The sequence below is a fragment of the Pandoraea terrae genome (genome assembly GCF_902459695.1).
In the GTDB taxonomy this organism is placed as follows: Bacteria; Pseudomonadota; Gammaproteobacteria; order Burkholderiales; family Burkholderiaceae; genus Pandoraea; species Pandoraea terrae.
In genome coordinates this window covers 1-48,259 of record NZ_CABPRZ010000037.1, presented here as the reverse complement: position 1 = coordinate 48,259, position 48,259 = coordinate 1, and the positions used below count along the sequence as shown (strand labels likewise).

The window sequence follows — 48,259 nt, the reverse complement described above, 5'->3', positions numbered from 1 at the left end:
ATCCAGCGAGGCGCCTTGCAGCGCGACATCGCCCGCCGCCCAGTGCCGGCCGGTGGCGACGAGCGCCCCGTCGGCCGCAAGCCGCAGGTTGCCGGCCTCGGCCGACGTGTCCGGCTGACCCGGTTGGCCCGACTGAGCGGGTTGAGCGGGTTGAGCCGATTGAGCCGATTGAGCCGATTGCGCCGGTTGACCGTTCACATCGACACCCGCCGCAAACCAGCCGCGCGAGGCGATGCGCTGCGCCGACAGCACGACATGCCGGCCTGCGGCCCACGCGCCGCTATGCGTGAGCCCGCCGCCAATGCGCGCGGTCACGTCGCGCACGGCGTACAGCGTGCCTGCGTTATCCACGTCGCCGCCGCTTGCGATCTCGATGTCGCGCCCTGAGGAGATCGTGCCGGTGTTGCCGATGCCGCCGGCGGCGTTGAGCGACATGTCCTCCGTCGCGTGCACCCGGCCCGTCACCGTCAGAAGGCCGGATGCCGACAGGTGAAACTCCTGCGCCGCGACGTGTCCGCCCACGTTGACGCCCACGCCGCGCTCCGAGCCGATCAGGCGGATCTTGCCCGCGTACATGCCGCCCAGGTGCGAGATGTCGAGCCCGAATTCCGGCTTGCCGTCGGCGCCGGCCAGGCTCGAGCGCACCAGGAATGTCCGCGCGTCCACCTCGTTCAGGCCCGTGACCAGATCGAGCTTGCCCGCGTGGATCAAGGCGTTCAACTGAATCGCGCGCGCCAGCAGCGCGGCCCCCTCCAGATTGCGCGCATTGAGCCCCGCCCCGTTGATGCGCAGCGTGCCGCCCTTGACGCGAAACGCTTCGAGCGAGCCGGTGCCGCCGAACACCGGCTCGCCGGTGGTGAGCACGCCGCGCGAGGTGTTGATGAAGCCGCAGCCGTTGCAGGTGAGGCCATTCGGGTTGGCGACGACCACCTCGGCGCGCGGGCCGGCCACTTCGAGATAGCCGTTGAGCGTCGACGGCAGGGCGCTCGTCACCTCGTTGACGATCACCGCGGCGCTGCCGCCGCCCAGATTCGGATTGCCCGGCACCCAGCCGCCGAGCTGCGTCGGCACGCTGGTCGGCGCGTTGTTCAAAATCGCGCCGGGCGTGCCGACATCGAACCGTTCATAGGCGTTGTGCGATACGCCGCCGGGCGTGGGCGCCGTAATGTCCACCAGCGGCACGCCGTTGGGCGCCGCGTGCACGCCCGGTGACGATGGCCCCGCGCCCGTATCCGGCACGATCTGTGCGATGGCCATGTGCGGCAAGACCAGCATCGCCGCCGTCGCCCACAGTGCCGCAGCGCGCCCCAGGGAACGTTGACCACCGGCACGTTGCCCACTGGTACCCCCGCCGCTGGCACGCCGGCCGCTACGGCTCAGTCCCGGCGACTGGCCGGAAGTAACAAATTCCGCCACCGCCAGCCACTGGCTGCGCACAGGATTGAAAACCAAACGATAACAACGAGCGTTCATGCCGATCTCGGTTCATGGCGCGGCTGCTACATGTCAGAGCCAACCGCGCGGGGAAACGGACGGCCGCCGGGGGGCACGGCTGCAGAAAAATGCGATGTATCAAACGGCGCGCCCACGGTCACGCCAAGCCATCAGAATGTGGCTACGAACCGAACGAAAAACGGCGAGGATTGTGACAGAAGGCGCAAGCGTTGTTAGCCGGCAATTCCATCAACGCCCGACATTTCGGAATTATCTTTATCGAAAACGGGATTTAACTACCGAAAACCGACACGATTCCGTTCGGTGCACGTGAGCGACCGTCACGGCCAAAATAATGAGGTTGAAACGAATTCGTAACAGGAGGTGCAGCCGAGCTATTTCGCTGCTTCTTTGCTCACGGAGAACCCTATCTCCCGGATCGAATAAATGGAATCCGCACCACACATGCATATTCCCATTCCCAGCGACGCAACCTGAATGTTCTGATATAGCATCGAGACGAAAGCAACGCCCAATCCTGCAATCGTCGTCGCGATCGAGAATTTTTCCGTGCTTATCCCAAATATCGTTCTTGCCTGAGGCTGAAATTTGAAGATGATGCGACAACACACAACCCATATCAGTGAAATTGGGAGATAGGTGAGCAGCGCGGGGATGTACGCCGACAAGAGCGTCGAATTTCCGGTTCCCAAAAATCCGGCTGTAATAAGAAAAAGGGAGAAGTACCATAAAAAACGTTGATGGTATTTTTTCATATGCAACTCAATCAAATATTCACCGGAAAATTCGATCAACCATCGCCATCGTCGCCCTGATTGGGTGATTGAATATTCTCCGCTACATACGTACATCCTTCATTGCTCCGAAAGCGCTAGCGAAGCGTTCGACGACCACAGGCAAATGCTCGGTCGTCAGCGTCGTGTTGTAACGCATCGTGAGGGGCAAGGCGAGCGTAAGCGGGATCTCGCATCACGCCTATCGAAAATCGATCACTTATTTCTGAAACTGAACATTTTGTCGCTGTGGCAACGGAATCTTTCGACGCGTCATGCCAAGACGACCACGCGCTTTGCGGAGTCGAAAAAGGACCGCAATGATCCAGCCATCAGCGTGTGGCCAGGAACCGAATGGAAAACGGCGGGGATTGCGACAGAAGGTGAGAGCGTTGACGGCCAGCGTTCCCGCAGACACTCAATCTTTCGGAATTTTCTCTATCGAAAACGGGATTTAGCTACTGGATACGAACACGAGTCCGTTCAGTGCATGACAGCGCCAAGCCCATCGGGTTGGCGCCCTACTTCACGAAAGCGCGTACGAAACTCAGTCGTTCAATATCGCGACAGCCTGCGATCCGTAACGCACCACATAACCGCCGTGCTCACGCTGCCACTCGCGCGCGGTCGCCTCATCGGGAAACCACGTCTTCTCATAGTCGCCAAACGCGCCGAGATCGAAGCGATACCGGTCGAGCATTGCGCCGTCCGTCTGGTCAATGGCAGCCTTGCACGCCTCCCAGCGCGCGAAGCCGAGTTCTGCAGCGAGCGTGTGCAGCATGTGCTTCAACTGCAACGCCTCACGCTCCGCAAAGAGCGCCGTCAGCTTGGCATGCGGCGTCACACCGGCGGCCAGGACACGACGCAGCACCGGCAGCGCGCTGCTGGCCCTGTCGCCGTGAACGTCATTGAGCATACGGCGCGCATAGCGTCGCAGAAAGTCACTGTGCAGCGTTGCCGAGGCGGACGCAGAAGACCGCGGGGATGATTCAGGGTTTTCGAGAGACCACATAACGATCCTTTTTTCCATTACGCCGGTCTCGCTACGGCAAACAGGTCAAAGTCGTTGTGTGACGGCTTTTGCAGATGATGCGCCCCAAGGAACGCTTCAAGACGACAGGTGCGTGGGCTTTCGCGAGAACGGGCGCCCTGTCGCGCCCGTTCGCATTATAAGACAACCGCGCGAGTCTGGTCAGACAGCAAGCGCTTCAGATAACAAGCTTGCGCACGCGTGCGGAGAACACGTCGATGCACGTGACGACGACAATCATGATCAGCATGACGGCGCACGTCTGCGCATACTGAAAGCTGCGGATGACTTCGTACAGTACGACGCCAATGCCACCCGCGCCGACCATGCCGACGACCGAAGCGGAACGCACATTCGACTCAAAGCGATACAACGTGTACGAAATCCACAGCGGCATGACTTGCGGCAGCACACCGTAAAGAATCTCATCGATCGCCCGCGCGCCAGTAGCGCGTACGCCTTCGACAGGACGCGGATCGATCGCCTCGACGGCTTCGGCGAACAGCTTCGACAACGTCCCGGTCGTATGAATCCACAGCGCCAACACACCGGCGAACGGACCAAGTCCCACGGCCACGATGAACAACATCGCGAACACCATCTCGTTGATGGCGCGGCAAGCGTCCATGATCCGGCGTACCGGTTGATACACCCACGCCGGCACCACGTTCGAGGCGGACAGCAGACCGCACGGCACAGAACACACGACGGCGAGCACAGTGCCCCACACGGCGATGTGGATCGTCACGAGCATCTCGCTCACATACACGCGCCAATCATGAAAATCGGGCGGGAAGAAGTCGTGCGCGAACTGGCCCATGTTGCCCGAGTCGCGCAGCAGATCAAGCGGACGCATGTCGGCGCCCTGCCACGACCACGCGAGCACCAGGAAGAAGACGCCCCATCCGACAAGCGACAGCAGCGAGCGCTTGGGCGGCTCGCCCGGCAGACGGCCCATGCCGTTCGTAGTCTGGGAAACGTTGGAATTCATGATCAGACTCGTTGAAGATGCATTGCAAAAAACGTTGCATGAAATGGAGAAACGGACGCCACCAGGGCGTCCGTCATGCCGGCACACGCCGGCTTCGGCAGGCGCTTACTGCGCCTTGCCGACTTGCTGTTGCAACGCGGCGAGCTTGGCGTCGATTTCGGCAACCTGGACCTTCTTCTTGTCGGCGTCGAGGTTGGCGTCGCTTTCGATCTTCTGCTTCTGCTTGAACAGTTCCAACTGACGAATCGGCAGCAATTGCGCGTTCGTCGAAGCACGGAAGCCGCCGTAGTTGTAGATGTTCTTCAGCACTTCCTTCTCGTGCGCGTCCTTGCCGTAGTTGAGGAAGAAATCACGCAGCTTGGTCTTCGTCGCTTCCGGCAGATCGCGACGCCACACGAGCGGATCCGAGGCGATCAACGGCGACTTCCACAACACCTGGATCTGGTTGTACTTCTCCGGCTGCTGGGCCTTGAGCTTGTCCAGCTCTTCGGTGTTGTTCGTTGCAACGTCGACTTGCTTGTTAAGCACTGCCATCAGGTTCGCGCCGTGATTCGAACTGCGCGCGGACTTGAAGAACGTTTTCGGATCGATGTTGTTCTTTGCGAACACGTAATAGCTCGGCACCAGCGTGCCCGACGTCGACTCCGGATCGCCCAGGCCGAAATCGATCTTCTTGCCGTTCTTGAGCACGTCGTCGAGCGTCTTGTACGGGCTCGCCTTGTTGGCGATCAGCAGCGAGTAGTAGCCCTCGCTGCCATCGGCGTACATGATCTTGGCGAAGACTTCACCTTGCGCGCGGTCCACGGCGTCCATGGCCGCCTTGTTGCCGAACCATGCGAGTTGAACCTTGTTGAAGCGCATGCCTTCGATCACGCCCGAGTAGTCGGTGGCGAAGAACGGCGTGATCTTGATGCCGGTCGCCTTCTGCATGTCGTCGATCAACGGCTGCCAACGTTGACGCAGCGCGGCGCTCGAATCGGTCGAGATGATGCCGAAGTTGATTTCCTCGGCGTGGGCCGCCAGGGCGGTCAACATGGCCGCGCCGGCAAGAAGGGATTTCCAGAGTTTCATGACGTATAGCTCCTGGGTCAGGTCAGACTCAATGACATCGAGGTGAGGAATGCATCTTCGGCACCGGCCACAGGGGCCGCGCCTTCGGATTCGGCGCCGGGTTCGCCGAGCAACTCGGCGGCCTGCACCCCGTAAAGCCGGCGCAGCAGGTTCGGCGTCAACGCATCGGACGGGCCGTCGTACACGACCTTGCCGTTATGCAGGGCGACAGTGCGCGTGCAATAGCGCATCGCGACGTCGACCTGATGCAGCGAAACGAGTACGGTCAGCTTGTGGTCGCGGTTCATGCGCGCCAGCATGTCCATTACCTTGCGGGCCGACTCGGGGTCGAGCGATGCAATCGGTTCGTCTGCCAAAATGATCTTGGCGCCCTGCACCAGCGTGCGGGCGAGCGCGGCGCGCTGCTGCTGGCCGCCCGAAAGCGTGCTGGCGCGTTGCCAGGCCAGATCCGCAATACCGACTTCGGCAAGCGCCGCCAGCGCGGCCTGCTTCTCAGGCGCAGTGAAACGGAACATCAGGCTGCGCCACAGCGGTACGCGGGCGAGCAAACCCGTCAGGACATTGGTGATGACCGGCAGGCGGCCCACGAGATTGAATTGCTGGAACACGAAGCCGATGTCGCTGCGGATCTTGCGCACTTCGTGCACGATGCGGCCATCTCTCTGGATCGGTCGGCCGAGAATATCGATGCCGCCCGGCTGCGGGTCGGCGGGCACAAAGCCCGCGATATGGCGCATGAGCGTGGATTTGCCCGAGCCCGACGCGCCGATGAGCGCGACCATTTCGCCAGGCATGATGCGCAATGCCACTTCGTCCAGCGCGCGGCGGCCGTTGCTGAATGTCTTCGAGAGACGCTCGATGCGGATTGCTTCGTCCACGATTCACCTGTCGGTCGTAAGCCGGCCGGCTGTCGGGAGGGACGAATTTCGGGGGGTGTCCTGCCGAGCGCGACTAGCTGTTTTGTGGCATTTTTTGCCAAAAGTGACCGCAGTCTAAGAAGACAGGATGACAGGACAGTGACAAACGGGAAGTGTTACGCGATCAGCAATTCCGGTCCGCGCTGACGCAACGCTTGCAGCATCGCCTTGTTCGGCGCCGCGTCGGAGACGAGGTAGCGCGCCGCCTCGAAATGACGAATACGCACGGGCGTCACCCGGCCGAACTTCGTGTGGTCGGCGACGACCACGGGGACGTTCGCACAGAGCAGCATGCGGGCACGCAGTTCTGCGGCAGCCCGGTTGAAATCGGTGACCTCGCCATCTTCGGTCACGCCGCCTACGCCGACAAACGCAAAGTCCGCGTGGTACTGCGCGATCTGATTGATGGCATCCCAGCCCTGCACAGCATCTTCGTTGTCCTGCAGCTCGCCGCCGAGCACGGTGACCCGGTTATCGTGATGGCGGCCGAGCAGCCGCGCAATCTGCCAGTCGTTCGTATAGATGATGAGCCGGTGCTTGGCAAGCAATGCCTGCGCGACTGCACGCGTCGTAGTGCCGTAATCGATGATGACCGACGCGCCGTCGGGCACGAGTTCGGCCGCCCGCACGCCAATCGCCCGTTTACCGACGGCATTGACGTTCTCGCGCAGCGTCCAGTCCGGTTCGCTGCGATCGGCGGCCAGCGCGCCGCCGTGCGTCATCAGCAACAGCCCCCGCGACGCCAGCGTGTTGAGGTCCCGGCGCACGGTCTCGCGCGACACGCCAAGTTCTCGCACGAGATCGCTGATGGCCAGCGCGCCGGTCTTGGCGAGCTGTTCGAGCACAAATTGTTGTCGTTGTTCGGCAAGCATGTTCGGACGGAAAAGGCGATGGGGGGATTCAGTCAACGTACAACGGGCCGCATGTTCTCACATGCAAGACAAACCCGGCGCAATCGTCAGCGCCGGTCACAAACCCTCAACCGGGCAGCGCGACGCGAATGCCGAGGCCGATGAACGTGGCCCCGGCCAGGCGGTCGAGCCAGCGTCCGGTCCCCGGACGGCGTTTGAGCCAGCCGCCGAGCGAGCCCGCGAACAAGCCGAACGCGCTGAACACGACGGCCGTCTGCGCCATGAACACAAGGCCGAGCAGGAACATCTGCCAGCCCGCGTGCGTTGCGCCCGGATTCACGAATTGCGGCAGGAACACCAGGAAGAAAAGCGTCACTTTGGGATTCATCATATTGCCGAGTACGCTTTGCCGAAAGACGGTCCACAACGGCACGCCTTGCGCTTCCTGCGCGACGGACAATCCGCCGCGCGCCGTCACTGCCTTGAAACCGATCCAGACCAGATACGCTGCGCCCGCGAGCTTGATCGCGTGGAATGCCCATTCGGACGAACGCAGCACGGCGGCCATGCCGACAGCCGCGATGGTCGTATGAAACAGGCAGCCGGCGGCGAAACCGAGCGCGGCCGCCACGCCCGCACGGCGGCCCTGCGCGATACCGCGCGCGAGGACCTGCATGTTGTCAGGGCCGGGCGCGAACGTGATCGCGACGGAGGCAAGCAGGAACAGCCAGACATTGGGCATCGCAACTCTCTCTCAATGGGAACGGCGGATTCAACACCAACACGGATGCAGCGAACAAGCCTTGCCGGCATATGCGCGCATTATGCCAAAGGCGGATGTCCCTCGTATGGCGGGCGCAATCGGCGGCCGGCGTTCGTCCTTCAGCTTCGTCCGTGCAGCCGTTCTTCGGCCTCGGCCAGTTTCTCGGGCATGCCGCGCAGTACCACGATGTCCTCGGCCATCAAACGCGTCTCCGGCGCGGGCTCTATGCCGCGAATGCCATGCCGGCGGATCGCCGTGACCGTCACACCCAGCTTTTCCAGTGCGAGTTCGCCGAGCGTGCGGCCGACGCCATCGGAATTCGGTGTGAGCGGCACGGATTGCAGGCGCACCTGTTCGCGCTCGCCGCCTTCATCGTCGTCATCCAAGCCGTGAAAGTAGCCGCGCAGCAGGCTGTAGCGTGCGTTACGCGCCTGCGCAACACGGCGCAGCACGCGCCGCATCGGCACGCCCAACAGCACCAGCGCATGCGAGGCGAGCATCAGGCTCCCCTCGACAATTTCAGGCACGACTTCGGTGGCGCCCGCGGCGAGCAGATCGTCGATGCTGGTGTCGTCGACGGTGCGCACGACCACCGGCAGCGTCGGTTCGAGCGTCTGCACCTGCGCGAGCACCTTGAGCGCGGCGGGCGTGCTGTCGTACGTCACCACGACCGCCGCGGCTCGGTGAACCCCGGCCGCGATCAACGCCTCGCGCCGCGCCGCATCGCCGAACACGACCGCCTCGCCCGAACTTGCCGCTTCCATCACGCGGTCCGGATCGAGATCGAGCGCCACATAACCAATACCCTCCTGCTCCAGCATGCGCGCCAGATTCTGTCCGCAGCGCCCGTACCCGCAAATGATCACGTGGCCGGACGTCTTCATGCTCTGCGTCGCGATCTTCGTCATCTGCAACGACTGCATCATCCATTCGTTGGCGACGAAGCGCAGCGCAATGCGGTCGGCATTGATGATCAGGAACGGCGCGCAAAGCATCGAGAGCAGCATGCCGGCAAGCACCGCCTGCGACAGCGCCGGGTCGAGCAATTCGCGCGCGATGATCACGTTGAGCAGCACGAAGCCGAATTCCCCGGCTTGCGCCAGGCCCAGGCCGGTTCGGATCGCCACGCCGGGCGGGCTGCCGAAAACGCGCGCGAGCCCGGCAATCAGGGTGAATTTGACGACCAGCGGCCCGACAAAGAACGCCAGTACCAGCCAAGGCGATTGGATCACGATCGCCGGGTTGAGCAGCATGCCTGTCGTGATGAAGAAAAGCCCGAGCAAGACGTCGCGAAACGGCTTGATGTCGTCTTCCACCTGATGGCGGAACGGTGTCTCGGCGATCAGCATCCCCGCGATGAACGCGCCGAGCGCCATCGACAGCCCCAGGTGTTCGGTGATCGAGGCCAGGCCCAGCGCGAGCAGCAGCAGGTTGAGCATGAAAAGCTCCTGCGAGCGGCGCGCGGCGACGATGTGAAACCAGCGCCCGACCAGCTTTTGTCCCACCCACAGCAGCAGGGCCAACGCCCCGGAGATTTTCAGGGCGGCAAGCGACAGCGCGAGCATCAGCGCCTTGGGATTGCCGCCGAGGGCGGAAATCACGATCAGCAACGGCACCACGGCCAGATCCTGGAACAGCAGCACGCCCATGATGTTGCGGCCGTGCTCCTTCTCCAGTTCGAGGCGTTCCGAGAGCATTTTGCTGACGATCGCGGTCGACGACATCGCCAACGCGCCGCCCAGGGCGACCGACGCCTGCCAGGAGAACGACCAGAACAAATTGACGAGCGCACCCACGCCGACGGCCACGGCCAGCGTGCCAAACACCTGCGAGACGCCGAGGCCGAGGACGACCCGCCGCATCGTCTTGAGCTTGGGCAGGGAAAATTCGAGCCCGATGGAGAACATCAGGAACACCACGCCGAACTCGGCCAGATACTGCACGCGCTGCGAATCGGCAGCCAGTCCCAGCGAATGCGGCCCGATGATGATCCCGACGCTCAGGTAGCCGAGCATCGGCGGCAGGTGCAATATCCGAAATAGCACCACGCCCACGCATGCGGCGAACAGGAGGACGAGAGTCAGTTCAAGCGGGGATGCCATCGATGCGTAAGGTTCCAGTGGAATGCGTGGTGCGCGCGGGCGCCGGGGCGCGCCCCGCCAGTGTACCCGGGCGCCTTGAAAACCGCGTGAACGCAAGCCCCGTGCCAGCCGAACCACGCTGGATGCGTACCGGACGCGGGCGGAAGGCCGCCGAGCCAGCACTGGCGCGGCTATCCTCGGGTTCTCCCGGGTTTTGCTATACTCCGCGCATGATAGCGAAAATCAATTCAGGCCGGGCGCTCGAGCTTGCCCGCGGGGTGTTGCGCATCGAAGCCGACGCCATCGAACGCGTCGCCGCGCACCTTGACGACAGCTTTGCCGACGCCCTCGGCCTGCTGTTGGATTGTCGCGGCCGCGTGGTCGTGTCCGGCATGGGCAAATCGGGGCATATCGGCCGCAAGCTCGCCGCCACGTTCGCGAGCACCGGCACACCTGCCTTCTTTGTCCATCCGGCCGAGGCCAGCCACGGTGACCTGGGCATGATCACGGCCGACGACGTCGTCGTCGCCCTCTCGAATTCCGGCGAAACGGCCGAACTGGTCAGCATTCTCCCGCTGGTCAAGCGCACCGGCGCCAAGCTGATCGCGCTCACCGGCAACGACGCGTCGAGCCTCGCCAAGCTGGCCGACGTCCATCTCGACGCCCACGTCGAGAAGGAAGCCTGCCCGCTCAACCTCGCCCCGACCGCGAGCACCACCGCCGCGCTTGCGCTGGGCGACGCCCTGGCTGTCGTATTGCTCGAAGCGCGCGGTTTCGGCGCTGACGACTTCGCCCGCTCGCATCCGGGCGGCGCGCTCGGCCGCCGCCTGCTGACCTTCGTGCGCGACGTGATGCGGACCGGCGATCAGGTGCCGAGCGTGGGCCAGGAAGCCAGTCTGTCCGAAGCGCTGCTGGAGATCACTGCCAAGCGGCTCGGCATGACGGCCATCGTCGACAACGACGGCAAGGTCGTCGGTATCTTCACGGACGGCGACTTGCGCCGCCTGCTCGAGCGCACGCTGGATTTCCGCACGCTCAAGCTGACCGAGGTGATGACCATCAAACCGCGCACGATCGGGCCTGATCATCTCGCCGCCGAGGCGGCCGAACTGATGGAGCGCCACGGCATCACGCAATTGCTGGTCACCCTGCCCGACGGCACGCTGCAAGGCGCGCTGAACGTTCACGACCTGTTCGCAGCGAAGGTGGTATGAACGCGTTCCATGACAACACCCGCGCCACGGCCCGCGCGGCGCGTCTGCGCGTGATGGTCTTCGACGTCGACGGCGTCATGACCGACGGGCGCCTGCGCTACGGCCCCGAGGGGGAGACCATCAAGGCGTTCGATTCGCTCGACGGCCACGGCCTCAAGATGCTCGCCTCGACCGGCGTGACGCTCGCGATCATCACCGGCCGCAAATCCGGGATCGTCGCCAAACGCGCGGCCGATCTCGGCATTGAACATGTTTATCAGGGTGTCCACGACAAGCGCGAGGCCTTCGACCATCTGCGCACGGCGCTGGGCGTCGAAGAAGACGTCTGCGGCCACATGGGCGACGACTGGCCCGACCTGCCGGTACTCACGCGCGTCGGATTCGCCGCCGCCCCCGCCAACGCCCACGACGATGTGAAATCGCGCTGCCATTATGTGGCTGCGGCGGCAGGCGGCCGTGGCGCAGTGCGCGAGGTGTGCGATTTCGTGTTGCGTGCACAGGGCCACTACGACTGCCTGCTCGCGCAGGCGCTCGACTAAGGGCCCCGGATGCGACGCGCCAGCCCTGCTTCGTTGATCGCCGCCGCCTTGCTCGCGGCCATCGCCGCCGGCACCTACTGGATGGTTCAGCGCACGCTGCCGTCCGGCGGCGACAGCACGCCTTACGTCAAGCGCCACATCCCCGACTATTACGCCGACAGTCTCGTCATCTCGATGCTGTCGCCGACCGGCCAGACGCAGTACCGCGTCAACGCCGTGCATCTGGTGCACTTCGAAGACGATGCGACCACGGCCATGACATTGCCGGCCGTGCGCGCCTTCACGCCCGATCAGCCTGAAGTCACGGCGACCGGCAAGCGCGGCACGCTGAACGCGGACATGTCGATCGTCGATCTTTACGACGACGCCGTGGTCACGCGACAGCCCGGCCCGCGCGACCCGGAGATGCACGCGTTGTCCGAGCACTTCCAGGTGCTCGTGAACGAGGATATCGTCCGTACCGAAAAGCCGGTGCAGTTGTTCCGCGGTCAATCGGTCATGAACGCCAGCGGCATGATTTTCAATAACACCACGCGGGCCGTACAATTGCTCGGCAACGTACGCGGCACCATTCAGCCTGCCGAACTCGGCGCGCGCCCGCCTGCGCCTGCCGGCGCGAAACCATAGAGCCTCCATGACCGATCGTCCTTTTCTGCGACCCGTCCCCGCTGTCCGTTTCGGCACTTTCGGCCCTTTAGGCCCTTTAGGCCCGTTCAGCCGGATTCTGGCGACGCTCGGCCTGCTGTGCGCCATGATTGCGCCGGCCGCGCACGCCGAACACGCCGATCGCGACAAGCCGCTCAACATCGAATCGGACCGCATGACCTACGATGACCTGAAGCAGGTCAACATCTTCACCGGCAACGTGACGATGACCAAGGGCACGATCCTGCTCAAGGCCGAGCGTGTCGAAGTGACCCAGGATCCCGAGGGCTATCAGTACGCCACCGCCTTCGCCCGCGCCGGCGGTCTCGCCTATATGCGCCAGAAGCGCGATGGCGTCGACGAATACATCGATGGCTGGGGCGAGAAGATCAACTACAACGGCAAGACGGAAGTCGCGACGCTGACCACGCGCGCCGTGCTCAAACGCCTGGCCGGCGGCACCAAGGTGCTCGACGAAGTTCACGGCAGCGTGATCGTCTACGATACCTACAACGAGGTCTACACCGCCAATGGCGGCTCGGATCAGGTCAATCCGAACAATCCGAAGGGCCGTGTGCGCGCGACGCTCGCACCGCGCAACGCCGCGCAGCCGCTGGCCGGCAGCAGTGCCCCGGCCAGCGCGAAGCCTGCAGGCAATGCGTCCGGGGCCGCCGCGGCGCCGGCGCCCAGCGCCGACGGCATGCAGCTCAACCCCTCCAACCGCATCGGGAATCCGCGTGAATAATGCCGCCACCGCTGCCGAAACGGCAGCCGCCAAGCCGGGCAAGCAAAGCGCACTCGTCGTCCGGCAGTTGAAGAAACAGTATGGCGCCCGTACGGTCGTCAAAGACGTCTCGCTCGACGTGAAGAGCGGCGAGGTGGTCGGCCTGCTCGGCCCGAACGGCGCGGGCAAGACCACGTCGTTCTATATGATCGTCGGGCTCGTGCCGGCCGACGACGGCCAGATCATGCTCGACGGCGCCGCCATCGGTGAGCTGCCGATTCACGAACGCGCCCGCATGGGTGTGTCGTACCTGCCGCAGGAAGCGTCGGTGTTTCGCAAGCTGACGGTCGAACAGAACATACGCGCCGTGCTCGAACTGCAGATCGATCCGCAAGGCAAGCCGCTGAAGAAAGCAGAGATCGACAAACGCATTGAATCGCTGCTCGACGAACTCCAGGTCGCGCATCTGCGCGAGAACCCGGCGCTGTCGCTGTCGGGCGGCGAACGCCGCCGCGTCGAGATCGCCCGCGCGCTGGCCACGCAACCGCGTTTCATTCTGCTCGACGAACCGTTCGCGGGCGTCGACCCGATCGCCGTGCTCGAAATCCAGCGCATCGTACGGTTCCTGAAAGACCGTGGCATCGGTGTCCTGATCACCGACCACAACGTGCGTGAAACGCTGGGCATCTGCGATCACGCGTATATCATCAGCGAAGGCAGCGTCCTCGCTTCCGGCACACCGGACCAGATCGTATCCGACGAAAGCGTCCGTCGGGTTTATCTCGGCGAAAATTTCCGGATGTAAAGCGAAATTTCCGTGTGTATACCCTGCCCCGGATTCGGGCAGGGGGCGGTTCCGCTGACGTGACAAAGCCTCTACAATGAAGGCGAGACACGCTATGAAACCGACGCTCCAACTCCGCACCTCGCAGCACCTGACCCTCACACCGCAGTTGCAACAATCGATCCGGTTGCTGCAACTGTCGACGCTCGAACTCCAACAGGAAGTCGAGCACGCCCTCACGCAAAATCCGATGCTCGAACGCGAAGACGACTGGCTCGCCGGTTCCGTTCGCGTGGGCACCGACGGGTCTTTACGCACGGAACGCAGTGCGCCGTCCGGCGACTCGCAGGAAAGCGGTCCGTCCGGCGAGAGCCGCGAGGAAACGCGCGAACTCGACGGCGAAGCCCGTTTCGACGACAGCGCGCAGGACAACGGCGGTGACTGGAGCCTGAACGACTTCGCCCGCAGCGGCAGTGCCAGCGACGACGACGACAATGCCCGGCCGCAACTGCACGTCGACCATCCGAGCCTTCGCGAGCACCTGCTCGCGCAATTGCGCGTGACCAAGGCCAGCCCCCGCGACCGGGCGCTGGTGGAATTCCTGATCGAATCGCTCGACGAAGACGGCTATCTTGGCAATACGCTGGACGACATCGCCCAGGAACTGCCGGAAGAGCTGGAAGTCGAGCCGGAAGAAATCACGACCGCGCTGGCCCTGCTGCACAGCTTCGATCCGGCAGGCATCGGTGCCCGAAACGCGGCGGAATGCCTCAAATTGCAGTTGCAGCGACTGCCCTCGAGCGGCGTGCGCACGCTATCGCTGCGCATCGTGCAGGATCATCTCGAATTGCTGGCTGCGCGCGACTACACGCGCCTGCGCCGCCTGCTGGGTGTGTCGGAAGACAATCTGCGCGCCGCGCACCACCTGATCCGCTCCCTCGACCCGTTTCCGGGCGCCGCCTATGGCAGCCCGCAGGCCGATTACGTCGTGCCCGACGTCGTGGTGCGCAGGCAAGGCGGGGGCTGGCTGGCCGAGCTCAACCCGGAAGTCATGCCGCGTTTGCGCATCAACGAGATGTATGCACGGATTTTGCGTAATAACCGCAGCGATCCAGGCACCGGCAACCTCCAGCAGCAGCTTCAGGAAGCGCGCTGGCTGATCAAGAATATCCAGCAGCGGTTCGATACGATCCTGCGCGTGGCTCAAGCCATCGTCGAGCGTCAGAAGAACTTCTTTACGCACGGCGAAATAGGCATGCGGCCCTTGGTTTTGCGTGAAATTGCTGATACCCTAGGTTTACACGAATCGACGATTTCACGCGTAACAACGAGCAAGTACATGCTCACTCCGTTTGGCACGTTCGAGCTCAAGTATTTCTTTGGTTCGCATGTGGCTACCGAAGCCGGAGGCGCCGCGTCATCGACCGCCATCCGCGCGCTCATCAAGCAACTCATAGGAGCCGAAGACCCCCATACCCCCCTTTCCGACAGCCGCATAGCAGAACTGCTGGCAGAGCAGGGTTTCGTGGTGGCGCGACGCACCGTCGCGAAGTACCGTGAGGCACTGCGCATTCCGGCAGTCAATTTGCGCAAATCTTTGTAAAAGCTCGTTGCGCAGACCTGGCGCTAACGGGCAAACCGCCGACGTGTGACGTTGCGCCTTGCCTTTTTGGCTCGCAACTCCGCTTGCGCCCACATCCAGCGCGCAGCCTGCACATCGGCACATTAGCAAGGAGAGCAGCTATGAATCTCAAGATCAGTGGACACCATCTCGACATCACGCCCGCATTGCGCGAGTACGTGATCAACAAGCTGGATCGGGTAATCCGGCATTTTGATCAAGTGATTGATGTCAGTGTGCTACTGTCAGTCGACAATCACAAAGAGAAGGAAAGGCGGCAAAAGGCGGATATCACCGTCCATCTCAAGGGTAAGGAGATTTTCGTCGAAAGTTGTGACGAAAATATGTACGCCGCGATCGACATGCTGATCGATAAGCTGGATCGTCAGGTCATCCGGCACAAGACGAAGCTTCAGGGCCATGCGCACGAGGCTATCAAGCATCAGGAACATCAGGAACTGCCTGCCGAGCCGCTGCAATAAGCCGCTTGGCCCGTTGTGACGCGAAGTCGAATCGCCAGGGCGCAGTGCGCCGCCATCCGGTTTCGCCCGCGGGTCATGCCTGCAGCGTGATGAGTTACCGGGGCCGCTTTGCGGCCCCTTTGTCTGCCCGGAGCAAAGCGGCAGCACCCGTGCGGCGTGGTGCCGCAGGTGGTCTATAATGCGAGGTCAATCGGGGGTTGGGGGCGGCATCCGCGCGTCCCGCGTTACAAGATGAACCGTTTAGTAAAACTGCTACCTGCGTCCAATATCCTGCTTGGACTTTCCGTCACCAGCAAAAAGCGCGTCTTCGAACACGCCGGCATGCTGTTTGAGAATAACGCCGGACTGGCCCGCAGCACCATTACCGACAACCTGTTTGCGCGCGAGCGCCTCGGGTCGACAGGTCTGGGAGAAGGCGTCGCCATTCCGCACGGCCGCATCAAGGGGCTCAAGCACCCGATGGCGGCATTCGTGCGGCTTGAAGAAGCGATTCCGTTCGAGGCGCCCGACGGCCAACCGGTCTCGCTGCTGTTCTTCCTGCTCGTCCCCGAGCAAGCGACCCAACAGCACCTCGAGATCTTGTCCGAAATCGCCCAATTGCTGTCCGACCGCACCATGCGCGATACGCTCACCCACGCGCTGTCAGCCGAAACCGTTCATTCGGCGCTGGCTGCCTGGCAACCGTAGGGCGGATGCAAGACCGGTCGGCCCGCGCCGGCCAAACCATGACACGAAGAGACGAGGCGACGTGGTGGAATTGACAGGCATCAATGCGCAAAGCATTTTCGACGACAACGCTGCCGCCTTGCGTCTTTCCTGGCTGACCGGCCACGAAGGCTGGGAGCGCGGCTTCACGCCCGAGAGCGTGGCCACGGCGACCTCGAGCGCCGACCTCGTCGGTCACTTGAACCTGATCCACCCGAACCGAATCCAGGTGCTGGGTGAGGCGGAATTGCGCTATTACCAGCGCCTGTCCGACGAAAACCGCAAGCGCCACATGGGCGAAGTTATTGCCCTGGAGCCGCCGTTCCTGGTCGTGGCCGACGGCCTCGAAGCCCCGCCCGATCTCGTCCTGCGCTGTACACGCTCGTCGACGCCATTGTTCACGACCCCGCTTTCGACAGCTTCCGTCATCGATAGCCTGCGCATGTACATCTCGCGCGTGTTCGCGCCGCGCTGCACGATGCACGGCGTATTCCTCGACATTCTGGGCATGGGCGTCCTGCTCACGGGTGATTCCGGCCTCGGCAAGAGCGAACTCGGTCTGGAGCTGATTTCGCGCGGCCATGGACTCGTGGCCGACGACGCGGTCGATTTCGTGCGTCTGGGGCCCGATTTTGTCGAAGGCCGTTGCCCGCCGCTGTTGCAGAATCTGCTCGAAGTCCGCGGACTGGGCCTGCTGGACATCAAGACGATCTTCGGTGAAACCGCCGTGCGGCGGAAGATGAAGCTGAAACTGATCGTCCAGCTGGTGCGCCGCCCCGACGGCGAATTCCAGCGCCTGCCGCTCGAAGCGCAGACCGTCGACGTGCTCGGCCTGCCGGTCAACAAGGTCATCCTGCAAGTGGCCGCCGGCCGCAACCTGGCCGTGCTCGTCGAAGCTGCCGTGCGCAACACCATCCTGCAGTTGCGCGGCATCGATACGCTCAAGGACTTCATGGAACGACAGCGCCAGGCCATGCAGGATCCCGACGGCATGCACGGCAAGCTGCTCTGACGGCGCTTGCCATGCGGCAACGGCGCAGATAATGCGCCGCGATTGCGGCGCCTTTTCTTTCATGCTGTAATGCGCGGGCGGTCCCCCGCATGTCGACCTCTGGAGACAACCATGAAGAAAGCATTCGCGCTCGTGTTGTTGCTGTCCCCGCTCCTGGCATCGCCGGTTTTCGCCCAAAATGCGCAACCTGCCCAAAACGCCCAGCAAAGCAAGATGAAGACGTGCAACGCGCAAGCCGGCGACAAGAAAGGCGATGAGCGCAAGGCCTACATGAAGGAATGCCTGTCCGCGGCTGCGCCGGCCAAGGCGCCGACCCAGCAGGAAAAAATGAAGATGTGCAACAAGGACGCCACCGGCAAGACCGGCGACGAACGCAAGGCGTTCATGAAGGATTGTCTCAGCAAGAAGTCCTGAGCGCTTCTTGCGATGCACCAGCGCTCCTTCCGGAGCGCCGGTCCTTCGGCCGCCCCCCCCCCCCCGCCGACACCGCGCGGACACAATCGCGTACCATGATAGCTGTTCACGCGGATCGAACCATGAAGATCGTACTCATCACGGGCGTTTCGGGGTCGGGAAAATCGCTCGCGCTTAACGTCCTCGAGGATGCCGGCTACTACTGCGTCGACAATTTGCCGTCGCGCTTTCTGCCTGACCTGGCCGCATATCTCGGATCCCAGAATTACGACCGCCTCGCGGTCGCCATCGACGCGCGCAGTGGCGGCTCGCTTGCCGATCTGCCGCCAATCATCGGCGGCCTGCGCCGCTTCGGCCATGACGTGCGCGTGCTGTTCCTCAACGCGACCACGCAAACGCTGGTCCAGCGCTTCTCCGAGACGCGCCGCCGCCACCCGTTGTCGTCGCTGCCCACGGACACTATGACGCCGACCGGCTCGCTCGTGGAGGCCATCGAGAAAGAACGTGAGCTCCTCAACAGCGTGACCGAGCTTGGCCACCAGATCGACACGAGCAACCTGCGCGCCAGTGCGCTGCGCCGTTGGATCAAGGAGTTCGTGCAACAGGAACACGCCGGCCTCACGCTGATGTTCGAATCGTTCGGCTTCAAGCATGGTGTGCCGCTCGATGCCGATCTCGTCTTTGACGTGCGCTCGCTGCCGAATCCGTATTACGACATACAGCTTCGGCCGCTGACCGGCCGTGATCAGCCGGTGATCGATTTCCTGTCGGCCATTCCAGAAGTCGCCGAGATGATCGACGACATCGCGAACTATCTGCACAAGTGGCTGCCAAGCTTCATGCGCGACAACCGCAGCTACCTGACCGTCGCCATCGGCTGCACCGGCGGCCAGCACCGCTCCGTCTATATCGCCCAGACGCTGCGCGAGCGCTTCGTGGCCGAATCGAGCGTGCTCGTTCGCCACCGGGAAATGCGCGACGAGGACTGATCGCCTTCTGAAGCCGCCGGCTGACGCACCGGATTCAGGTTGTCAACGCAAGCTGGCCATCCGCCGGCGACAATGCGTCCACGATGCGGCGAATTGGGGACGGCAAGCCGGCGGCGCCGATTGCATCATCGGCAAACCATGCCATGCCCCCGGCAGCCCCGCGTCTCGCCGTATCGTCCGCCATCGTCACCAGCCACGGCCGCAAGTGCAGCTTGAAGTGCGTGAACACGTGCGTGAGCGGGCGCAGCGGCGCCAACGCGGCAACGTCGGCGGCGCGCGCGAGTTGCGCAGCGCATGCCGCATGCTCGGTCAAGCGCGCCCGCAGGGCTGCGTCGTCGGCGGGCGCGTCGTCCTGCGGCGGCGTCAGTTCCGGCAAACTCCACAACCCGCCCCAGATACCGCTGTCGGGTCGCTTTTCGAACAGGACATGCGCCCCCGCGCGAACCACCAGCACGTCGACGAACCGCACCGGCTGGGCCTTTTTCGGCTTCGGCGCCGGCAGCGTGCGCTCACGGCCGGTGGCGTGCGCCGCGCAGTCGGTTTCGAACGGGCATTCGCCGCAGCGCGGTTTGCCCCGCCCACACAAGGTGGCGCCGAGATCCATCATCCCCTGCGTGTAAGCCGGCAGGTGATCGTCGGGCAGCAATGCCTCGGCCAGCGCCCACATCTCTCGCTCGACCTTCGGCGTTCCGGGAAAACCGTCGATGCCGAATACCCGCGCCAGCACCCGCTTTACATTGCCGTCGAGAATGGCCGCGTGCGCGTCGTAGGCGAACGCCGCGATCGCCGCGGCCGTCGACCGGCCGATACCGGGAAGCTCTGCAAGCGCTTCCACGCTTGCGGGAAACGTGCCGCCATGCTGGCTCACCACCGCTTGCGCGCAACGGTGCAGATTGCGCGCGCGCGAGTAGTAACCCAGGCCGGCCCATAGCGCCATGACGTCGTCCTGCGGTGCTGCGGCGAGGGCATCGACCGTAGGGAAGCGCACCAGGAATCGTTCGTAATACGGAATGACTGTCGCGACCTGGGTCTGCTGGAGCATGATCTCGGAGAGCCAGATGCGGTAAGCATCGCGCGTGTTCTGCCAGGGCAGGTCATGACGGCCATGTTCGGCCTGCCACGCGATTAGCCGGGCGGCAAAGGTGTCGGTGAGCGGTGCTGTCATTGTCGGGCGGATGGGGGTCTCGGACGCGTCGCTCATTTCTGGCAATGCGGACAATAGAAGGTGGAGCGCTGGCCCTGTACGATCTGCTTGATCGGCGTACCGCACACACGGCACGGCTGTCCGGTGCGATCGTAGACGAAATATTCGTTCTGGAAGTAGCCGCTCTTTCCGTCGCTGCCGACGAAATCGCGCAGCGTGCTGCCCCCCTTCTCGATCGCGGCGGCCAGTGTTTCGCGCACCGCCTGCGCCAGTTTTTCGCACCGCGGCCGCGACAGTTTTCCGGCCGCCAGGCGCGGATTGATGCGCGCACGGAACAGGCTCTCCGATGCGTAGATATTGCCCACGCCAACGACGATCGTGCCGGTCAGCAATGCCTGCTTGATCGAGACGCTGCGCCCGCGCGTGCCCGCGTAGAGGCGCGCGCCGTCGAATGCGTCGGAGAGCGGTTCGACGCCGAGGCTGACGAGCAGCGGATGCGCGAGGATGTCGCCCGCGCTACGCGGATGGAACAGCACTGCGCCAAAGCGGCGCGGATCGCGATAGCGCAATACGCACCGCTCGAACACGAGGTCGACGTGATCATGCACGCCCGCGACGGGCACCGCCTCGGGCGACGGCAGAACACGCAGCGTGCCGGTCATGCCAAGATGCACCAGCAGCCAGCCCGGTGCGTATTCGAGCAGCAAATACTTGCCGCGCCGCTCGATGCCGATCAGCGTTTGGCCGCGCAAAACGGCGTCAAGGCCGGGCGGCACCGGCCAGCGCAGTGACGGGTTTCGCACATCGATACGCGCGAGACGCGCCCCCGCGACATGGGGCGCGATGCCGCGGCGGGTGACTTCGACTTCCGGGAGTTCGGGCATGCCTGCGAACGTTTCGAGAGGATTTAGACTCTATTGTATCGGGCGCGCTACAATCGCTCGAAACATGCTGCGGATCTTTATGTCTACACCTCGAATCCTGCCCGTCCCCCTGCATCCGGTCGTTGCCGGCGCCCGTCTGCGCGCATTGCTTGCGCGCGGCGCAGCCATTGGCGCGACGGTCATCGGTGCCGCCGTCGGCGGCGCGCTCGTTGGCGCGTCGCCTGCGTGGGCCCGGGATACGGCCACGCCGCCGGGCGCTGCCAGCGCTGCCGCCGCCCAGGCCGCACTGACGGCTGAGATGCCAAGCGAAAAGCTGCCGAATGTCCAACTCGACAGTGAAATCGTCTTCGAGGTGCTGGCCGCCGAACTGAGCCTGCAGCGCGGCCAGTTGGCGCCCGCCTACAACACGTATCTGGCGTTGGGCAACCGAACCAGGGACCCGCGCATGGCCCGCCGCGCGGTGGAAATTGCGCTTGGCGCCCGTCAATTGGGCGACGCGCTGATCGCCACGCGCCTGTGGCACAGCCTCGATCCGGAATGGCGCCCGGCCACGCAACTGCTGGCCAGCCTGCAGGTCGGCACTGGCCATCTCGCTGAAGCCGAACCGTTGTTGGCCGGGGAGTTGAACAAGGTGCCCGAGGCGCGCCGCGGGCAGGCGATTCTCGAATTGCAGCAGATGATCGCGCGCAGCCCGGAACGCGCGGCCGGCGTCGAGTCGCTGAAACGCCTGCTTGCAAACGACATGCAGCGTCCCGAAGCCAACCTGGCCGTGGCGCGCGCACAGATCGACGCCGGCGATACCGATGCAGCGAAGGTGTCGCTCGAAAACGCGCTCAAGCTCAAGCCCGATTACGAGGCTGCCGCGCTGCTCTATGCGCAGCTCGGTCCACAGCAGCGCATCGCTGCATTGGGTACATTGCACGATTTCCTGGCGCGTAACCCCGACGCCAAGGAAGCCCGCTTTGCTTACGCCAAGCTGCTGCTCTCCGACAATCAGATCGACGCCGCGCAGAAGCAGTTCGAGATTCTCGAAACGCGGTATCCGCACGAACTTTCCACATTGATGGCGCTGGCGCTTATCAACCTGCACGACAAGCACGACGCGGTTGCGGAGAAGTATTTGCAGAAATACGCAACGGAAGCCGAGGCGCAGAACACCGACGGCGCCCAGGCTTACATCTATCTCGCGCAGATCGCGCAGGATCGAAAGGATTACGCGGCGGCAGACAAATGGCTCTCGCGCATTCGCGAAGACAGCAACGCCTATCTCCCGGCACAGATCGGCCGTGCGCAACTGCTGGCGGACCAGGGCAAGGTCGACGAAGGCCGCGCACTGCTGGCCGGCATCAAGTCCGATGATCCCCGTGAACGGCTGGCCCTCAAGCGTGCGGAATCGGATCTGCTGGTCAAGGCCAAGCGCCTCGACGACGCCGAAAAGCTCCTCGCCATCGAGGTCAAGGCGAATCCCGACGACAACGACCTGCTGTATCAGTACGGCATGGTCGCGGAACTGAACCGTCATTACGACGTGATGGAAAAGGCCATGCGCCGCGTCATGACGGCGCAGCCCGACAACGCCCAGGCCTACAACGCGCTCGGCTATTCGCTGACCGAACGCAACACGCGCCTGCCCGAAGCGTTGAAGCTGCTGCAGAAAGCATCGGACCTTGCTCCGCAGGATCCGTACATCATGGACAGCCTCGGCTGGGTGAAATACCGCCTGGGCGACAAGAAGGCCGCGCTCGGCCTGTTGCGCCGCGCGTACGAGATTCAGGCGCAGGCGGAGATTGCCGCGCATCTCGGCGAAGTGCTGTGGGAATCGGGCCAGCAGGATGAGGCCCGCAAGACCTGGCGCGACGCCCTGAAACTGGATGCGGAGGACGACACCCTGCGCTCGACGATCAAGCGCTATAACGTCAATCCATGACCGAACGACCTCTGGATTGCCCGGTGTCGCGAGCGCGATCGCGCATCGGACACGCCGCGCGGCTGGGCCGGCTGGTGCTGATCGCCGCCACGATGGGCATCGCCGTTGGGGGAATGGCCGGCTGCGCGAGCCTGAAGGCGCCCGCCTCGCTCGCCCAGGATGGCGTCGCGGCGCAGACCTACCACGGCCGCTTCGCGGTGCGCTACGAACAGCACGGCGAGCCGCGCAACACCTACGGCAACTTCGCCTGGGAACAAGCCGGCGAAACGATCACCGTGCAATTGCTCGACCCGCTCGGCCAGACACAGGCGATCGTGCATAGCGCGCCGCGCGGCGCGTCGCTCGAATTACCCGGCAAGGCGCCGTTGACCGGCCCGCGTCTCGAAGACGTCATGCACGACGCGCTTGGCTTCGCCCTGCCGGTCGCCGGCTTGCGCTACTGGCTGCAAATGCAACCCGCGCCCGGCTCGACGGCCCAAATGACGCGAGACCCCACTTCGGGCCGCCCCGCGTCGCTGCGCCAGGACGGCTGGACGATCGAATACCAGGCGTATTTCGATGCGGATCCGGTGCGCGTCAAGCGTCTGAACCTGACCCGTACGCTCGGCGGCACGCCGCTGGACGTCCGGCTCGTGATCGACGAATAATTTGCCCGTTCATGTACGAAATCCTGCGTGACTGCCCGGCGCCCGCCAAGCTGAACCTTTTCCTGCACATCACGGGTCGTCGTCCAAACGGCTATCACGAACTGCAAACGGCTTTCCAACTGATCGACTGGGCCGATACCCTGCATTTCGAGCGGCGCGCCGACGGCGCCGTGGTGCACGTCAACCCGCTGCCCGACGTGCCGGCCGAGCGCGACCTGACCGTGCGCGCAGCAAGATTGCTGCAAGGCCGCTACGGCGTACGCTTCGGCGTAGAGATCGGCATCGAAAAGCGCCTGCCGCAAGGCGCGGGGCTGGGCGGCGGAAGCTCCGACGCGGCCACGACGCTGCTCGCGCTGAACCGCATGTGGCAACTGGATCTGCCGCGCGCCGAATTGCAGGCGCTGGCGTTGGAATTGGGCGCGGACGTACCGTTCTTCGTCTTCGGCCGCAATGCGTTCGGCGAGGGGTTGGGCGAAATTTTGACCGCCATCGACCTGCCGAAAAAACACTTCCTCGTCGTCAAGCCGCCGGTCCATGTCGCGACAGAGAAAATTTTTCACGATCCCCTGTTGACAAGGGATACGAAGCCCTGCAAAATTACGGTCTTTCTCGGGCACGAAACAAAACGTGCTGCGAAACAAGCCGGAATCGAGAGCGAATCTGATAACGGTTTGTTGAACGGGATGTTTGGCCGCAATGACATGCAGCCTGTAGTCACCCGGGAATACGCGGAAGTCGCCGCAGTGATTGACTGGTTTTCGACCTTCACCACTGCACGCATGACCGGTTCGGGGGCGAGTGTGTTTGCCGTATTCGACACCTTGCAGGAAGCCCGTGCGGCAAGTGGGCGGCTGCCACAGCGCTGGCAAGGTCAAGTGGCCACCAGCCTGGGCGAACATCCGTTGTTCGCCTTCGCGTCATAGTTTTTACTTTGTTGCGTTTCCACATGCAGCAAAGGCATCGGTTAGTGTAGGGGAGTCGCCAAGTTGGTTAAGGCACCGGATTTTGATTCCGGCATCCGAAGGTTCGAATCCTTCTTCCCCTGCCAATTTCTCTGTCGTTCAGTATCCGCACCAACACGTTCCGCAGGTAGCCAGATGAGTAGTGATAACCTAATGGTCTTCACCGGGAACGCCAATCCCGCTTTGGCCCAAGAGGTCGTACGAACCCTCGGCATTCCGCTCGGCAAAGCCATGGTCAGCCGTTTCTCCGACGGCGAGATCCAGGTCGAGATCCAGGAAAACGTGCGCGGCAAGGACGTGTTCGTGCTGCAGTCGACCTGCGCGCCGACGAACGACAATCTGATGGAATTGCTGATCATGGTCGATGCGCTAAAGCGTGCGTCGGCCGGCCGGATCACTGCCGCCATCCCGTATTTCGGTTACGCCCGTCAAGATCGCCGCCCCCGTTCGGCGCGCGTTGCGATCTCGGCCAAGGTCGTCGCCAACATGCTGCAAATCGCCGGCGTCGAGCGGATCATCACGATGGATCTGCACGCCGACCAGATTCAAGGTTTCTTCGACATCCCGGTCGACAACATCTACGCCTCGCCGCTGCTGCTCGGCGACGTGCGCAAGCAGAACCACGAGAACCTGCTGGTGGTGTCGCCGGACGTCGGTGGCGTGGTCCGCGCCCGTGCGCTGGCCAAGCAACTGCATTGCGACCTCGCCATCATCGACAAGCGCCGCCCAAAGGCGAACGTGTCGGAAGTGATGAACATCATTGGTGAAGTCGACGGCCGTACGTGCGTGATCATGGACGACATGGTCGACACCGCCGGCACGCTGTGCAAGGCGGCGCAAGTGCTGAAGGAACGCGGCGCCGAGCGTGTCTATGCTTACTGTACCCACCCGGTGCTGTCGGGTGGTGCGGCCGAGCGCATCAACGCCTCGGCACTCGACGAAGTCGTCGTCACGGATACGATTCCGCTGCGCGACGATTCGAGGGGCGGCAAGATTCGCCAGTTGACGTGCGCGGGCCTGTTGGCGGAAACCTTCGCGCGTATCCGTCGCGGCGACTCGGTGATGTCGCTGTTCGCTGACGCGTAAGACAGGTCTTTTTTTGCGACGGCGCCGTGTGGCGCCGTTGTCGTGTCGGGCGGGGAGCTTCCCCGCCTTTGTCGTTCCCGGGGATCGCGTTTTCGAACGCCTCGGGGCTATAACCACCTGGTCGCGGGTGGAACAAGGAGTTGTTATGAAAGTCGTCGCTTTTGAGCGTAATCTGCAAGGTACGGGTGCGAGCCGCCGCCTGCGCAATGCCGGCAAGACCCCGGGCATCGTGTATGGCGTTGGCGCTGAACCGAAACTGATCGAACTCGATCACAACGCGCTGTGGCACGCCCTGCGCAAGGAAGCTTTCCACGCTTCGATCCTCGAGCTGGAAGTTGCCGGCAAGACCGAACAAGTGCTGCTGCGCGACGTGCAATATCACCCGTTCAAGCAAATGGTGCTGCACGTCGATTTCCAACGTGTCGACGCGAACAAGCCGATCCACATCAAGGTGCCGCTGCACTTCATCGGCGAGGAAAATGCGCCGGCCGTGAAGCTGTCCGCCAACATCGTCAGCCACGTCGTCAACGAACTCGACATCAGCTGCCTGCCGGGCAAGCTGCCGGAATTCCTGGAAGTCGACCTGTCGAAGCTGGAAGCCGGTGCATCGGTTCACGCCAAGGATGTCGCACTGCCGGCTGGCGTTGCGCTGACGCTGCACGTTGAGCAAGAAAACCCGCTGATCGCCTCGGCCGTGCAACCGGCTGGCGCCGCTGCCGAAGAAGCCGCTGCTCCGGCAGAAGGCGAAACGCCGGCTGCCTAAGGTTACACTTGGCATCAAGCGTCTGGATTCAGCGGCGACGCTGAACGAAAAACCCGCCGCGACGCAAGTCCGGCGGGTTTTTTATTGGATTTTCCGTTTAGTTCGCGGCGAGCCCTCCCCTTATCGAAGGCCCGCGCGACCCATGACATCGCCATGATCAAACTGATCGCGGGGCTCGGCAATCCGGGCGCCGAATACGCCGCCACACGGCACAATGCAGGTTTCTGGTTCGTCGACGCGCTGGCGCGCCAGACGGGGGCATCCCTGTCCAATCAAAAGAATTTCCACGGCTATGCTGGACGCGCGCATATCGCCGGCCACGAGGTATGGCTCTTGCAGCCGCAAACGTTCATGAACCGCTCCGGACAGTCGGTCGTGGCGTTGGCGCGCTTTTACAAGATCATGCCCGACGAAATCCTGGTCGTGCACGACGAACTCGATCTGCCGCCTGGCGCCGTCAAGCTCAAGCGCGGCGGCGGCAGCGGCGGCCACAATGGTCTGAAGGACATCAGCGCGCATCTGACGACCCCCGAATACTGGCGCCTACGCCTGGGGATCGGTCACCCGCGCACGCAACTGCCGGCCGGCAGTCAACAGCAGGTCGTGGATTTCGTGCTGAAACCGCCCCGCAAGGAAGAGCAGGACGCCATCGATGATGCCATGTCGCGCTCGCTCGATGTCATCGATCTGGCGGTCAAGGGCGATATGGAAAAGGCCATGATGCGCCTGCATGGCGCAGGCGGCCGTTCAGCATAGGGGCATTGAGCCCGCCGCGGGGCGGGAAGTCACGCGGCAGGTGGGTTGGGCGTGCCGATCGGCAAAGAAACGGCGCTCAGCCCTGTTTGGCTTGCTGGAGACGCGTGTATTTGACGAGCAGCGCCTCGCGGCTCTCGACATGTTCCGGATTGATCGGGATACATTCGACCGGACACACCTGTACGCACTGCGGTTCGTCGAAGTGGCCGACGCATTCGGTGCACTTGTTCGGATCGATCTCGTAGATCTCGATCCCCATCGAAATTGCATCGTTCGGGCATTCCGGCTCGCAAACGTCGCAATTGATGCATTCATCGGTAATCATCAACGCCATACGGCAAACTCCCGCGCCGGCGTCCGGAGCGCTCCGGACGCACAACGCTCATTTCTCGTGTTCCGCCGCCGGTCAGGCCTTGGGCTGGCCGCCGACCTTGGCGAGAAGCCATTTCTCGACGGACGGGAACACGAACTTGCTGACATCGCCGCCCAACTGGGCAATTTCGCGCACGATCGTGCCCGAAATGAACTGGTACTGGTCCGACGGCGTCATGAACATCGTCTCGACATCGGGTAACAGGTAGCGGTTCATGCCCGCCATCTGGAACTCGTACTCAAAATCGGACACGGCCCGCAGACCGCGCACGATTACCCGGGCTTGATGCTGGCGGACGAAATCCTTCAACAACCCCGAAAAGCCCTGCACCGTCACATTCGGATAGTGCCCGAGCACTTCGTTTGCGATGTCGATGCGCTCCGAGAGCGAAAAAAACGGCTTCTTGTTGCGGCTATCGGCCACGCCCACGACGAGCTTGTCGAATATGCCGGCAGCCCGGCGCACAAGATCCTCGTGGCCACGCGTGAGCGGGTCGAAAGTGCCCGGATAAATAGCCACTACCATGCCGACGTCTCCTCGCGGCTGGGGACCTGTGCTACGAACTTATTCATTGTCGTCTCTAAGGTTCGAAATCGATTCCAACAGATGATAATGCACCGCGCCGGCTTTCGCCTGACGCACACACGCAAGTTTTGCTCCGACGAGTGCCTGCGCGTCCAGCGCCGCGTCATTTTCCGCGTAGATTACCCCGTCCGGGCTCAGCAACCGGGCGGCTGCGGGCAGCAATTCCGTCAGCCAACCGCTGGCGAAGGGCGGATCGAGAAAAACCACATCGAAGGCTCCCGGCGGCAGAGTAGCGAGCAGGCGCCGGGCGTCCGCCTGCACGATCTCGACTCTGTCAGCCCGCAGTTTCTCCTGATTGGCGCGCAATTGGCGCACAGCCGGCGCAAACTGCTCGATCATCAGCACACGCGCGGCGCCCCGCGAGGCCGCTTCGAAACCCAGTGCCCCACTACCGGCAAATGCGTCGAGACAGCGCAAGCCCGTAAGATCCTGGCCAAGCCAGTTGAACAGCGTTTCACGCACTCGGTCAGGCGTGGGCCGCAGCCCGTCGCCTGCCGGCACCGGCAGGGGCGTGCGTTTCCACTCGCCGCCGATGATACGCACCTGCTGGGGCGCACCGCGCATGCGGGCGCCGGTCTGGCCGCCCTTCATCGGGCATCCTCCGTGCAAGGGCAGCGAAACACGCCGCCGGCGTCAAAATAATCGGACATCATGGCAATCTACGATACATTGTTGAGGCGAAACATACCACAACGGGCACCCCGCATAGACCCTGCCCGCTCGTCCGAATGAACGATTCGATGGATTCGATACACGCCATGGCGGTGCCCGCTATCACCCTGTCCGGTCTCGACAAGTCCTATGACGGCCGGCCGGTCGTCGACGACTTGTCCCTGACCGTGGCCACCGGCGAATGCTTCGGCCTGTTGGGCCCGAACGGCGCGGGCAAAACGACAACGCTACGCATGCTGCTCGGCCTGGTCACGCCGGATTCCGGCGAAATTACGCTGGGCGGGCTCGAAATCCCGAGATTCGCGCCCGACGCGCGCCGGCGTGTGGGTGTCGTACCCCAATTCGACAATCTCGACCCCGATTTCACGGTTCGCGAGAATCTGGAGGTCTTTGGCCGGTACTTTGGCCTGTCGGCCGCCGAATCGCGCCGGCGCGTTCCCGACCTGCTCGACTTTGCCCGTCTGACGCAAAAGGCCGACGCGCGCGTGGCGCAGCTTTCGGGCGGCATGAAGCGCCGGCTGACGCTGGCCCGCGCACTCATCAACGATCCGGATCTGCTGGTACTCGATGAACCGACCACCGGCCTCGACCCGCAGGCGCGACACCTGATCTGGGAGCGCCTGAAGTCCCTGATGACCGCCGGAAAGACGATCCTGCTGACCACGCACTTCATGGAAGAGGCCGAGCGCCTTTGCCATCGGCTGTGCATCATCGACGGCGGCCGAAAGATTGCCGAAGGCACACCCCACGCCCTGATCGCCAGCGAGATCGGCTGCGACGTCGTGGAAGTCTTCGGCGAGGCAGACGCCGCCACCCGCGCCGCGCTCGAACCCCTGTCGCTGCGCATCGAAACGAGTGGCGAGACGCTGTTCTGCTATGTCCGCGACGCCGCCCCGGCACTTGCCTATCTGCAGAACGCGCCGGGCGTACGGTATCTGCACCGGCCCGCGAACCTGGAAGATGTCTTTCTCAAACTGACCGGAAGGGAGATGCGGGACTGATCCGCCCACTCATGGCCTACGATCCGACGACGAAATCCGCTGCCCGGCAAACCTACCCGCAGCCGTTCCTGCCCGGCCCCTGGTTGTGGGTGGCCGTCTGGCGGCGCAACTTCCTGGTCTGGAAGAAACTGGCGATCGCCTCGATGTTCGGCAATCTCGCCGATCCGATGATCTACCTGTTCGGCCTCGGCTTTGGCCTGGGCATGATGGTTGGCGAGATCGACGGTATTTCCTACATCGCCTTCCTTGCAGCAGGCACGGTCGGTTCGAGCGTGATGATGTCCGCGAGTTTCGAGTCGATGTACTCCGCCTTCTCGCGCATGCACGTTCAGCGTACATGGGAGGCCCTCCTGCACGCGCCGCTGACCCTCGGCGACGTGGTGCTGGGCGAAGTCGCGTGGGCGGCGAGCAAGGCGACGCTATCGGGCCTCGCGATTCTGGTCGTGGCGAGCGCACTCGGCTACGCGCGGATCGACAGCCTGCCGGTGGTGCTCCCCGTCATCGTGCTGGCCGGCATCGCGTTTGCGAGTCTGGCGATGGTGGTGACCGCCCTTGCACCCAGCTACGATTTCTTCATGTTCTACCAGACCCTGGTGATGACGCCGATGTTGCTGCTCTCGGGCGTCTTCTTTCCGCTTTCCCAGTTGCCGCCGGCCGCGCGTCACGTGACGGAACTCCTGCCGCTCGCGCACGCTGTCGAACTGGTACGCCCGGCGATGTTGGGTCGTCCGCTGGTGTCTCCGCTCTGGCACCTCGCGGCGCTCGCCGCCTATGCCATCGCCGGCCTGTTGATTGCACTGGCCCTGCTGCGGCGGCGCATCTTGCGCTAAGCGCGCCCCACCAAAGCAAAAACGGGCGGCGCCGAATTCAGGCGCCGCCCGTTTTGCACGATGCGCGTAGCGCCTACCGCGACACGGCCTTGAATACGTCGCCCGGCCCAACCACAACCGTGACCATCCGGTCCGGCTGGAGATGACGCGCGAATGCGGCGCGAATATCGGCGACCGTCACGGCCGTCACCTTCTCCGTCCAGGTGTCGAGATAATTCAGCGGCAAGCCATAGAAGCCGATCGCGGCAACGTTCGCGAGCAATTTCCGGTTGCTGTCGAGCCGCAGCGGAAAGCCATTGACGAGATTGTCCTTGGCCGCCTTGAGTTCGCTGTCGGTCGGGCCCTCCGCGACGAACTTGTCGAGCGTGGCGCGGACCACCTTGAGCGCTTCGGGTGCCTGTTCGCGACGCGTTTGCAGGCCGATCTCGAACGGTCCCGGCTGCAGTTGCGGCATGAAATAGCTGGTGACGCCGTACGTCAGTCCGCGCTTTTCCCGCACCTCGCTCGTCAGACGCGACACGAATCCACCGCCGCCGAGGACGTAGTTGCCGACCAGCAACGGGAAATAATCGGGATCGGCGCGTTCGATGGCCGGTTGGCCGATGAGGATATGCGCTTGCTCGGCCGGATGCGGCAGATCGATCTGCACGGCGTTGGCGAGCTTTGCGACGGGGGGCATCGCCGGCGGCGGCGAACCGGTGGGCAGGCCGGCAGTCAACTGCGCGACGATCCGCTCGGCCTCGGCGCGATCGATGTCGCCGACCAGCGTGACGACCGCACGGCGCGGGCTGTAGGTCTTGCGATAGAACGCCACCAGGTCGTCGCGCGTGAGCGATCCGACGCTCTTCGCCGTGGCACTGGCCCCATACGGATGGCTGCCATACATGGCGCGGCGAAACGCCTTTTGCGCGATGACTTCCGGCTTCGTGTCCGCTTCCGCGATGCTGGCGATCAGGCGAGACTTCTCGCGCTTGAGCACCGCCTCGGGAAACGCCGGATGCTGCAGGAACTGCGCAAGCGCTGCGAGCGCCGCCTGGCGTTCCGGCGCAGCGGACAGCGTGCGGATCGTAACGGTGGCGGCATCGCGCCCGGCAGACGTGGAAGACATTGCCCCGACGTCGGCGAAGCGGTCGGCAATCTGCGCTTCATTCAGCCCGGGCTGGCCGCCGGCGGCCAGCGCACCGGCGTCGAGCAGATCGGCCGTAACGGCGGCGAGGCCGTCACGGCCCGGCGGATCGTAGCGGCTGCCGGCGTCGAAATCGATGTTGATGTCGAGCATCGGGATCGAGCGGCTTTCCACGAACATCACCTTGGCGCCGGACGGGGCGGTCCACTGCTGGATCGGCAGCGCTGCATGCGCAGGCGTGGCAATGGCGGAAAGGGCGACCACTGTGGCCCAGGCCGGCGCGGCGATCACGCGAAAGAGTGCGGCAATTTTCATTGGATTCGAATCCCCTTAGCGCATGTTCTTGAGGTCTTCGGCGCCTTGTGCGCGCCGTTTCAGCGTTTGCGCGTCGACCGGCTGCGGCACGAGCGTAGCGACAGTCAGTTGATCGTCGCTGAAATACTTCTTCGCCACGGCTCGCACCTGCGCGGGCGTCACTGCCTTGAACTTGTCGAGCATCGGGTCGATATCGCGCCAGGAAATTCCTGACATTTCATTCAGGCCGATTTCCATCGCCTGTCCGAAGACTGAATCGCGCTTGTAGATTTGCGATGCGACGACTTGCGCCTTGACGCGCTTCAGTTCATCAGCCGTAACGCCATGCGTGGCAATCTCGGCGATCTGTCCGCGCAGCGCTTGTTCCAGTGCTGCCGGCGATTTTCCGGTGGCGGGCACGCCCTGGAGTATGAAGAATTGCGGGCCGCGTCCGAGGCCGTCGTAGCTGGCGCCGGCTTCATTGGCGATGCGTTGTTCGCGCACCAGATGGCGGCTCAGCCGCGCGTTGCTGTAGCCATCGAGCGCGGCTGCGAGTACTTGCAGCGCATAGACATCGTCGTCTTTTTGCACATCGTGGAGTTGCGGGGCACGGTAGGCCATGACGAGATACGGTAGCTCCGCGGGCGCCTTCACGCTGACACGGCGAACGCCGGTCTGCGCGGGTTCCTCTTGCGGCCGGCGTTCCGGCAGTGCGTGGCCGGGAATCGGGCCATAGTACTGCTCGGCCCAGGCCTTCACCTGTTTCGGATCGACATCGCCGCTCACGACGACGACGGCGTTATTCGGCGCATACCAGCGCTGATACCAGACTTTGGTATCGTCGACGGTCATGTGCTGGAGGTCGTTCATCCAGCCGACGATCGGGCGGCGGTAGGGATTCGCAACGAGCGCCGTGGCCATCAACTGTTCATCGAGCAACGCGCGCGGCTGGTCGTCGGTACGAAGCCGGCGCTCTTCCATGACTACCTGGATTTCCTTCTTGAATTCCTCGGCCGTCAACTGCAGGTTCTGCATGCGGTCGGCGTCGAGCTTCATCATGTCGGGCAGGCGCGACTTTTCCGTCTGCTCGAAAAAGCCGGTGTAATCCTTGCTCGTGAAAGCGTTTTCGCGGCCACCCAGCGCGGCCACACGGCGCGAGAACTCTCCGGGACCGACGGTTTTCGTGCCTTTGAACATCATGTGTTCGAGCGCGTGCGCGACACCGGTGGTGCCGTTGAATTCGTCGATCGAGCCGGCGCGATACCATACCATGTGCGCCACGGTCGGGGCACGATGATCTTCACGGACAATCAGGCGCAGGCCGTTGGCCAGCGTGAATTCCGAGGTATTGTCGATGGTACCGCTGCGACCGGCGTCGGCGGCGTGACCCAAGGTCACGGCTGCAGCCAACGTCAGTCCAGCCAAGGCATGAAGCCAGCGCATGGTTCCCCTTTCGCCCGTGACGGACGTCGATACGCGTCTGATAAAATACGCCGCATTTCCCGCGTCGGAAATGTCGGTTTGCCATTGTATGGCGTTTTCGGACCGTTTACTGACCACGCGCCCCACCTCGAGTTCTTCGCCTCATGTTCAGTTTTTTCAAACGCTTCAAATCCGGTAACGCCGCGCCGACCGAGCCGAGCCCCGCGCCACAGGCCGAACCGCCCGAATCACGGGCCTTGGGCACATCCGAAGCCGTCGCACGCGGGCCTGCGGAGGCGTTTGCCCCGGCACCGGCACCTGCGCGGGTCGAATCGGACATTTCCGGGGAAATGCCCGAAATCGCCCAACCGGCTCGGACGCCAGCCGTCGTCGCTGCGGTTGGGGCCGAGGCAGAAGCGGCCCTCGAAGCGGCATCCGAACCGTTGGCGGCGCCGATCGAGGTGAAGGACGACCGTGGCGAGACCATTGGCGAGATCGTGGCGGCACCTGCGCCGGCGCCAGCCGCGAAGCGTTCGTGGCTGACCCGCCTGAAATCGGGCCTGTCCAAGACGAGCGCCGGCCTGACGGGCATCTTTGTCGGTGTGAAGGTCGACGAAAACCTGTTCGAAGAACTCGAAAGCGCATTACTGATGAGCGACGCGGGCGTTGAAGCGACGCTCTACCTGATCGAAGCTTTGCGCAAGAAGGTCAAGGCAGAACGTTTGACGGAAGGCGAGCAGGTCAAACGCGCGCTGCATGACTTGCTGGTCGAGTTGCTGCGGCCATTGGAGCAAAGCCTGGTGTTGGGCCGCGAGCAGCCGCTGGTCGTTATGATCGCGGGTGTCAACGGCGCCGGCAAGACCACGAGCATCGGCAAGCTGGCCAAGCACTTCCAGGAGTACGATCAATCGGTGTTGCTGGCGGCGGGCGACACGTTCCGTGCGGCGGCGCGCGAACAGTTGGCAATCTGGGGCGAGCGCAACAACGTTGCGGTGGTCGCGCAGGAGAGCGGCGATCCGGCAGCCGTGGTGTTCGACGCTGTCAATGCGGCGCGGGCACGCAAAATCGACATCGTGATGGCCGACACCGCCGGCCGTTTGCCGACACAGCTGCACTTGATGGAGGAGTTGCGAAAGATCAAGCGCGTGCTGGCCAAGGCAGCGGACGGCGCGCCACACGAGGTCTTGCTCGTCATCGACGCCAATACCGGACAAAACGCGCTTGCCCAGGTCAAGGCATTCGACGACGCCCTCTCGCTGACCGGCCTGATCGTAACGAAGCTCGATGGCACGGCCAAGGGCGGCATCCTGGCGGCGATTGCGCGTCAACGCCCCGTGCCGGTGTATTTCATTGGTGTCGGCGAGAAAGTCGAGGACCTGCAGCCGTTTTCAGCGAAAGAGTTTGCCGACGCGCTGCTGGGGTAATACCCGCATTACCCCAGCGAAGCGCGCTGAAACACCAACCCGGCCGCAAGCGTCCACATCATCGTGCCGACGATCCCGTCGAGAATCTGCCATGCACGCGGCCGGGCGAACAGCGGCGCCACCAGCCGCGCGCCGTACCCGAGACCGCAGAACCAAAGGGCGGAAGCCGTCATCGCCCCCGCGGCAAACCAAAGATTCCCCGGCCAGGGTTGAGCGGCGCCCAACCCGCCGAGCAGGATCACCGTATCGAGATAGACATGCGGGTTGAGCATTGACAGCATGACCACGAGCAACAGCGTCCGTTGCCAGCTCGAATCCGCTTTCGCCGCGGCCGCACTGCCGTCGGCCTTCAACACACCCATGCCGTCAAAAGCGGCACGCCAGGCGCGAAGCCCATACCAGAACAGGAACGCCGCCCCGCCCCAGGTCACGGCTGCCAGAAAGCGCGGATAGGCGGCCACAAGGCTGCCCATGCCGGCCACGCCGGCGGCGATCAGCACCATATCGCAAATGGCGCAAACTGCCACGACGATGCCGACATGCCGCTGCAGAATGCCTTGTCGCAGGACAAACGCATTCTGCGCGCCGATCGCCATGATCAGGCTCGCGCCGAGTGCCATGCCCTTCCAGTAAGCGGCGTCGATCATGCCGAACCCCGCGCAGCCGTCGTGCGCGAGGTCCTTCCTGCCCGCTTACTCGGCATCCGGCTGCGCGCCCGGCGCGGCTTTCGCGAATGCGTCGAGCGACAGGCAATGTGCATTGATTACTGCGATGCGCGGAAATGGCGTCAAATCGACGTTGAAGCGTTCAGCGTTGTAAACCTGCGGTATCAGGCAGCAATCGGCCATCGTCGGCGTATCGCCATAGCAGAACTTGCCCGGCTGCCCTTGCGCCGCAAGACGCTTCTCGAATGCCGTGAAACCTTGCTCGATCCAGTGCACGTACCACGCGTTCTTCGCCTCCTCCGACACCTTCATGTCGTGCTTGAGGTAGCGCAACACGCGTAGATTGTTCAGCGGATGAATCTCGCACGCAATGCTCTGCGCCAGCGCGCGCACCCGTGCCCGGCCCAGCGCGTCGGCAGGCAGCAGCGCCAGTTCGGGGTGAACCTCGTCCAGATACTCGATGATCGCCATCGACTGGTTCATGACCTCGTCGCCGTCGACGAACGTCGGCACCAGCGAGTCCGGGTTCAGCGCCTGATACTCGGGCTTCAGTTGCTGGCCGCCGTCACGCACCAGGTGCACCGGAATAATGTCGTAGTCGAGCCCCTTCAGATTCAGGGCGATGCGCACGCGATACGCGGCGGAACTGCGGAAGTAGCTATACAGCTGATACATGAGAATCCTCGATCACCGTTGGTTGGGGGCCTCGCCCACGGTCCATCGCCGCCGCGTACGCCAGGCATGCCTCGCACGCGCCTGTCGCCCGAAGCACCACAGCGGGCCGAAACCCGTCATGGTACTGCAACGCAGCGCACAGGCGAACGCCGATTGCGTATGATGGAGCTTTTACGGCACCGATACGCCATGACCGCCGCCGACTCCTTTGCCTGTGCGCCGCTGCTCAAAACCATCGCTCGTGGCGCCAAGGGCGCTCGCCCACTGTCCGAGGACGAGACCCGCGCCCTGTTCGACGCGATTCTCGCGGACCGCGTCGGCCCGGCCGAGCTGGGCGGCGTGCTGATTGCCTATCGTATCAAGGGCGAAACGCCGGTTGAGCTGCGCGCCATGCTTGCCGCCGCCCACGCGACGTTTACGCCGCTGAACGCCCCGGCCGACGCGCCGCCGCCCGTTGTGTTGCCCAGCTACAACGGCGCGCGCAAGCAGCCGAACCTCACCCCGCTGCTGGCCCTGCTGCTGGCGCGCGACGGCATTCCGGCGCTTGTCCACGGCCAGCACCACAGTGGCACGCATCGCGTTGGCACCCAGGCGATTTTCGCCGCACTCGGCCACCCCGCCTGCCAGAGCGGCGCCGAAGCCGAAACGGCGCTGCGCGACCGGCGTGTCGCCTACCTGCCGCTTAACGCCATCTCGCCGCCGCTCGAACGCCTGCTCGAAATGCGCGCCGTGCTGGGCGTTCGCAATTCCGGGCATACCGTCGTCAAGCTCCTGCAACCGTTTGCCAGCCCGGCGCTGCGCTTGTTCAATTACACCCACCCGGAATACCGCGAAACCCTGACGGCCATGTTCTCCGACCCCGTCGACTCCCCTGCACCCGGCGTGTTGCTGGCACGCGGCACGGAGGGCGAGCCGGTCGCCGACGCACGTCGCCAGACCGCCATCGATGCCTTCTGCGAGGGGAAACAGACCACGCTCGTCGCGGCCGATGAAGGCGCCGTTGGCACGCCCCCCGATCTCCCCGCGGCCGACGCAGACAGCACCGCCCGCTGGATCGAATCCGTCCTGGCCGGCAACACGGCCGTGCCCTTGCCGATCGCCCGGCAAGTCGCCGGCATTCGCTCAGCGCTCGGCCTGCCGCAGGCGAGCGCTTAAGGCGCGTCCGGCGCGCCCGCCCCACATCACGGACTCAGCGGCGGTGGTCAAGCACCGCCGCCCGAAAGCGCCATCCCCACCCCGACTTGACAGCGGCCGCGCCCGGCCGCTATAGTCGTCGCCATGCCTACCGTGCATTCGACCACCCTCCTGCTATCGCTATCTTCCGCTGCCCTACCGGCCGCGGCGCGACACCTACGCCTGCTAACGCGTTGAGTTCCGTCGCAATTCTCCGAATTCTGTAGTTCCCGCAGTACCCCGAGCCGTTGCATGACAGGCTCACCGTGACGCCGACGTAGCCGCATGCTGCCCTGCTTTCGTTCCAGGCGCCATCGTGAAACGCCGTCACCCCCCTTGACCCAGGAAGGTATCGACCCATGGCAATTTTTCAGCCTTTCGCCCGTACGCAAGCCAGCGCTGCCCGCGTTGCGGCGGCGCGCGTGCTCGCGGTGCCGCTATCGCTGCCGCTACCGCTACCGATCGGCGGCCGGGCCTCGAGTAACGCAGGCCCATAGCCTCAGTGGCAGTCCGGCCGCCTTTCGCCACGTCGACCTTTGAAAAAATCCAACAAGGAGCTTCACGATGTTGCGCAATCCGGCTGAAAAATACCGTCCGTCCCAAACCGTCGCCCTGTCCAACCGCGCGTGGCCGAACCGCACGATCACGAAAGCGCCCATCTGGATGAGCACCGATCTGCGCGACGGCAATCAGTCCCTCATCGAACCGATGAGCATCGAGCGCAAGCTTCAGTTCTTCGACATGCTCGTGAAAATCGGCATGAAGGAGATCGAAGTTGCGTTCCCGTCGGCGTCGCAGACCGACTTCGACTTCGTCCGCCGGCTCATCGACGAAAACCGCATCCCCGACGACGTCACGATCGAAGTGCTCACGCAGTCGCGCGAAGACCTGATTCTCCGTACCTTCGAAGCATTGCGCGGCGCGCGCCGGGCCATTGTCCATCTGTACAATCCGATCTCGCCGGCCTGGCGGCGCATCGTGTTTGGCGCAACACGCGAAGAGACCAAGGACCTGGCGGTTTCTGGCATGCGCCTCATCAAGCAATGCGCCGCCGCACAACCGGACACGGAATGGGTCTTCCAGTACTCGCCGGAGACCTTCAGCTGCGCCGAACTGGCATTCTCGCGAGAGGTCTGCGACGCCGTGACGGAGGTCATGCAGCCTACGCGCAACAACAAACTCATCATCAACTTGCCGGCAACGGTCGAGTGCTCGACGCCCAATATCTACGCCGACCAGATCGAATGGATGCACCGGCACCTGTCGCGGCGCGATTCGATCGTCCTGTCGGTCCACCCGCACAATGACCGCGGCACGGCCGTCGCCGCCGCCGAACTGGCCATCCTCGCCGGCGCCGACCGCGTCGAAGGCTGCCTGTTCGGCAATGGCGAGCGCACGGGTAACGTCGATCTCGTCACGCTCGCACTCAATCTGTACACGCAAGGCGTCGACCCGTGCCTCGACTTCTCGGATATCGACGCGGTACGTCAATGCGTCGAAGCCTGCAACCAGATTCCCGTGCACCCACGCCATCCGTACGTCGGAGATCTGGTGCATACGGCGTTCTCCGGCTCGCATCAAGATGCCATCAAGAAGGGTTTCGCCGTTCAGCAACCCGATGCGCATTGGGACGTGCCCTATTTGCCGATCGATCCGGCCGATATCGGCCGCAGCTACGACGCGGTCATCCGAGTCAACAGCCAGTCCGGGAAGGGCGGCATGGCCTTTCTGCTTGAGCAGGGCTACGGCATCGCTTTGCCGCGCCGTCTGCAAATCGAGTTCAGCCGGGCCGTGCAGACGGTGACCGACGAAACGGGTCAGGAAGCCACCGCCGAGGCGATCCATGCGTTGTTCGTACGCGAATATCTCGATGGAGACGCGCCCTACCAGGTCACGGATTGCCGTCACGACGCAGCCGCCGGCGCTATCCAGATCGAAGTGACGGATCGGCGCGCGCCGATCAGCCTGCGCGGGCGCGGCGTTGACGCCGTGAGCGCTGTGGTGGCCGCTTTCAACGCGCGGCACGATGGGCAGATCCTCGTCACGGGTTCGCATGGCCATGCCATCCGGCGCGGTGGCGCCGAGCACACGGCGTGTTACGTGGAAGTTCGGGTAGGCGACGGACCCGTCGGCTTCGGCGTCGGCATCGCCGCTACCCCGCACCTTGCAGCCGCACGCGCCGTGGCGAGTGCGCTGAACCGGCATGCGGGCTCGTCCAGGGCATCGCCGCCCGATCGCACCCCCAAGGCAGCATGACACCGAAACCGCCGGTTCGGGCGACACGCCGCCCGGATCGGCGCCCGATTCGCGGAAATTCCGCAGGTGTCAAGAATCAGATGCGGTTCTTGTGGCCTGCCACGAGATGAGACGCCATTCGTCCGCTTCGCGCACATGCACCGCGGTGTAGGTCATCTGAGAGGCCAGGGAGCCGGTGGCCGTTTCGAGTTCGACGTACAGTTTTCCGGTCACGACCACCGTGTCGCCGAACTGACGCAACTCCTGAGCCTGGATTTCGATGTCACGGTACCGGCGGCGGCCCGACGACAGGGCACCGAGGAATTGCTCCTTGGTTTCCCGCTTGCCGTTGGAATGAACATAGTGAATGCCGTCGGCGAGAAGTGAATCCAGTTGTTCGACGTCGCCCTCGACCATCGCGCTGAAGCGCGCTGCCTCAAGACTACGAACCGCGTCGATATGCTTCCCCGCCATGCTGACCTCCTGCGTCACCCGTCGCCCTGTGTGTCGGCTTGAGATGCAATTTACACCAACATGCCGACGTTTGAGCAGAGACTTTTTCCGATCTTTTCTCCCCTGCTGGAAAACCCCGATCCCGATGGAAACTTCTTGTGGGGCAAGCCCTCTAATGGCCTTTAGCACTCCCGCCGGGGGAGTGCTAAAATACGTTCCCAAAGGCTCACCAGGAGAGTATTGACTTGACTACTGCCGCCACCATGCAACCGACGACGCCGGCTTTCGGCACGGCGCCGACCTCGCGTGCCCTGACAATTGCGCCGTCGGCAATGCTGCCGGGCAGTTTGGGCAATATCGACAGCTATATCCAGGCCGTCAACCGGATTCCGCTGCTTTCCGCCGAAGACGAGCGTTCGCTCGCCACACGCTTTCGCGAACACGAAGACCTCGAAGCGGCCCGTCAGCTGGTGCTCTCGCACCTGCGTCTTGTCGTCTCGATCGCCCGGAATTATCTGGGCTACGGCCTGCCGCACGCCGATCTGATCCAGGAAGGCAATATCGGCCTGATGAAGGCCGTGAAGCGCTTCGACCCGACACAAGGCGTGCGTCTCGTATCCTATGCCATGCACTGGATCAAGGCGGAGATTCATGAATATGTATTGAAGAACTGGCGCATGGTCAAGGTCGCCACGACCAAGGCCCAGCGCAAGCTGTTCTTCAATCTGCGCAGCCAGAAAACCAGTCTGCAGGCGTTCACGCCGGAAGAGATCGATCAGGTCGCACGCGACCTGAACGTGAAGCGCGAAGAAGTCATGGAGATGGAAACGCGCATGACCGGCGGCGATATCGCGCTCGAAGGCCAGACGGACGACGGCGAAACCGCCTTCGCCCCGATCGCCTATCTGGCAGACTCGCATCAGGAGCCGACCGCCGTGATCGCCGCGCGCGAGCGCGACCATCTGCATGGCGACGGCTTGCAGACTGCGCTGGCCAAACTCGACGCGCGCAGCCGCCGCATCATCGAAGCGCGCTGGCTCTCCGTCAACGACGACGGCAGCGGCGCCGCGACACTGCACGAACTGGCCGACGAATTCGGCGTGTCCGCCGAGCGCATCCGCCAGATCGAAGCCGCTGCGATGAAAAAGATGAAGGGCGCGCTGCAAGCGTACGCCCAAAGCCACGCGTAAACGAACAAACCGGCCAGCGGCCGGTTTGCATTGCGGGACTTGAAGCGTTACGAAACGAGCGTCTTCAAATCCTGCGTGATCGCGTCGATTGATTGGTCCGGACGCATGAACAGGCGCAACTGGCCGTTCGGGTCGAACACGTAGATGCCGGCGGTATGGTCGATCGTATAGTTATTGGGCGTGGAGCCCTCGACCTTGTTCACTACCACGCGGAAGCCCTTCGTCACCTTCTGCAACGCGGCGTCATCCGCCGGACGCAGGCCCAGGAACGCCGGATTGAACGCCGGCACGTATTGGCCGAGCAGTTGCGGCGTATCGCGTTGCGGGTCGACCGTCACGAAGATGACCTGCACCTTCTGCGCGTCGTTACCGAGCTTCTGCATGACCTGATTCATCTCGGCCATCGTCGTCGGGCAAACATCCGGGCAATGCGTGTAGCCAAAGAAGACCACGACGGCCTTGCCCTTGAAATCGGCCAGCGTATGTGTCTTGCCCTGCGGATCCTGCAGCGAGAAATCCTGCGCGAATTCCTTGTTGCCGGTGATATCGAGACTCTGGAACGACGGCTGATCCTTACCACATGCGGCGACGAGCACCGTCAGGGACAAGAGCGCAGCGGCGCGGCGCAACCACATGAAGGCAGGCGTCATGTTGAGCGGAACGAAAAGGTTAGCCGAGCAGGAAAATCTGCACGTAGTGATCGATCAGCAACGCCGCAAACAGCAACGACAGATAGACGATCGAATAACGGAACATCGAGCGCGACAGTTCGTCGGAATAGTTGCGCCAGAGTTTCCACGCGTAGCCGAGGAAAATGCCGCTCAGGACTACGGCTGCGGCCAGGTAGACATAACCGCTCATGCGATGCGCGAACGGCAGCAGCGACACCGCGAACAGCACGACGCTGTACAGCAGGATCTGAAGGCGCGTGTACTTCTCGCCGTGCGTGATCGGCAGCATCGGCAGCCCCGAGTTCACGTAATCCTGGCGGCGGTAGAGCGCCAGCGCCCAGAAATGCGGCGGCGTCCACACGAAAATGATCAGCACGAGAATCCAGGCATCCGCGGGCACGGCACCCGTGGCGGCAGCCCAGCCGAGGGCCGGCGGCATGGCGCCCGATGCCCCGCCGATCACGATGTTCTGCGGTGTGGAGGGCTTGAGGATGATCGTATAAATGATCGCGTAGCCGACGAAGGTGGCCAGCGTGAGCCACATGGTCAGCGCGTTCGTGAATGTGTACAGCACGGCCATGCCGGCAGCGCCGAGCACCGTCGAAAAAACGATGATCTGTATCGGCGTGATCTCGCCACGTGCGGACGGCCGCCATGCGGTCCGGCGCATGAGGGCGTCGACACGCTGCTCGATCAGGCAATTGACGGCAAACGCGGCCCCGGCCAGCAGCCAGATGCCAATGGTGCCGCCGATCAGCACCTGCCAGGGCACCATGCCGCGGGTGGACAGGAACATGCCGATCACGGCGCAAAACACGGCGAGCTGCGTCACGCGGGGCTTGGTCAGCGCCCAGTACTGCGCGATACGGCTAGCCGGTATGGGAGATAGAGTCGTGCTTTTCATACACTCTTGGCAATGCGCTACGCCGAGCCAGTCGGGGCGCCAGCGAGTGGAGCGGCAGCCCGGTCCGGCGTCGGGACGGGCGTCTGGCGGGCCAAGCGGCCGGCCGCGATAATGCGGTAGTTTAGCATAACGAGCAGCAGCAGCATGACCGCTGCCCCGCCGTTATGGGCGACCGCATTAAGCAGGGGCCATTGGAAGACAATGTTCGACAGGCCGGTGGCGAACTGCACGAACAACAGGGCAAACAGGAATAAGGCAGGTCGCCGCAGCATCGCATGGCGGCGCAAACGCGTGGCCAGCCAGCCCAGGTACAGCACCACCATGACCGCGAATGTGCGATGCACCCAATGGATCGCCACCAAGGCGTCCATGGGAATGATCTCACCGCCGGCGGTGCGGCCCAACTCGCGCCAGAGCTTGAAGCCGTGACCGAAGTCCATCGGCGGAATCCATTGCCCCTGGCACGTCGGGAAGTCCGTGCATGCCAGTACGGCGTAGTTGGTACTCACCCAGCCACCCAGTGCAATCTGGAACACGAGTAACCCCAGACCGGCCAATGCCGCCCAGCGCCAGCGCGTCGCAGCGGGGTCGGCCGCGACCATGCCCGGCGGCATCTGGCGGCACGCCAGCCACACCAGCGAGCCGAGCAAGGTCAGCGCCAGCAACAAGTGAGTGGTCACAATTACCGGCTGCAGTTTCATCGTGACCGTCCATGCACCAAACGCACCCTGCAGGCAGACGAGAAAGAACAGGCCGGTGGCCAGCCATGGCGACTGTTTCAATTCCTTGCGCTTGACCCACGCGAGCACCATCAGCGCGATGATCAGTACGCCAACCGCCATGGCAAAGTAGCGATGGACCATCTCGATCCATGCCTTCATGAAAGTCACCGGTCCGCTCGGTAGCAACGTCTGCGCAGCATGAATCTCCGGATGCGCGGCAAAAGGCGAGGACGTGCCATAGCAGCCAGGCCAATCCGGGCAGCCGAGGCCGGAATCGGTCAGGCGCGTGAAGCCGCCGAACATGATGAGGTCTAGCGTGAGAAAGACCGTCACCCAGGCAAGCTTGCGGTATTTGTTTGCGTCGCGCCGGATCAGCACCCAGGTCAGCGGCAGCACCGCGATCGCAAGGCCGATCAGGCCCAGTTCCAAAACGTAAAGCATCGATAACTCAATCCATTGCATGTCGTTGCATTGTGCGCGCCGACGCGGCGGGATCAGCCGGTCCCCGACCACTTCAGCAGCCGCGCCAGATCGCTCTTGATCTTGCCCGGCTCGGGATCCTTCGGAAACGCCATCATCAGATTGCCCAACGGGTCGACCAGATAGATGTGGTCGCGCACGCCCGTGCCAGCCTGCGTCGGCAGCCATGCGGCCAACGCGACGGGGTCGGCGCGCAGTTCGCTCGTTTCCTCGTATGCCTCGTGAATCCTCGCCGGCACCGGCGCACCATCGGTGATCAGCCACAGGGTCTCCACCCGCGTGCGTTCAGTGCCCTGCAACACGCGAATTTGCCGCATGTAATACAGCTTGTTGACGCACTTCTCGTCGCACGCGGCCGTATCGACACTCAGCATCAGCCATTTGCCTTTCATATGCGCGAGCGGCACTGGCTGGCCGCTTTCGTCTCGCACCATGAGGCCGGCCGGAATCGGCCGCTGCGGCTCGATCAGTTGGCCGTACGCCGACGTGCCGCCCTGCGGCCGGAAGACGTAATACATGAGGTACGCCGCCACCGCCGGCGCGGCGCACACGACAAACAGCAAAATCAGCATGCGCCGCGCTTTACGGCGCTGCGCGGAGTCCTTCACCGGTTCATCCGGTGTCGTTACGTTCGGGTTCATGCGGTCCCTTCTTCCTTCATGGCGTTCGTCGATCCGGCGGCGAGCATTCGCCCGCGCCGATAGGCCAGTCGCAGGCCCATGATGGCCAGCACCAGCGACATGGCGAACCACTGTGCCATGTAGCCGAAATTGCGGTTCGCGCCCGAGGCCGGGGCCGGCCAGTCGCGCAAAAGGCGATCGTCCAGCGCACTGGTTTGCATGACGACGAACGGCTGGAGCACCAGCCCGGTTTCCTTGGCGTAGGCGGCCACGTCGAGGTTCTGGCGAATGGGCGTGCCGGCGACCGAGCCGTTGCCAAGCTCGAACGCCCGGCTCGGGTCGGCCTGCGCGATGCCGTCGATCGTCACGGCGCCCTGGGGGGTCGGATACGGCATGATTGCCGTACGGTCCCGCAGGTCGCGCGGCAGCCACCCGCGATTGACCAGCACTGCGTGTCCAGGCGAGATCTCGAGCGCCATCACGACATAAAAGCCGGGCTGTTCATTGCGGGGGCGATTATCGAGATAAACGACCCGATTGCCAAGAAACTGTCCCGAAATACGCACCCGATGGTATTCGACGTCGGCGAGCGAAACAGGCTCGGTGCCGATCGGCACCACGGGCGCAGCTTCCCAACGCTCGATTCGCGCCTGATGGGCGAGCCGTGTCTGTGCGCGTCCATACTGCCAGAAGCCGAGCGCAGCGGTCAGCGCCACGCCCGATGCCACCAACAGCGCCGGCCACGGCCGACAGCCCCGCAAAATCGTTTTCAACACGTGATCAACCCAGTCCTTGCCCGTTCACGCCACATATGGTCGCCACGATGATGAGATAATGACAGTCTTACCCGCTCGGACCGATCATGCGCATCCTCGTTGCCGTCGCCTTCGTCCTGATTCTAGGCAGTCTCGCTTCCGCGCTGTTCTTCATGATGCGGGACAAGGGCACTACCAACCGCGCCGTACACTCGCTGATGCTGCGCGTCGGCTTTTCGGTGGCGTTGTTCCTGTTCATCCTGTTCGCAAACTGGATGGGCTGGATTCACAGCACCGGTATACGGTACTGATTCCCGGAACAATGCCGTGCGGCAAAACGCCGCACCGAACCGCCCATCGGGCGAATCCGCCCACCGCATGCGCGCAGCGCCGTCCCGCTTACCCCGCTGCGGCATAACGCCGCATCCTGTCCCGCATCGCCAGCTTGCTGCAGCGGCCGACGTTCGTCCATCGGACGAATCCTGAAATGGCGTTGTGCAACGAAAACGCCGCCGGAAGCGGCGGCGTCGTTCGCGCTGGCGTCATGCTTCACGCTTGCCCCGCGCGCCGGCAACCTGCAGCCACCGGCCCGCAGCCGCGCAGTCTACAGCCAGTACACCACGACGTACAGGCCGAGCCAGACCACGTCCACGAAGTGCCAGTACCAGGCAGCGCCCTCGAAGCCGAAATGGTGGTCCGGCGTGAAGTGCCCCTTGATCAGGCGAACCAGCATGACCGTCAGCATGATCGCGCCCAGCATTACGTGGAAACCGTGGAAGCCGGTCAGCAGGAAGAACGTTGAACCGTAGACGCCCGAAGTCAGCTTCAGGTTCAATTCCGAATACGCGTGGTGATATTCGAAGGCCTGGAAACCCAGGAATACCACACCGAGCACCACCGTCAGCGCCAGCCAGAAAATCGCCTTGGTACGTTCGTTGGCACGCAGCGCATGGTGCGAGACCGTCAGCGTGCTGCCCGAGGTCAGCAGCAACGCGGTGTTGAGCGTCGGAATCGGCCACGGGCCCATCGTCTCGAACGCGTCGACCACGCCGGCCGGGCCGGTGTTCGGCCACGCGGCCGCGAAATTGGGCCACAGCAGCTTGTTGTCGAGATCGGCAAGCCACGGCATCGCCAGCACTCGCGCATAGAACAGCGCGCCGAAGAACGCCGCGAAGAACATGACTTCCGAGAAGATGAACCAGCTCATCCCCCAGCGGTACGACAGGTCGATACGCTTGCCGTAGAGGCCGCCTTCGGACTCGACGATCGCGTCGCCGAACCATGCGCGCAGCACGAACAGCGTCCAGAGCAGGCCAACGAGCAGCGTCCAGGGCGCCCACGCCTGTCCATTGACCCAAGCCGCGGCGGAGCCCAGCACCACCAGCAGACCGATACTGCACATCACCGGATGGCGGGACGACGCCGGCACGTAGTAATAGGGCGCCGTTTGGTGTTGACCACTCATTGTTGTTTCTCCACTCTCAGTCCAGTTTTCGAATGTCGCCTCAGCTCGCCACGCGGATCGCCAATTTCACCAGCACGATCAGTGCGACGATAAACAAAAGCCCGCCGATCCCGCCCGCGATAATCAGATGCACAGGGTTGAGCTGTGCCATGTCGCGGTCGTGATCACGGCCTTTCCGCACCCCGAAGAACGACCAGAAGACGGCTTTGATCGTCTGGCCGAACGACAGCTTGCGGCGGGCCGCCTCCTTGAATTCATCCATTGCCGCCCCCATCCTTCCCGTCATCGGCCGCAGCGTTCGGCGGCGTCTTTCCGAGATCAAAAAAAGTATAGGACAGCGTGATCGTCTTCACATCCTTCGGCAGGTTCGCATCGATGACGAACACCACCGGAAATTCCTTCGCCTCGCCCGCCTGCAGCGTCTGCTGCGTGAAACAGAAGCACTCGATCTTCTTGAAGTAACTGGCCGCCACCGCCGGCACATAACTTGGAATTGCCTGCGCACGCACACTATGCGGCTGCTGATTCGCGACCTCGTATCGGATCGTCGCCATCTGTCCCGGATGCACCTGCATACTGCTCTGCGCCGGCGCAAACGTGAGCGGTCCGCGTGCATTGGCGTCAAACTCGACGGTGATCAGCCGGCTTTCGTCGACCTGCGTGTTGCGCGCAACGATCCCGCTCGACTTGTCGCCCAACTGATTGATGCCGACGAACTCGCAGAACGCCTTGTAGAACGGCACCATCGCGTAGCCGAAGCCAAACATCACGGCCACCATCAGCAACAACTTGCCGAAGGTGCGAAGGTTCAAACGCCGCATGCCGCTCATCGCCGCTTCCTACAAAGGGGGCCCGCTTCCGCGCCGCAAGCAGCGCCCTACATGCCCATCAATTTCGTCTTGATCATCACGCCAATAAAGAAGACCGCCACGACCGTCAGGAGAATCAGACCGGTGCGCAGGTTGCGGGCGCGTAGCGCATCGCGTGACGAACTTTTTTCTTGAGGCGAAGACATTTCGGATCCCGTTGTTTCCGGCGGCGGTGGCACAGTGGATATCACCGTGCGCGCCGCCGCCATCCCACGACTACATTCTGACCGGTGCGCCGATCAATGGACTCTCGGCGGCGTCTCGAAGGTATGGAACGGCGCCGGGCTCGGCACAGTCCACTCGAGGCCTTCGGCGCCATCCCACGGCTTGGCTTCGGCCGGCTTGCCACCGCGATACGACGGCAGCGCCACGAAGAACAGGAAGTACACCTGCATCAGGCCGAAGCCCAGCGCGCCGATCGACGC

At 63.5% G+C, this 48,259-nt stretch carries 52 protein-coding genes, 1 tRNA gene and 1 pseudogene; 25 read left to right on the top strand and 29 right to left on the bottom strand.

Annotation, left to right across the window (positions count from 1 at the left end):
* The 9 genes from PTE30175_RS26315 to PTE30175_RS26275 form a co-directional block, all read right to left on the bottom strand.
* The coding region (locus tag PTE30175_RS26315; RefSeq protein ID WP_150700020.1) for a two-partner secretion domain-containing protein at positions 1-1,473 on the bottom strand (1,473 nt) is incomplete at its 3' end.
* Positions 1,474-1,829: 356 nt separating this feature from the next.
* Positions 1,830-2,210 (bottom strand): hypothetical protein, encoded by a 381-nt coding sequence (locus PTE30175_RS26310; RefSeq protein WP_150700019.1) that lies wholly within the window; start codon positions 2,208-2,210, stop codon positions 1,830-1,832.
* A 565-nt stretch (positions 2,211-2,775) separates the two neighbouring features.
* A complete protein-coding gene (locus PTE30175_RS26305) occupies positions 2,776-3,144 on the bottom strand; it encodes a hypothetical protein (RefSeq protein ID WP_224788989.1) in 369 nt (122 codons plus the stop codon).
* A gap of 292 nt (positions 3,145-3,436) precedes the next feature.
* Positions 3,437-4,249 (bottom strand): phosphonate ABC transporter, permease protein PhnE, encoded by an 813-nt coding sequence (gene phnE / locus PTE30175_RS26300; RefSeq protein WP_150700018.1) that lies wholly within the window; start codon positions 4,247-4,249, stop codon positions 3,437-3,439.
* 105 nt (positions 4,250-4,354) lie between these two features.
* The gene (phnD, locus tag PTE30175_RS26295; protein ID WP_150700017.1) at positions 4,355-5,320 is read right to left on the bottom strand and encodes a phosphonate ABC transporter substrate-binding protein; all 966 of its coding nucleotides are present in this window, start codon (positions 5,318-5,320) and stop codon (positions 4,355-4,357) included.
* Between the two features lie 17 nt (positions 5,321-5,337).
* Entirely contained in the window at positions 5,338-6,198 is an 861-nt protein-coding gene (phnC, locus tag PTE30175_RS26290; RefSeq protein WP_150700016.1) for a phosphonate ABC transporter ATP-binding protein, read from the bottom strand.
* A 155-nt stretch (positions 6,199-6,353) separates the two neighbouring features.
* Positions 6,354-7,109, bottom strand: coding sequence for a DeoR/GlpR family DNA-binding transcription regulator (locus PTE30175_RS26285; protein WP_150700015.1), 756 nt, complete (start codon positions 7,107-7,109; stop codon positions 6,354-6,356).
* 106 nt (positions 7,110-7,215) lie between these two features.
* A complete protein-coding gene (locus PTE30175_RS26280; protein ID WP_150700014.1) occupies positions 7,216-7,830 on the bottom strand; it encodes a LysE family translocator in 615 nt (204 codons plus the stop codon).
* 140 nt (positions 7,831-7,970) lie between these two features.
* Positions 7,971-9,953, bottom strand: coding sequence for a monovalent cation:proton antiporter family protein (locus tag PTE30175_RS26275; protein ID WP_150700013.1), 1,983 nt, complete (start codon positions 9,951-9,953; stop codon positions 7,971-7,973).
* A gap of 209 nt (positions 9,954-10,162) precedes the next feature.
* On the opposite strand from PTE30175_RS26275, the gene PTE30175_RS26270 reads away from it, so the two are divergent.
* From PTE30175_RS26270 to rapZ, 11 genes are all read left to right on the top strand, one after another.
* Positions 10,163-11,146 (top strand): KpsF/GutQ family sugar-phosphate isomerase, encoded by a 984-nt coding sequence (locus tag PTE30175_RS26270; RefSeq protein WP_150700012.1) that lies wholly within the window; start codon positions 10,163-10,165, stop codon positions 11,144-11,146.
* A complete protein-coding gene (locus PTE30175_RS26265; RefSeq protein WP_150700011.1) occupies positions 11,143-11,685 on the top strand; it encodes a KdsC family phosphatase in 543 nt (180 codons plus the stop codon). The genes PTE30175_RS26270 and PTE30175_RS26265 overlap by 4 nt, the downstream gene beginning before the upstream one ends.
* Before the next feature lie 9 nt (positions 11,686-11,694).
* Positions 11,695-12,312 (top strand): LPS export ABC transporter periplasmic protein LptC, encoded by a 618-nt coding sequence (gene lptC, locus PTE30175_RS26260; protein WP_150700010.1) that lies wholly within the window; start codon positions 11,695-11,697, stop codon positions 12,310-12,312.
* A 124-nt stretch (positions 12,313-12,436) separates the two neighbouring features.
* Positions 12,437-13,075, top strand: coding sequence for a lipopolysaccharide transport periplasmic protein LptA (gene lptA / locus PTE30175_RS26255; protein WP_150700026.1), 639 nt, complete (start codon positions 12,437-12,439; stop codon positions 13,073-13,075).
* Positions 13,068-13,859, top strand: a complete 792-nt coding sequence (gene lptB, locus PTE30175_RS26250; RefSeq protein ID WP_150700009.1) for an LPS export ABC transporter ATP-binding protein — start codon at positions 13,068-13,070, stop codon at positions 13,857-13,859. Before lptA ends, lptB begins: the two co-directional genes overlap by 8 nt.
* Before the next feature lie 94 nt (positions 13,860-13,953).
* Entirely contained in the window at positions 13,954-15,441 is a 1,488-nt protein-coding gene (locus tag PTE30175_RS26245) for an RNA polymerase factor sigma-54 (RefSeq protein WP_150700008.1), read from the top strand.
* 140 nt (positions 15,442-15,581) lie between these two features.
* Entirely contained in the window at positions 15,582-15,941 is a 360-nt protein-coding gene (gene hpf / locus PTE30175_RS26240) for a ribosome hibernation-promoting factor, HPF/YfiA family (protein WP_150700007.1), read from the top strand.
* Positions 15,942-16,172: 231 nt separating this feature from the next.
* Entirely contained in the window at positions 16,173-16,628 is a 456-nt protein-coding gene (ptsN, locus tag PTE30175_RS26235) for a PTS IIA-like nitrogen regulatory protein PtsN (RefSeq protein ID WP_150700006.1), read from the top strand.
* 64 nt (positions 16,629-16,692) lie between these two features.
* Positions 16,693-17,658 carry an HPr(Ser) kinase/phosphatase gene (hprK, locus tag PTE30175_RS26230; protein ID WP_150700025.1) on the top strand — a complete coding sequence of 322 codons (966 nt, stop codon included), beginning with the start codon at positions 16,693-16,695 and terminating at the stop codon, positions 17,656-17,658.
* A gap of 111 nt (positions 17,659-17,769) precedes the next feature.
* Positions 17,770-18,072 (top strand): PsiF family protein, encoded by a 303-nt coding sequence (locus PTE30175_RS26225; protein WP_150700005.1) that lies wholly within the window; start codon positions 17,770-17,772, stop codon positions 18,070-18,072.
* A 122-nt stretch (positions 18,073-18,194) separates the two neighbouring features.
* On the top strand, positions 18,195-19,061 hold the full coding sequence (gene rapZ, locus PTE30175_RS26220) for an RNase adapter RapZ (protein WP_150700004.1): 867 nt from the start codon (positions 18,195-18,197) through the stop codon (positions 19,059-19,061).
* 34 nt (positions 19,062-19,095) lie between these two features.
* Here the strand turns inward: rapZ and mutY are convergent, their stop codons facing one another.
* On the bottom strand, positions 19,096-20,262 hold the full coding sequence (gene mutY / locus PTE30175_RS26215; RefSeq protein ID WP_191629229.1) for an A/G-specific adenine glycosylase: 1,167 nt from the start codon (positions 20,260-20,262) through the stop codon (positions 19,096-19,098).
* Entirely contained in the window at positions 20,259-21,089 is an 831-nt protein-coding gene (gene mutM, locus PTE30175_RS26210; protein ID WP_150700003.1) for a bifunctional DNA-formamidopyrimidine glycosylase/DNA-(apurinic or apyrimidinic site) lyase, read from the bottom strand. The genes mutY and mutM overlap by 4 nt, the downstream gene beginning before the upstream one ends.
* 79 nt (positions 21,090-21,168) lie before the next feature.
* Here mutM and PTE30175_RS26205 point away from each other — a divergent pair, with 79 nt between their 5' ends.
* The 7 genes from PTE30175_RS26205 (at position 21,169) to pth (ending at position 27,230) form a co-directional block, all read left to right on the top strand.
* The gene (locus tag PTE30175_RS26205; protein WP_224788987.1) at positions 21,169-23,016 is read left to right on the top strand and encodes a tetratricopeptide repeat protein; all 1,848 of its coding nucleotides are present in this window, start codon (positions 21,169-21,171) and stop codon (positions 23,014-23,016) included.
* Positions 23,013-23,663: a lipoprotein insertase outer membrane protein LolB gene (lolB, locus tag PTE30175_RS26200; protein WP_150700001.1), complete on the top strand. Its 651-nt coding sequence runs from the start codon at positions 23,013-23,015 to the stop codon at positions 23,661-23,663. The genes PTE30175_RS26205 and lolB overlap by 4 nt, the downstream gene beginning before the upstream one ends.
* A gap of 11 nt (positions 23,664-23,674) precedes the next feature.
* A complete protein-coding gene (ispE, locus tag PTE30175_RS26195) occupies positions 23,675-24,586 on the top strand; it encodes a 4-(cytidine 5'-diphospho)-2-C-methyl-D-erythritol kinase (protein WP_150700000.1) in 912 nt (303 codons plus the stop codon).
* Between the two features lie 48 nt (positions 24,587-24,634).
* Positions 24,635-24,711: transfer RNA gene (locus PTE30175_RS26190), tRNA-Gln, on the top strand.
* Between the two features lie 49 nt (positions 24,712-24,760).
* Positions 24,761-25,711 carry a ribose-phosphate pyrophosphokinase gene (locus PTE30175_RS26185; RefSeq protein WP_150699999.1) on the top strand — a complete coding sequence of 317 codons (951 nt, stop codon included), beginning with the start codon at positions 24,761-24,763 and terminating at the stop codon, positions 25,709-25,711.
* Between the two features lie 145 nt (positions 25,712-25,856).
* Complete coding sequence (locus PTE30175_RS26180) at positions 25,857-26,474, top strand: 50S ribosomal protein L25/general stress protein Ctc (RefSeq protein ID WP_150699998.1); 618 nt, start codon at positions 25,857-25,859, stop codon at positions 26,472-26,474.
* Positions 26,475-26,627: 153 nt separating this feature from the next.
* A complete protein-coding gene (gene pth, locus PTE30175_RS26175) occupies positions 26,628-27,230 on the top strand; it encodes an aminoacyl-tRNA hydrolase (RefSeq protein ID WP_150699997.1) in 603 nt (200 codons plus the stop codon).
* Between the two features lie 76 nt (positions 27,231-27,306).
* Here the strand turns inward: pth and PTE30175_RS26170 are convergent, their stop codons facing one another.
* The 3 genes from PTE30175_RS26170 to rsmD form a co-directional block, all read right to left on the bottom strand.
* Positions 27,307-27,564, bottom strand: a complete 258-nt coding sequence (locus PTE30175_RS26170) for a YfhL family 4Fe-4S dicluster ferredoxin (RefSeq protein ID WP_150699996.1) — start codon at positions 27,562-27,564, stop codon at positions 27,307-27,309.
* A 72-nt stretch (positions 27,565-27,636) separates the two neighbouring features.
* Positions 27,637-28,128: a pantetheine-phosphate adenylyltransferase gene (gene coaD / locus PTE30175_RS26165; protein ID WP_150699995.1), complete on the bottom strand. Its 492-nt coding sequence runs from the start codon at positions 28,126-28,128 to the stop codon at positions 27,637-27,639.
* A 39-nt stretch (positions 28,129-28,167) separates the two neighbouring features.
* Positions 28,168-28,779 (bottom strand): 16S rRNA (guanine(966)-N(2))-methyltransferase RsmD, encoded by a 612-nt coding sequence (gene rsmD / locus PTE30175_RS26160; RefSeq protein WP_150699994.1) that lies wholly within the window; start codon positions 28,777-28,779, stop codon positions 28,168-28,170.
* Positions 28,780-28,946: 167 nt separating this feature from the next.
* On the opposite strand from rsmD, the gene nodI reads away from it, so the two are divergent.
* Both nodI and PTE30175_RS26150 read left to right on the top strand, forming a co-directional pair.
* Entirely contained in the window at positions 28,947-29,861 is a 915-nt protein-coding gene (gene nodI / locus PTE30175_RS26155; protein ID WP_150700023.1) for a nodulation factor ABC transporter ATP-binding protein NodI, read from the top strand.
* Between the two features lie 11 nt (positions 29,862-29,872).
* Complete coding sequence (locus PTE30175_RS26150) at positions 29,873-30,691, top strand: ABC transporter permease (RefSeq protein WP_150699993.1); 819 nt, start codon at positions 29,873-29,875, stop codon at positions 30,689-30,691.
* 73 nt (positions 30,692-30,764) lie between these two features.
* On the opposite strand, the gene PTE30175_RS26145 is transcribed toward PTE30175_RS26150, so the two are convergent.
* Positions 30,765-32,132 carry a M16 family metallopeptidase gene (locus tag PTE30175_RS26145; protein WP_150699992.1) on the bottom strand — a complete coding sequence of 456 codons (1,368 nt, stop codon included), beginning with the start codon at positions 32,130-32,132 and terminating at the stop codon, positions 30,765-30,767.
* Positions 32,133-32,147: 15 nt separating this feature from the next.
* Complete coding sequence (locus PTE30175_RS26140; protein WP_150699991.1) at positions 32,148-33,554, bottom strand: M16 family metallopeptidase; 1,407 nt, start codon at positions 33,552-33,554, stop codon at positions 32,148-32,150.
* A gap of 143 nt (positions 33,555-33,697) precedes the next feature.
* Here PTE30175_RS26140 and ftsY point away from each other — a divergent pair, with 143 nt between their 5' ends.
* Positions 33,698-34,957: a signal recognition particle-docking protein FtsY gene (gene ftsY, locus PTE30175_RS26135; protein WP_150699990.1), complete on the top strand. Its 1,260-nt coding sequence runs from the start codon at positions 33,698-33,700 to the stop codon at positions 34,955-34,957.
* Between the two features lie 8 nt (positions 34,958-34,965).
* Here the strand turns inward: ftsY and PTE30175_RS26130 are convergent, their stop codons facing one another.
* Positions 34,966-35,604: a LysE/ArgO family amino acid transporter gene (locus tag PTE30175_RS26130; protein ID WP_150699989.1), complete on the bottom strand. Its 639-nt coding sequence runs from the start codon at positions 35,602-35,604 to the stop codon at positions 34,966-34,968.
* A 45-nt stretch (positions 35,605-35,649) separates the two neighbouring features.
* Positions 35,650-36,297 carry a maleylacetoacetate isomerase gene (maiA, locus tag PTE30175_RS26125; protein WP_150699988.1) on the bottom strand — a complete coding sequence of 216 codons (648 nt, stop codon included), beginning with the start codon at positions 36,295-36,297 and terminating at the stop codon, positions 35,650-35,652.
* 189 nt (positions 36,298-36,486) lie between these two features.
* Between maiA and ybiB the strand changes: the two genes are divergently transcribed.
* Together ybiB and leuA are read left to right on the top strand one after the other, a co-directional pair.
* Positions 36,487-37,452 carry a DNA-binding protein YbiB gene (gene ybiB, locus PTE30175_RS26120; protein ID WP_150699987.1) on the top strand — a complete coding sequence of 322 codons (966 nt, stop codon included), beginning with the start codon at positions 36,487-36,489 and terminating at the stop codon, positions 37,450-37,452.
* 582 nt (positions 37,453-38,034) lie between these two features.
* Positions 38,035-39,726 (top strand): 2-isopropylmalate synthase, encoded by a 1,692-nt coding sequence (leuA, locus tag PTE30175_RS26115; RefSeq protein WP_150699986.1) that lies wholly within the window; start codon positions 38,035-38,037, stop codon positions 39,724-39,726.
* A 69-nt stretch (positions 39,727-39,795) separates the two neighbouring features.
* Here the strand turns inward: leuA and PTE30175_RS26110 are convergent, their stop codons facing one another.
* Entirely contained in the window at positions 39,796-40,179 is a 384-nt protein-coding gene (locus tag PTE30175_RS26110; protein ID WP_150699985.1) for a nuclear transport factor 2 family protein, read from the bottom strand.
* Between the two features lie 242 nt (positions 40,180-40,421).
* On the opposite strand from PTE30175_RS26110, the gene rpoH reads away from it, so the two are divergent.
* The gene (gene rpoH, locus PTE30175_RS26105) at positions 40,422-41,348 is read left to right on the top strand and encodes an RNA polymerase sigma factor RpoH (protein ID WP_150700022.1); all 927 of its coding nucleotides are present in this window, start codon (positions 40,422-40,424) and stop codon (positions 41,346-41,348) included.
* A gap of 47 nt (positions 41,349-41,395) precedes the next feature.
* On the opposite strand, the gene PTE30175_RS26100 is transcribed toward rpoH, so the two are convergent.
* Genes PTE30175_RS26100 through PTE30175_RS26080 form a run of 5 tightly spaced genes read right to left on the bottom strand, consistent with a single transcriptional unit; the run spans position 41,396 to position 45,521 of the window.
* Positions 41,396-41,998 carry an SCO family protein gene (locus tag PTE30175_RS26100; protein ID WP_150699984.1) on the bottom strand — a complete coding sequence of 201 codons (603 nt, stop codon included), beginning with the start codon at positions 41,996-41,998 and terminating at the stop codon, positions 41,396-41,398.
* Between the two features lie 19 nt (positions 41,999-42,017).
* Positions 42,018-42,923, bottom strand: coding sequence for a heme o synthase (cyoE, locus tag PTE30175_RS26095; protein WP_150699983.1), 906 nt, complete (start codon positions 42,921-42,923; stop codon positions 42,018-42,020).
* Between the two features lie 17 nt (positions 42,924-42,940).
* Positions 42,941-44,086 (bottom strand): COX15/CtaA family protein, encoded by a 1,146-nt coding sequence (locus PTE30175_RS26090; protein ID WP_150699982.1) that lies wholly within the window; start codon positions 44,084-44,086, stop codon positions 42,941-42,943.
* Between the two features lie 53 nt (positions 44,087-44,139).
* Entirely contained in the window at positions 44,140-44,766 is a 627-nt protein-coding gene (locus PTE30175_RS26085; protein ID WP_150699981.1) for an SCO family protein, read from the bottom strand.
* A complete protein-coding gene (locus tag PTE30175_RS26080) occupies positions 44,763-45,521 on the bottom strand; it encodes an SURF1 family protein (protein ID WP_224788986.1) in 759 nt (252 codons plus the stop codon). Before PTE30175_RS26080 ends, PTE30175_RS26085 begins: the two co-directional genes overlap by 4 nt.
* 86 nt (positions 45,522-45,607) lie before the next feature.
* Between PTE30175_RS26080 and PTE30175_RS26075 the strand changes: the two genes are divergently transcribed.
* The gene (locus tag PTE30175_RS26075) at positions 45,608-45,811 is read left to right on the top strand and encodes a twin transmembrane helix small protein (protein ID WP_150699980.1); all 204 of its coding nucleotides are present in this window, start codon (positions 45,608-45,610) and stop codon (positions 45,809-45,811) included.
* 293 nt (positions 45,812-46,104) lie between these two features.
* Here the strand turns inward: PTE30175_RS26075 and PTE30175_RS26070 are convergent, their stop codons facing one another.
* The 5 genes and pseudogenes from PTE30175_RS26070 to PTE30175_RS26055 all read right to left on the bottom strand — a co-directional run.
* Positions 46,105-46,965, bottom strand: coding sequence for a cytochrome c oxidase subunit 3 (locus tag PTE30175_RS26070; RefSeq protein ID WP_150699979.1), 861 nt, complete (start codon positions 46,963-46,965; stop codon positions 46,105-46,107).
* Positions 46,966-47,005: 40 nt separating this feature from the next.
* The gene (locus PTE30175_RS26065; protein ID WP_150699978.1) at positions 47,006-47,227 is read right to left on the bottom strand and encodes a DUF2970 domain-containing protein; all 222 of its coding nucleotides are present in this window, start codon (positions 47,225-47,227) and stop codon (positions 47,006-47,008) included.
* Positions 47,220-47,795: a cytochrome c oxidase assembly protein gene (locus PTE30175_RS26060; RefSeq protein ID WP_150699977.1), complete on the bottom strand. Its 576-nt coding sequence runs from the start codon at positions 47,793-47,795 to the stop codon at positions 47,220-47,222. Before PTE30175_RS26060 ends, PTE30175_RS26065 begins: the two co-directional genes overlap by 8 nt.
* A gap of 47 nt (positions 47,796-47,842) precedes the next feature.
* Complete coding sequence (locus PTE30175_RS28380) at positions 47,843-47,980, bottom strand: cytochrome oxidase small assembly protein (RefSeq protein ID WP_191629228.1); 138 nt, start codon at positions 47,978-47,980, stop codon at positions 47,843-47,845.
* Positions 47,981-48,073: 93 nt separating this feature from the next.
* Positions 48,074-48,259: pseudogene (locus PTE30175_RS26055) on the bottom strand (cytochrome c oxidase subunit I); the annotation flags it as partial.

Bases quoted from the DNA above. Each gene is read 5' to 3' on its own strand.
- PTE30175_RS26310 (WP_150700019.1), bottom strand. From the start codon at position 2,210: ATGAAAAAATACCATCAACGTTTTTTATGGTACTTCTCCCTTTTTCTT.
- PTE30175_RS26305 (WP_224788989.1), bottom strand. From the start codon at position 3,144: ATGCTCAATGACGTTCACGGCGACAGGGCCAGCAGCGCGCTGCCGGTG.
- phnE (WP_150700018.1), bottom strand. From the start codon at position 4,249: ATGAATTCCAACGTTTCCCAGACTACGAACGGCATGGGCCGTCTGCCG.
- phnD (WP_150700017.1), bottom strand. From the start codon at position 5,320: ATGAAACTCTGGAAATCCCTTCTTGCCGGCGCGGCCATGTTGACCGCC.
- PTE30175_RS26285 (WP_150700015.1), bottom strand. From the start codon at position 7,109: ATGCTTGCCGAACAACGACAACAATTTGTGCTCGAACAGCTCGCCAAG.
- PTE30175_RS26280 (WP_150700014.1), bottom strand. From the start codon at position 7,830: ATGCCCAATGTCTGGCTGTTCCTGCTTGCCTCCGTCGCGATCACGTTC.
- PTE30175_RS26275 (WP_150700013.1), bottom strand. From the start codon at position 9,953: ATGGCATCCCCGCTTGAACTGACTCTCGTCCTCCTGTTCGCCGCATGC.
- PTE30175_RS26270 (WP_150700012.1), top strand. From the start codon at position 10,163: ATGATAGCGAAAATCAATTCAGGCCGGGCGCTCGAGCTTGCCCGCGGG.
- PTE30175_RS26265 (WP_150700011.1), top strand. From the start codon at position 11,143: ATGAACGCGTTCCATGACAACACCCGCGCCACGGCCCGCGCGGCGCGT.
- lptC (WP_150700010.1), top strand. From the start codon at position 11,695: ATGCGACGCGCCAGCCCTGCTTCGTTGATCGCCGCCGCCTTGCTCGCG.
- lptA (WP_150700026.1), top strand. From the start codon at position 12,437: ATGATTGCGCCGGCCGCGCACGCCGAACACGCCGATCGCGACAAGCCG.
- PTE30175_RS26245 (WP_150700008.1), top strand. From the start codon at position 13,954: ATGAAACCGACGCTCCAACTCCGCACCTCGCAGCACCTGACCCTCACA.
- hpf (WP_150700007.1), top strand. From the start codon at position 15,582: ATGAATCTCAAGATCAGTGGACACCATCTCGACATCACGCCCGCATTG.
- ptsN (WP_150700006.1), top strand. From the start codon at position 16,173: ATGAACCGTTTAGTAAAACTGCTACCTGCGTCCAATATCCTGCTTGGA.
- PTE30175_RS26225 (WP_150700005.1), top strand. From the start codon at position 17,770: ATGAAGAAAGCATTCGCGCTCGTGTTGTTGCTGTCCCCGCTCCTGGCA.
- rapZ (WP_150700004.1), top strand. From the start codon at position 18,195: ATGAAGATCGTACTCATCACGGGCGTTTCGGGGTCGGGAAAATCGCTC.
- mutY (WP_191629229.1), bottom strand. From the start codon at position 20,262: ATGAGCGACGCGTCCGAGACCCCCATCCGCCCGACAATGACAGCACCG.
- mutM (WP_150700003.1), bottom strand. From the start codon at position 21,089: ATGCCCGAACTCCCGGAAGTCGAAGTCACCCGCCGCGGCATCGCGCCC.
- PTE30175_RS26205 (WP_224788987.1), top strand. From the start codon at position 21,169: ATGTCTACACCTCGAATCCTGCCCGTCCCCCTGCATCCGGTCGTTGCC.
- lolB (WP_150700001.1), top strand. From the start codon at position 23,013: ATGACCGAACGACCTCTGGATTGCCCGGTGTCGCGAGCGCGATCGCGC.
- ispE (WP_150700000.1), top strand. From the start codon at position 23,675: ATGTACGAAATCCTGCGTGACTGCCCGGCGCCCGCCAAGCTGAACCTT.
- PTE30175_RS26185 (WP_150699999.1), top strand. From the start codon at position 24,761: ATGAGTAGTGATAACCTAATGGTCTTCACCGGGAACGCCAATCCCGCT.
- PTE30175_RS26180 (WP_150699998.1), top strand. From the start codon at position 25,857: ATGAAAGTCGTCGCTTTTGAGCGTAATCTGCAAGGTACGGGTGCGAGC.
- pth (WP_150699997.1), top strand. From the start codon at position 26,628: ATGATCAAACTGATCGCGGGGCTCGGCAATCCGGGCGCCGAATACGCC.
- PTE30175_RS26170 (WP_150699996.1), bottom strand. From the start codon at position 27,564: ATGGCGTTGATGATTACCGATGAATGCATCAATTGCGACGTTTGCGAG.
- coaD (WP_150699995.1), bottom strand. From the start codon at position 28,128: ATGGTAGTGGCTATTTATCCGGGCACTTTCGACCCGCTCACGCGTGGC.
- rsmD (WP_150699994.1), bottom strand. From the start codon at position 28,779: ATGAAGGGCGGCCAGACCGGCGCCCGCATGCGCGGTGCGCCCCAGCAG.
- nodI (WP_150700023.1), top strand. From the start codon at position 28,947: ATGGCGGTGCCCGCTATCACCCTGTCCGGTCTCGACAAGTCCTATGAC.
- PTE30175_RS26150 (WP_150699993.1), top strand. From the start codon at position 29,873: ATGGCCTACGATCCGACGACGAAATCCGCTGCCCGGCAAACCTACCCG.
- PTE30175_RS26145 (WP_150699992.1), bottom strand. From the start codon at position 32,132: ATGAAAATTGCCGCACTCTTTCGCGTGATCGCCGCGCCGGCCTGGGCC.
- PTE30175_RS26140 (WP_150699991.1), bottom strand. From the start codon at position 33,554: ATGCGCTGGCTTCATGCCTTGGCTGGACTGACGTTGGCTGCAGCCGTG.
- ftsY (WP_150699990.1), top strand. From the start codon at position 33,698: ATGTTCAGTTTTTTCAAACGCTTCAAATCCGGTAACGCCGCGCCGACC.
- PTE30175_RS26130 (WP_150699989.1), bottom strand. From the start codon at position 35,604: ATGATCGACGCCGCTTACTGGAAGGGCATGGCACTCGGCGCGAGCCTG.
- maiA (WP_150699988.1), bottom strand. From the start codon at position 36,297: ATGTATCAGCTGTATAGCTACTTCCGCAGTTCCGCCGCGTATCGCGTG.
- ybiB (WP_150699987.1), top strand. From the start codon at position 36,487: ATGACCGCCGCCGACTCCTTTGCCTGTGCGCCGCTGCTCAAAACCATC.
- leuA (WP_150699986.1), top strand. From the start codon at position 38,035: ATGTTGCGCAATCCGGCTGAAAAATACCGTCCGTCCCAAACCGTCGCC.
- PTE30175_RS26110 (WP_150699985.1), bottom strand. From the start codon at position 40,179: ATGGCGGGGAAGCATATCGACGCGGTTCGTAGTCTTGAGGCAGCGCGC.
- rpoH (WP_150700022.1), top strand. From the start codon at position 40,422: ATGCAACCGACGACGCCGGCTTTCGGCACGGCGCCGACCTCGCGTGCC.
- PTE30175_RS26100 (WP_150699984.1), bottom strand. From the start codon at position 41,998: ATGACGCCTGCCTTCATGTGGTTGCGCCGCGCCGCTGCGCTCTTGTCC.
- cyoE (WP_150699983.1), bottom strand. From the start codon at position 42,923: ATGAAAAGCACGACTCTATCTCCCATACCGGCTAGCCGTATCGCGCAG.
- PTE30175_RS26090 (WP_150699982.1), bottom strand. From the start codon at position 44,086: ATGCTTTACGTTTTGGAACTGGGCCTGATCGGCCTTGCGATCGCGGTG.
- PTE30175_RS26085 (WP_150699981.1), bottom strand. From the start codon at position 44,766: ATGAACCCGAACGTAACGACACCGGATGAACCGGTGAAGGACTCCGCG.
- PTE30175_RS26075 (WP_150699980.1), top strand. From the start codon at position 45,608: ATGCGCATCCTCGTTGCCGTCGCCTTCGTCCTGATTCTAGGCAGTCTC.
- PTE30175_RS26070 (WP_150699979.1), bottom strand. From the start codon at position 46,965: ATGAGTGGTCAACACCAAACGGCGCCCTATTACTACGTGCCGGCGTCG.
- PTE30175_RS26065 (WP_150699978.1), bottom strand. From the start codon at position 47,227: ATGGATGAATTCAAGGAGGCGGCCCGCCGCAAGCTGTCGTTCGGCCAG.
- PTE30175_RS26060 (WP_150699977.1), bottom strand. From the start codon at position 47,795: ATGAGCGGCATGCGGCGTTTGAACCTTCGCACCTTCGGCAAGTTGTTG.
- PTE30175_RS28380 (WP_191629228.1), bottom strand. From the start codon at position 47,980: ATGTCTTCGCCTCAAGAAAAAAGTTCGTCACGCGATGCGCTACGCGCC.